Below are 57,671 nucleotides of genomic sequence, written 5' to 3'. Positions count from 1 at the left end.
GCTTCGTGCAATCGCTAAAGGGCTTCAAAGATCGGTGATCTTGGTTTCGCCCGGGTTCGAATAGATGTCCACCACGCGGCAGTCGCCACACATCTTCAGGCGCTCCAGCGCCTCGCCCTGGAACATGGCGTGGCCGCCGAGTTTGGCGAGCATGACCTCGATGCCCTTGAGCGTGCCGAAGGGCTTGCTGCAGCGGATGCACTGGTAGGGCAACGCTTCGTTGAGCACGCGCGGCTGGCGGCGCTCTTCGCTGAGCAGCAGGCGCGGCTGCAGGGTGATGGCGTTCTCGGGGCAGGTGGTGGCGCACAGGCCGCACTGCACGCAGTTCTTTTCGATGAAGCGCAGTTGCGGGCGTTCGGCGTTGTCTTGCAGCGCGCTGGCAGGGCAGGCACTGACGCAGCTCAGGCACAGGGTGCAGGTGTCGCGGTTGACGTTGAGGCTGCCGAAGGGCGAGGCCGCGGGCAGCGCGATGGCGACCTCTTTCGTGCGCGTGGCGCGGCTGGCGCTGTCTTGCAGCAGGTGGTCCAGCGCGAGGTCGAGCGTGGCGCGTTTTTCGGGCTGCACCGCGAAGCTGGCGGCCTTGGTGACGCCTTGCGCGGGTGCTTCTCCCAGCTCGGCGTCGAGCACCGGCAGGTCGCGTGCGTCGCGCACTTCGATGAGCTTGAAGTGACGGCCGCTGTAGCCCAGCGCCTGCACGATGGATTCGGCCACGGCCATCTGCTCGCGCAGGGCCGCGTGGTACTGCGGCGCTTCTTCGCCGGTCATCAGCACCCAGACCTGGCGCGCGCCGTAGGCAAAGGCGGTGAGCCAGAGGTCGATGCCGGTGGAAGCGGTGTGCCACAGCGGCAGCGGGATCACGCGGGCGGGCACACCGCGCACGGTCTTGTCCAGCTGGGCCAAACGCCCGAGGTCGTTCACCAGTGCCGCGCCGGCTTCCTGGCTGTGCAGCAGCAGGGCGGCGTCCTTGCCGCCGGCCCTGGCGTAGGTGGCCAGCAGGGTGCGCAGCTTGACGCCCTGCTCGCTGGCGCGCGGGTAGGCGTAGCTCAGCGCGCCGGTGGGGCAGACGGTGGTGCAGGTGCCGCAGCCCACGCAGAGGTTGGGGTTGACGACGATCTGGTTTCTTTTCAGGTCGCTTGAAATCGCCGAGGCCGAGCACACGTCCACACAGGCGTTGCAGCCCACGCTCTGGTTGCGGCCGTGGGCGCAGATTTTTTGTTTGTAGGTAAAGAACTTCGGCTTCTCGAACTCGCCGACCAGCTCACGAAGTTGCGTGACGGCACGCACCTGTGCCAGCGTGTCGGCCGACGGCGGCAGGTGCACATAACCCTGTGGCAGCGCGTGCTGGGTGAAGCCCGGCGCGGCTCGCAGGTCGAGCACGAGGTCGAACTTTTCTTCTCGTTCCTGCGCATCGCGCTGGAAGTTGATGGCACCCACGGCCTCGCAGGCCTTGACGCAGGCGCGGTGCGATTGGCAGAGCGACAGGTCCACCTGGTAATCGAGCCCGATGGCGCCTTCGGGGCAGGCGGCCACGCAGGCGTTGCAGCGGGTGCAAAGGTCGAGGTCGATGGGGTTGCTGGCGCTGACCACCACGTCGAACGCGCCGAGCCAGCCGCGCAGGCTCTGCAACTGCCCGGCGAGCACCGGGTACTGGCGCGCCTGCATGCCGCTGCCGCCGGTGGCGAGCAGGGTCACGTCGAGCGCGTCGTTCACCAGCGCGGCCATGGCTTCGGCGCGCTCCAGCGGACCGATGATGAGCAGGCGACCTTCGCTGGTGTAGGTGACGGTGGGCACCGGCTCGGCCTCGGGCAGGCGCGCGGCGGCGAGCAGGGCCGCGATCTTGGGCGTGGCCATCGCAGCCTCACGGCCCCAGCCGCCGGTCTCGCGGATGTTCACGAACCGGATCGGGCGCGCCTGCAGCGACACGGCGCCTTCGGTCTGCTCGGACAGCTCGGAGAACAACCGGCTTTCCTGCGTGCAGGCCACCACCAGTTCATCGGCGTTGCGGGTGGCTTTCTGGAAGGCGGGGGCGTCGCGGCGGCACAGCGTGGTGTGCAGCGTCAGATCTTCATCCAGCCCCTGGCCCAGGGCCTTGGGGTCCAGGGGCATGGTCTGGTTGCAGTTGCAGATCAGCGTGGTCATCGTGGGTCTCTTCGGGTTCTGCCGCGTCTAGTGCGCGAGTGTCTTCGGTGGCTGGCAACGGTTCGGCGCTGATGGCCGAAGCGGCGGCTTCGGGTCCTGCGGCTGGACCTGCCGCCAGCGGCTTCTTGTTTTTGTCTTCGGGGTCGTCCACCAGTTTCAGGAACTGGGCGCTGACCATCTTCGCCATGTCGGCGGCCGACAGTGGGCTGGGCTTGGAGTAGTCGTCGATGTAGATGTCGAGCCCGTCCATCACGTTGAAGTGCGGGTCGGCGAACAATTTCTTCACGGCGGCGTTGCGCACCTCGGGCGACACGCCCTTGGCCACGAAGCGGCTGAAGTCGGATGCGGGGGTGAGGGCCAGCGTGTCTTCGAGCGTGGGCGGGGGTGGCGCGGTTTCGACCACCGGTGCGTCGGACGCCACCGGCACAGCGGCGGGCTCCGCCACGGCCACGGCAGGCACAGGGGGCACGGGTTCGGCCACCACTTCGCCGCTGCGTACCAACGCCTTGCGGCGCGACCAGCGCGAGAAGAAGCTGTCGTCAGAGGCGCTCATGGCAGCTTGCGCATTCGGTCGGCTCGCTCGCGCGTGGCCTGCAGAAAGGCCTCCATCACCGGGCCGCTGTCGATCAGGCCCTGCCGCGCTTCGATCGGCAGCAGGTGGAATTCGGGGTGCCATTGCAGACCCAGCACAAAGCCCGGTCCGGTGGCGCGGATGGCCTCGATCACACCGTCCTGCGGGCACAGCGCCTCGACCACCAGGCCTTCGCCCAGGCGGTCCACGCACTGGTGGTGGATGCTGGTCACGCGGTGCAAGGCGGGACCGTACAGCCGGTCGAGCAGCAGGCCGGGTTCAAACTGCACCTCGTGCTGCAGGCGGTCGTAATGGGTCAGGTCCTGATGCTGCACCGGGCTCTGGCGCTGCGATGGGATGTCTTGCACCAGGGTGCCGCCGTGGTACACGTTGATGAGCTGGGCGCCGCGGCAAATGCCCAGCACGGGCTTGCGCGCCTCGATGAAGCCGCACAGCAGCGCCAGCTCGTAGCGGTCGCGGATCGGGTCACCGGCCCATGCGGGTTGCAGCAGCTGGTCACCATAGGTTTCGGGGCAGACGTCGATGCCGCCCTGAAGCACCAGGCCATCGAGCAAGTCGACCACTTCGCCGATGGGCACGCGCTTGGCCAGGTGCGGACTGTCTTCGTCCACGAAGGGCACCATGAGCGCGATCGCGCCGTGGGCCATGACCCAGTGCGCCATGGAGCTCTCCAAGAACTGCAGGCGCTTTTGCGGCAGACCCAGCCCGGGAGGCGGCTCGTGCAGCAGGCGCGCGCTGATGCCGATGCGAAGCGTCATGCCCCACCCCCTTCGCGCGGGCCTGAACCGCCGCCGCCGCGAACCGCCTTGTCGGTGCTCACGCGGGCGGGTTGGCCGAAGCGGTCGGTCAGCGTTTTGAAGCTGGCGGGGCGCTGGCGGCGCTTGGGCTCGGCCCGGTGGTGCTGGTCCACGAACGCCCTGAGCCAGTCCACCACCGCCTCGGGCGCGGGCACCTGGTCCACCTTTTCCTGGGCGTCGAGCCAGCGGCCCGCGTCGTGGTAGCTGAGGGTCACGATCTGCGGCACGGCCATGGGCTCGTCGCCCAGCAGATGCGCCTCATCAGCGCGCCAAAACACCCAGAAGCAGGGCGAGGGGCTGGAGAGGTTGAGGAACAGGCCTTCAACGTCGTCGCGGTACAGCGTCACCCGCAGGCCAGGGTACAGCCAGTACCCGGCGCCATCCACCGACACCGCACCAGGCAGCAGCGGCTGCACTTCCTGCGCTGCGGCGGCCACCGGCTGCGGCGCGCCGACAGCCTCTTCAAACGGTTCCCCGGTCGGCAGGACGTCGGCCAACACCCAGCGCCAGGACTGCCAGCGCGCCATCGGTCCGGTGACGGGCTCTCGCCGCATCACCACGTCCACCGACAGCACGGGACGGCCAGAGGTGGTGGGAAACATGTGTGCTTCGGCTTGCATAAGTGGGGGGACTGTACGCCAAGGCGACGGACGGTTTCATCTGGAGTGTGAGTGACCCGATTGACAGTACCGGTGTGCCCCGCCACGGTGTAACCTGTGTGATATTTCGCACATCTTTCCAGCCCCAACCGCCCAACCACGTCCATGTCTTCAGACCCGTCGCTGCTCGATCAATGTTTCGATCGGGTGCTCAGGGAGGCCCCTGGCCTGCTCGGGCGCAGCCTGACCGCGACGGTAGAAAGCCTGCAGGAGGCCGAAAACCAGAGCCGCGAGGTCGTCCAGCGCGATCTGATTTCCCGTGCCTGGTGGAGCCTGGAGCGCCAGCGCACCCTCCTCGTCTCGCAGTTCCCGCAGCGCTTGCAGCAGGCGTTTCAACACGCGGGCCACGAAGGGCCGACCTCCTCACTGGCCAAGATGTCCGACTCGTCGCTGCTGGCGCTGGTGGAAGACAGTTCGGTCAACGAGTCGCTGGCGTCGGCTCGCATGCTGCAGGAGCTGATGCCGGTGGTGGAACAGGCGCTGTCCATGGTCGATGCCCGCATGAGCTCGTTGATCGGGCTGGAGACGGTGCACGCCGAAAAGAACCCGCTGCGGCCCTCGGTGTTCGTGCGGGTGCTGCGCGACCAGATGAGCGAGCGCGAGCCCGACCCGCAGCTGCGCAGCCTGTGGATGCAGAAGATGGCCGCTCCGCTGGCCCGCGAACTCGGTCAGCTCTACGGGCAGATCGCTCTGCTGTTGCAGCAGGCCAGGGTGCAGGAGGCGGGCTACCGCATCCGGCTGGTGGCGGACACCCCTGCCGGCACCCACCAGTCCACCCGGGGCTGGCTGGAAGAGGGCCGGACCGGCGAAGCCAGCGCGGGCATGGGCCTGGCGCCCGCTGGCGAAGCGCCGCCGCAGCCGATGTCGTTGCGCATGAAGGACCTGGCGCGCCCCCAGACGCTCCTGCAGCACGAGGTGCTGCAGGCCTTCATGGATGGTGAACAGGGTGTGTTCGACCACCGGCTTGACAACACCTTCTTCGAGCAGGTCCGTCAGGAGCTGCACCACGTCGACCTCCTGGCGCGGCTGCCCTCGCCCGACGCCGCGGAACTGGAAGAAGAACGCCTGCGCTACCGCGACATGCCGGTGGTCGACAGGCCCACGCGACAGGTCGATGTCGCCTCGCCGCTGGACGCCGGCCAATGGGGCGACTACGCCGCACCGCACGAACGCTCCCGGGTTCTGCTGGAGCTCAAGCACCAGGCCGACAAGGTGTCGCAGGCGGTCGGCCTGGACGTGGTCCGCAAGCTGGTGGGCCAGGTGGCTGGCGATCCGCTGCTGTTGGCGCCGGTGCGCGAGGCGGTGGTGGCGCTGGAGCCCGCGCTGCTGCGCCTGGCCCTGGCGGAACCGCGCTACTTCGCCCGCAGCGACCACCCGGCGCGGCTGTGGATCGAAGGGGTCGCACAGCGCAGCTTTCGCTACAACGACGAGTTCTCACCGGGGTTCGCGGCATTTTTCGAGCCGGTGCGCCAGCAGGTGCGTTCGCTCAACGACAGCGGGTCACCCGACGCCGGGCCGTTCGAGCTGGCCCTGGCCGATCTGACGGCACGCTGGGCGAACGACGACCAGGCGGAAGAGCCCCGTCAACAGCAGCAGCTGGACGCCCTGAACCACGCCGAGCAGCGCCAAGCGCGGGCCGATCAGATCGCCTGGGAAATCAGCCACCGCCCGGATATTTACAACGCACCGGGCATCGTGCTCGACTTCCTGTACGGATCGTGGTCGCTGGTGATTGCCTCGGCGGAGCTGCGCCATCCCGATGGCGGACCGGACCCGCTGGGCTACCGCAAGGTCATTGCTCAACTGCTGTGGAGCACCCAAAGCCAGGTGACCCTGCGCAAGCCCAACCAGCTGTTCCAGATCGTGCCAGGCATGCTGATGTCTCTGCGCCAGGGGCTGGAGAGCCTCGGCAAGTCGCCGGAAGAAACTCAGACCTTCTTCGATGCCCTGCTCAAACTGCACGAGCCGGTGCTGCTGCTGCGCCGGGTGCGCGCCCGGGCGGAAGGCCTGGCTCCGGGCACCATCGACCCGGAGATCGCCGCGGGGCGGGAGGTGCTGGAGACCTTGCTGGCACCGGCATCGCCGGAGCAGCAGAAACCGAAATCGCCCGAGCAGCCCTGGATCGGCGCCCGCGAAATGGCCAGCGCCGGCTTCAGCCAACCCATGCCGCTGACCGGCACCGTATCGGCCGAGGCCCCGGACACCACCTCAGATGCCCTGGAAGACGGTGAGCCGGCTGCGGAGTCGGTCGATCCGACGTCGGTCATGCTGAATCGCCTGACGACGGGAAGCTGGGTCGACCTCTACTCAGGGGGCGAGTGGCTGCGTGCGCAGTTGGTCTGGAGCAGCCAGAAAGCCAGCCTGTTCATGTTCACCAGCCATGGCGGCCGCGCGCACACGATGACGCGACGCAGCTGCGAAAAGTTGATGGCCAAACGCTGGCTGCGCCTGGTCGAATCCCGTCCGGTGATGGACCGGGCCCTGCGCCAGCTCACGGCCGAAGCCGCCGAGGCGACAGCCGACGCTCAGTAGGTTTCGAGGTGCAGCCGGCCTTCGCGCTTGAGCGCCTGGCCGATGCTGTCCCAGTTCAGACCCGCCTGCGTGGCCACGTCGCGCAGGGCGAGCACCACACCCTCTTCCATGGCCTTGAGGCCGCAGACATAGAAGCAGGCGTTGGGGTCTTGCAGCAGCGGCACCAGGTCGGCGGCGCGTTCGCGCAGCGCGTCCTGCACGTAACGTTTGGGCTGGCCGGGCGTGCGGCTGAAGGTGAAGTTGCTGTCGATGAAGTCTTTGGGCAGGCTTTGCAGCGGGCCGAAGTACGGCAGCTCTTCCTGCGTGCGCGCGCCGAAGAACAGCATCAATTTCCCACCCTCGAACTTGCCGCTGGCCCGCAGGCGGCGGCGCCACTCGGTCATGGCGCGCATGGGGGCGCTGCCGGTGCCGGTGCAGATCATCACGATGCTGGACTTGGGGTGGTTGGGCATCAGGAAGCTGGTGCCGAACGGGCCGATGACCTGCACCGTGTCGCCCACCTTCAGGTCGCACATGAAGTTGCTGGCCACGCCGCGCACCGGCTGACCGGCGTGGTCTTCGAGCACGCGCTTGATGGTGAGCGAGAGGTTGTTGTAGCCCGGGCGCTCGCCGTTGCGCGGGCTGGCGATGCTGTACTGGCGGGCGTGGTGCGGCCGGCCTTGGTCGTCGGTGCCGGGCGGCACGATACCGATGCTCTGGCCTTCGAGCAAGGGGAAGGGCATGCTGCCGAAGTCGAGCACGATGTGGTGGGTGTCGTAGTCGTGGCCAGCCTGTTTGCCGACTTCGGTGACACGCACGTTGCCGGTGACGGTGGCGGTCACGGTCTTCTCGGCGGCCTTGGGACCGTAGAGGTTGGTGTAGGCGTGGGCGGCGCTCCAGGGCGGGGTGGTGGCGCCGTATTGAGATGAGTTGAAGGCGGTCTGGCCGGTGGGGTCCACCGGCGCAGGCGCTGCGGGTTCGGTCTCGGCTTGGACCACGTCACCGGCGGCATCGCCGGCCAGCGCCGCTCGCTCGGCGGCCGACAGCTCGACGGGCAGGTTGTCCCAGGTGAGCTGCTCGGCCAGCGAATAGGCCTTGATGCGCGGCATGGTGCGGTAGTTGTCGATCGAGCCGGTGGGGCACGGCGAGATGCAGTCGTTGCACCAGTTGCACTTTTCGGCATCGACCACGTAGTTGCGCGAGTCGTGCGTGATGGCCTGCACCGGGCAGATGGCTTCGCAGGTGTTGCAGCGGATGCAGATCTCAGGGTCGATCAGGTGCTGCTTGATCACAGCGGCTTGCGTCGTGGCGGTCATCTGGGGTCTCCGTGCTTCCTGTTTGCGTTCTTCTATTGTCTGACGTGTCTTGACTTCGTGGGGGCACCGCATGGGACGGGGCGGCCAACTCCGTTCGTGTGTCTTGTGACTTCGTGGTGGCACCGCATGGGCCGGGGTGACCAACTCCGTTCGTGTCCCCCGCCGGCCTGCGGCCGGCTCCTCCTTTACCTCACTGCGTCGGTCACCCCAACCCATGCTCATTGGCACGCAAGGGATAGAAGAAATGAATCAGCAAGTCGTTCTCCGGAGCGCGTGCCTTCACCCAGGGATGCGGTGGAACCGGCTTCGCCGGGCCACTCGCATCGTCCCCCCTCCAAGCGCCGAAGGCGCGCCAGAGAGGGGGGAAGCCGCGAAGCGGCGCAGGGGGGAGTTCGAATTCAAGCGAAGCGGACGTAGTCAAAGTCCACCGGCTGCCGGTTGATGCCCATCACCGGCGGCGCGATCCAGTGGGCGAACTTGCCCGGGTCGACCACGCGGCCCATCAGGCTGGCGACGAAGGCGCGGTCGCCCTCGCTGGGCAGCCAGTTGTCGCGGTTGGCATTCCACTCGGACTCGGAGATCACGCGGCCATCGGGCGCGACCTTCACGCCCTTGAGCAGACCGATGTTGCGGTGGAAGGCCTTGTGCGGCACGGTCAGGCGGAAGGGGATGCCGGCTTTTTCGATGACCTTGTTCCAGCGCTCCACACCACCGATGCTGTCCTTGATGTAGTCGTCGCGCAGCACTTCGTTGAGTGCATTGAGCATGGGCACTTCTTTTTCGACGAGCTGACCGTTCTGCACGTTGAGCACTTTGTAGAACTGGCCGCGCAGCTGGTGGTCGTCGGTGCGTTTGCCTTCTTCATAGCGGCCTTTGAGGCCGGTGCTGTAGAAGGTGGCGGCGTTGCTGGATTCGTCGGCGCCGAAGAGGTCGATGGTGACGCTGAAGTGGAAGTTCAGGTAGCGCTGGATGGTGGGCAGGTCGATCACGCCGGCGGCGCGCAGCTTGGCCGGGTCGTCGGTTTTCAGCTCGTTCATCACCTGGCAGGTGCGGTTGATCACGCGGCTGACGCCGCTCTCGCCCACGAACATGTGGTGGGCTTCTTCGGTCAGCATGAACTTGGTGGTGCGCGCGAGCGGGTCGAAGCTGGACTCGGCCAGGGCGCAGAGCTGGAACTTGCCGTCACGGTCGGTGAAGTAGGTGAACATGAAGAAGCTCAGCCAGTCGGGCGTCTCTTCGTTGAAGGCTTCCAGAATGCGCGGGTTGTCGGCGTTGCCGCTGTTGCGCTCCAGCAGGGCTTCGCCTTCTTCGCGGCCGTCCTTGCCGAAGTACTTGTGCAGCAGGTAGACCATGGCCCAGAGGTGGCGGCCTTCTTCGACGTTGACTTGAAACAGGTTGCGCAGGTCGTACTGGCTCGGGCAGGTCAGGCCGAGGTGGCGCTGCTGTTCGACCGAAGCGGGCTCGGTGTCGCCTTGCGTCACGATGATGCGGCGCAGGTTGGCGCGGTATTCGCCGGGGATGTCTTGCCAGGCGGCTTCGCCCTTGTGGTCACCGAAGTGAATCTTGCGGTCGGCCTCGGCGGGGTTCAGGAAGATGCCCCAGCGGTAGTCGGGCATCTTGACGTGGCCGAACTGGGCCCAGCCCTGCGGGTCCACGCTGATGGCGGTGCGCAGGTAGACGTCGAAGTTCTGCGAACCGTCCGGGCCCATGTCGTCCCACCACTTGAGGTAGTTGGGCTGCCACTGCTCCAGCGCGCGCTGCAGCGTGCGGTCTTCGCTCAGGTTGACGTTGTTGGGGATCTTGTCGCTGTAGTCGATCATGGACATGTTGGTCTCCTGGGGTGTGTGCTTCAGACGCGGTTGAAATCGAACTGGGCTTTTTCGCCCTTGCCATAGACCTTCAGCGCACCCTTTTCGCCCACGGCGTTGGGGCGCTGGAAGATCCAGTTCTGCCAGGCGGTGAGGCGGCCGAAAACGCGGGTGGCCATGTTTTCCTTCTGCGCGAAACGCAGGTTGGCTTCGAGGCCGGTCAGGGCGTCGGGCGACATGGCGGCGCGCTCTTCCAGCGCCAGGCGCACTTCGTCGGCCCAGTCGATGTCGTCGGGCGCGGCGGTCACGAGACCGAGCGCGAAGGCGGCGTCGGCGTCGAGGGCCTTGCCAATGGCGCCGCGCACTGCATCCATGGGGCCGGCTTCTTCGTAGAAGCGGCGCTGCAGGCGCGACTGGTCGTTCACCATCGGCAGGTAGCCGAAGTTGAATTCGGAGAGTTGCAGCTTGGGCGCTTTGTCGGCGTCATCGGGCAGGGCCAGCATGTAGGCGCGGTCGGCGCAGAAGGCGAGTTCGGCCAGGGTGCCGGCGAAGCAGGAGCCGGCTTCGATCAGCGCGAACAGGCTGCGCGAAGACACATCCAGGCGGGCGAAGGTGCGGCGCAGCGCGCCGATGGTTTCGCGCACGAACCAGTGGTCTTTGTTGGCCAGCATCAGGGCGTCGTTGGCCAGCACGGCCGCAGCGTCGCCTTCGGTCTTGAGCACCCAGGTGCCGATGTCGAGCTCGTTGGTGCGCAGGTTGAGGATGGCGTCGTCGAGTTCGCGGGCCATCTGCAGCGGGTACCAGGCGGCGCCGGCGGCTTCGATGCCGGCGATGTCGGTGGGCTGAGCACCGCTGGGTGATTTCAGTGTGATGGTCGCGTTGCGCCTGGCGCGGTCGATGGCAACGTTGACATAGGTGTAGACGATGCCGTCGGCGCTGTCGCAGCGTTCGACGCGGGGCAGGCTCACGCCCTTCCCATCGGCCGGGCGGTCGCTCTGGGCGGCCAGCTTTGTTGCACGTTCGCTCACGGCGGCCGCGAACTGCTGGGGCTTGGCCACGGCATCGACCAGGCGCCAGTCCACGGCCTTGGCGCCGCGCACGCCTTCGCTGGTGGTGCAGAAGATGTCGGCCAGGTCGTGGCGCACGTGGCGCTTGTCGGTCACGCGGGTCAGGCCGCCGGTGCCGGGCAAGACGCCGAGCAGCGGCACCTCGGGCAGGCTGACCGCGCTGGATCGGTCGTCCACCAGCAGGATCTCATCGCAGGCCAGGGCCAGCTCGTAGCCGCCACCGGCGCAGGCACCGTTCAGGGCGGCCAGGAATTTGAGGCCCGAGTGTTTGCTGGTGTCTTCAATGCCGTTGCGGGTTTCGTTGGTGAACTTGCAGAAATTCACCTTCCAGGCGTGGCTGGAAACACCGAGCATGAAGATGTTGGCGCCGGAGCAAAACACGCGGTCTTTGCCGCTGGTGACGACCACGGTGCGCACTTCGGGGTGTTCGAAGCGGATGCGGTTGAGCGCGTCGTGCAGCTCGATGTCCACGCCCAGGTCGTAGCTGTTGAGCTTGAGCTTGTAGCCCGGGCGGATGCCGCCGTCTTCGTCAATGTCGATCGCCAGCGTGGCCATCGCGCCATCAAAGGCGAGTTTCCAGTGGCGGTACTGGCTGGGGTCGGTGCGGTAGTCGACGGAATTGGGGTTGATGGCTGCGGACAAGGCGGTCTCCTGTTTGTGTGGCTGCACGAGGCAAGGGGGAAACAAGGGGTGCCGACCTGCATTCCATCACCGGTGGGCACCGAGTGATGTGAATAATATTGCAGCTTCTTCAAACCGTCAATGCATTTTTATGCATGTCACAAAATACCCAGCACCTCCCGCACCTGGGTGCGCAGGCCATCAAAGGCGTCGTCCACGCTCTGGCCACTGGTATTGAAATGCAGGTCCGCCTTCGAATAAAAGGCCGAGCGCCCGGCCAGGATGCGCTTCAGATCTTCCATGGCCTCGCGGCTCGCGGCCATGGGCCGCGTGTCACCCTGCGCCGCCACGCGACCCATGTGGTCGGCCGGGTCCGCCTGCAGCCAGACGGTGGTGCAGTGGGTGAGCAACAGGTTGAAGTTGGCGGCGTCCGACACCAGGCCGCCCGGTGTGGCGATCACCACCTCGGGGTAGATCTGGATCGCTTCTTCGAGCGCTCGGCGCTCGTAGCGGCGGTAGGCCGGCGTGCCGTACAGCGCGTGGATTTCGTTGATGCTGCAGCCGGCGAACTTTTCGATCTCTCGGCTCAGTTCGATGAAGGCATAACCGAGGTCGTCCGCCAGGCGCTGCCCGAGGGTGGACTTGCCCGCGCCACGCAGACCGATCAGGGCGATGCGGGCCTGTCGGCCGGCGTCGCTCACCGGCGCGGCGTGGCCGTCCAGCAGACCGCCGATGGCCACGCGCACCCGGCGCAGATCGCCCTCGTTGCGCTTCTCCAGCAGCTCGCGGATCAGCAGCCACTCGGGCGACGAGGTGGTCACGTCGCCCAGCAGTTCGGTGAGCGAACACTGCAGCGCCTGCGCCACCTGCAGCAACACCAGGATGGAGGCGTTGCCGGTGCCGTATTCGAGGTTGGCCAGGTGGCGCTCGGACACGTCGGCAGCCAGCGCCACGGCCTTGCGCGTCATGCCACGGCGCGAGCGCAGCGTGCGCACCCGCTCGCCCAGGCTCACCAGAAACGGGTGGCGTGGCGGCTCGTCGGCTTCGGTTGTAGCGGAGGCGGCTTCGGGCGCAAGATCAAGGGAGGCCGGGTCTTTCATGGGTGTCCGTGTTTTTAAGGAATATCCCTAGAGGACTTGCTTTCTCAAGAAACATGCACTTTAATGCATGAATTAAAAGACGCAAGATAGTGCATTTATAGCGTCAATCCCCCGGGCCGACCAGCCCCGCAGATCAACCCTCATCCCGACCTGACATGAACACCACACCCCTGCTCCCCAACTTCCTCGCCGGCCGCTGGCAAGACGGCGCGGGCCACAGCAGCACGCTGCACGACCCGGTGCTGGGCACACCCTTGGTGCGCGTGAGCAGCGCCGGGCTGGACCTGGCCGAGGGCTTTGTCTTCGCCCGCGAGCAGGGCGGCGCTGCCCTGCGGGCACTCACTTACCGGCAGCGCGCCGCGCTGCTGGGGGAGATCGTCAAGGTGTTGCAGGCGAACCGCGACGCCTATTACGACATCGCCACCGCCAACTGCGGCACCACCACCAAGGACTCGGCGGTCGACATCGACGGCGGCATCTTCACCCTGGGCTACTACGCCAAACAGGGCGAGGCCCTGGGCGACGCGAAGCTGCTGCTCGACGGCGAGCGCATCCGCATGGCCAAGGACCCGGTGTTTCAGACCCAGCACATCCTGAGCCCCACACGCGGCGTGGCGCTGTTCATCAACGCCTTCAACTTCCCCAGCTGGGGCTTGTGGGAAAAGGCCGCGCCGGCCCTGCTTTCGGGCGTGCCGGTGATCGTGAAGCCCGCCACCGCCACCGCCTGGCTGACCCAGCGCATGGTGAAAGACGTGGTGGACGCCGGCGTCCTGCCCACGGGTGCGCTCTCGGTGGTGTGCGGTTCGTCCGCCGGGCTGATGGACCAGTTGCAGCCGTTTGACGTGGTGAGCTTCACCGGCTCGGCCGCAACGGCCCGCATCATCCGCAGCCACCCGGCTGTTGCAGCGGCTTCGGTGCGCTGCAACATCGAGGCCGACAGCCTGAACAGTGCCCTGCTCGACCCATCCGCCACCGAAGGCAGCGAGGCCTTCAACCTGCTGGTGAACGAGGTGGTGCGCGAGATGACGGTCAAGAGCGGCCAGAAGTGCACCGCCATTCGCCGCATCTTCGTGCCGCTGGAGCTGTTCGACGAAACGGCCCAGGCGATCTCCGCCAAATTGGCCAAGGTCACGGTGGGCAACCCGCGCAGCGAGGGCGTGCGCATGGGTTCGCTGGTGAGCATGGAGCAAAAACACAGCGTGCTGCACGGCATCACCGAGCTGCTGCACGAGGCCGAGATGCTGTTTGATGGCAGCGAGGTGGCCCTGATCGACGCCGACCCGGCCACCTCCGCCTGCGTGGCCCCCACCCTGCTCGGCCACCGCGACCCCGGGCAAGCCACCACGCTGCATGAGGTCGAGGTGTTCGGCCCGGTCGCCACGCTCATGGCCTACGAAGACGAAGACGAGGCCTGGGAGCTGATCCGCCGGGGCGACGGCTCACTGGTCGCCTCGGTCTACAGCGAAGACCCGGCCTTCATCGCCCGCGCCGCCGCCGAGCTGGGCTCCTGCCACGGCCGTGTGCACGCCATTTCGCCCGACGTGGCGGCCGTGCAGAGCAGCCACGGCAACGTGATGCCCATGAGCCTGCACGGCGGCCCGGGCCGCGCCGGCGGCGGCGAAGAGCTGGGTGGTTTGCGCGCGCTGGGCTTCTACCACCGCCGCAGCGCGGTACAGGGCAGCACAGCGGCGCTCGACGTACTCGCCGCGACCGCAACCCCACTGAAGTACTGAAGTCCGACAGAGACAACAAGACAGGAGACCCACCATGAGCCACACCGAAACCGCCGCCCCGCCCGAGCGCTTCAACTTCGCGCGCCACCTGATCGCGGTCAACGCCGGCCGCGCCGCCAAGACCGCGCTGATCGACGACGCGGGCTCGCTCACCTATGGCCAGCTCGCCGACCAGGTGCAGCGCTTTTCGGCCGGCCTGCAGGCGCTGGGCCTGAAGCGCGAGGAGCGTGTGCTGCTGCTCATGCACGACTGCAGCGACTGGGTCGTCGCCTTCCTCGGCGCGCTGCACGCGGGCGTGGTGCCGGTGTGCGTGAACACCCTGCTGACCGCGAAGGACTACGCCTACATGCTGGCCGACAGCCGCGCCCAGGCCGCCTTCGTGTCGGCCGCGCTGCTGTCCACGCTCCAGACCGCGCTGGACGCGGGTGCCAACGAGGTGAAGCACCTGATCGTCTCGCGCGCCAAAGACCCGCTGCCCGCGGGCGCGCTCGACTTCGCGGCGGTCACCACGGCCCACGCCCCGGGCCACGGTGCGGACACGCATGGCGACGAACCCGCGTTCTGGCTGTATTCCTCGGGTTCCACCGGTGCACCGAAGGGCACGGTGCACACGCAGGCCAGCCTGTACTGGACGGCCGAGCTCTACGGCAAGGCGGTGCTGGGCCTGAAGGACAGCGACACCGTGTTCTCGGCCGCCAAACTCTTCTTCGCCTACGGTCTGGGCAACGGCCTGTCGTTTCCCTTAAGCGTGGGCGCCAGCGTGGTGCTGATGGCCGAACGCCCGACGCCGCAGGCCACGTTCAAACGCCTGGTCGACCACCAGCCCACCGTGTTCTATGGCGCGCCCACCGGCTACGGCGGCATGCTCGCCTCGCCCGACCTGCCAGCCAAAAAAGCGGTGTCGCTGCGCCTGTGTTCTTCCGCCGGCGAAGCGCTGCCGCGCGACATCGGCGAGCGCTGGACCGCGCACTTCGGCTGCGAAATCATCGACGGCATCGGGAGCACCGAGATGCTGCACATCTTTCTCTCCAACCGGCCGGGCGACGTGCGCTACGGCACCACCGGCAAGGCCGTGCCGGGCTACGAGGTGCAGCTGCGCGACGAAGACGGCAGCGTGATCACCGGCCACAACCTGATCGGCGACCTCTACATCCAGGGCCCGAGCGCGGCACTCATGTACTGGAACAACCGCGCCAAGTCGCGCGACACCTTCCAAGGGAACTGGGCCAAGAGCGGCGACAAGTACACCCGCGACCCCGACGGCTACTACACCTACGCCGGCCGCAACGACGACATGCTCAAGGTCAGCGGCATCTACGTCAGCCCCTTCGAAGTGGAGGCCACGCTGGTGCAACACCCTGCCGTGCTCGAAGCCGCCGTGATCGGCAAGAACGACGACGAGGGCCTGACCAAGACCAAGGCCTATGTGGTGCTGAAGGCCGGTGCCCAGGCGACGGAAGCCGAGCTGCAGGCCTTCGTGAAAGAGAAGCTCGCGCCCTACAAATACCCGCGCTACATCGAGTTCATGGCCGAGCTGCCCAAGACCGCCACCGGCAAAATCCAGCGCTTCAAGCTGCGCGAGCTGGAGAACCAGCGCCTGCTCGTGCGCCGTTGAACCCGACGTGAAACCTGCTGATCGGATCGCATGCGCCCACACGGGGAAAACCCCGATCAGACCCTCCTTGTTTTCATTACAAGTCATAACCATACTCATGCCTTCTGAACACAAGACAAGGGGCAGGCAACATGGTTCGTTGGGCAATGGTCGCGTGTGGCTGGTTGATCGCAGCCGGGGCACACGCCAACGATGTGGGCGTGACGCCCACTGAAATCCGCCTCGGCGCTTCGGTGGTTCTGTCGGGCCCGCTGGGTCCGCAGACCGTGCAATACGGCGAAGGCTGACGGCTGCTGTTCGACGCGGTCAATGCCAGCGGCGGCGTGCACGGCCGCAAGATCAGCTACATCACCCTTGACGATGGCTTTGACCCCAAACGCGCCGTGGAAAACACACAGAAGCTGCTGGCCGACAACAAGATTTTCATGGTTTACAACAGCACCGGGACCGCCCAGACCGCGGCCGTTCTCCCCTTGCTCAAGGCGTCGAAAACCATCCTGTTCGGCCCGGTGACCGGCGCTTCGGCGCTGCGCGACAACTTCAACCCCTATGTGTTCCATGTGCGCGCGAGTTACGCCAACGAGTCGGTGCGCATGCTGTCGCAACTCAAGCAGACGGGCGTCACACGGGTCGCCTTCTTCTACCAGGACGACGGCCTGGGCAAGGCCTTGTTGGCCGAAGTGAAGAAGGCCTCGGTGGCGGAAAACCTGCCGCTGGTGGTTGAGGTGAAGGTCGATCCGGCAGCGCCCGACTTCGCCGCAGCCGCGGCGACCACGGCCCAGGCCAACCCGCAAGCCGTCATCGTCGGCACCGCCGGACTCACGTTCACGAACTACGTCAAGGCCCTCCACGCGACCGCCGCGCGCCCGGTGCTGTATGGCTACTCGGTCGCCAACCCGGACGGCATCAACCGCGAACTGAAAGACAAGGCGCGGGGCATCATCCTCGCGCAGATCATGCCCTCGCTGCGCAACAACACGGTGCCCGTGGTCGCCGAATACCTGAAGCTGCATGCCGCCAAGTCACCCGATGTGCCACCCTCGGCCGCGCAGTTCGAGGGCTTCGTCCACGCCCGTTTGCTGGTGGAGGGCCTCAAGCGCACGGGCCGTGAACTGAGCACCGCCAGCTTCATCAAGACCATGGAGGGCACGGGCGAAATCGCCTTCGGGCGTTTCACCGCTCAGTACTCGCCCAAGTCACACAACGGGTCCAACTACGTGGAACTGGCCATCGTCGATGCCGAGGGCCGCCTGCGCTACTGACCCGGCAAGCCTGCGCCGCTGACCGGCGCGGGCGAAAGCAACAGCTTCAGTTCCCGGACCAGTTGGGCCTCGGTGTAGGGCTTGTCCAGGCGCCTCGACACCCCCAGGCGCCGGAACTCTTCCGCCATGGCGTCGTCCATGCGCCCGCTGGTCACCACCACCGCGATGTCGGGCAGCATGCGGCGCAATGCGCGCACGAAGGCCAGGCCGTCCATGCGGGGCATGTGCAGGTCGGTCACGATGGCCCGCAGATGGGACCCGTGCTGCGCCACCTGCAGCAGGCCATCGGCGCCATCGGTGGCGGTGACCACATGGAAGTTCAGACGCTGCAGAACCACCCGTCCCACCTCGCGCAGGGCGGCTTCGTCATCGACGAACAGCACCGATTCGCCCTGCCCGCGGAATTCGCTGGTCGCCACCGGAACAGCGGCCTCATCCGAACGACCTTCTTCGGCCGGCAGATAGACCGCGAACGTCGTGCCCTGGCCGGGCTGGGAATAAACCTGAACGAACCCCGAATGGCTCTTGACGATGCCCAGCACGGTGGACAGCCCGAGGCCAGTGCCCTTGTCCGGGCTCTTGGTGGTGAAGAAGGGGTCGAAGATCCGGTCGAGCAACTCGGGTGGAATGCCTGCGCCCGTGTCGCGCACGCGCAGGGCCACATAGCGGCCAGGCCGCGCATCGACGATGGCGCGGGCATAGGCCGCGTCGAGCTCCACGGGTGATGCCGTGAGGGTGATGCTGCCGCCCTCGGGCATGGCATCGCGGGCATTGACGCACAGGTTCAACAGCACCTGGTGCAGCTGCGTGGCGTCGCCCGACACCGTCGGCAGGTCGGGCGAGCACTCGACCACCAGGCGGATGTTCTTGGGGAAGCTGCCGTTCATCAGGCCCTCCAGCTCCCGGAGCATGCGTTCGGGCGGCAGCGAGGAACGATCCCCTTCCGCGCCTTTGGCGAAGGTGAGCAACTGGCGCACCATGTTGGCGCCGCGCTGGGCGCTGCCCTGGATCATTTCGAACAGCCGGGCCTCCTCGGGGTACTGCTCTTTCAGCATGCCCATGCCCATCAGCACGGGCGCGAGCGCGTTGTTCAGGTCGTGCGCCACACCGCCGGCCAGCGTGCCCAGGCTTTCGAGCCGCTGGGAACGCAGGTGCTGGCGCTCGATCAGCTTCATCTGGGTGATGTTCTCGTGCGAGACCACGACGCGCACTTCGCCCTCGCCAGGGAAGCGCTCCACGCGGCACAGGAACCAGTGCTGGCCGGCCTCCAGCCGCACGCTGTACTCGTGGAGAAATTCCTTCTGCTCGCCCCGTATGACCGCACGGATGCCGGTGGCCACGGGGCGGTTGTCACCGCTCAGCGTGCCGCAGGTGTGGTCGCACGATGCGAGGTAATCCGCCCCCTCAAGGACCAGCGCGGGGTCGCCGAACTCGGTCCATGCGCGGTTGGCTGCCAGGACCACGCCCTGCCCATCGAGGATCACCACGCGTGCGCTCAAGGCGTCGAGCGTGGCGCGGGCAAACCGCTCGCTCTCGATCACGGTCTGGGTCTGCTGGGCGACGCGCTGTTCCAGCTCGCGGTTCAACAGCGAGAGTTCGTGCTCGACGTTCTTGCGCTCGGTGATGTCGAGCCAGTAGCCAATGATCTCGATCGGCTGGCCCGCAGCGTCGCGCACCAGTCGGCGCTGGTCGTGCACCCAGCGGTAGCTGCCATCGCCACGGCGCAGGCGGTATTCGCTGAGGTGTGAGCCCTGCTCCACCACCCAGGGCAGTTCGGCGGCGACCCGCGCACGGTCATCGGGGTGCACCTGGCTCGCGCCCAGTTGGCCATCGCCGGTCAGGTCTTCGGGCCGCATGCCCATCAGTTGCGTGACGTTCGGGCTCACGTACACCGCGGCGTAGGGCGCCGTGGCGGCGCGGGTGTAGATCGCCACCGGGCTGGACGACACCAGGAAGTTCAGCCGCGATTCGCTGGCGCGCAGCACCGCCTCGGCCGCCTTCATGTGGCTGATGTCGGTCTGGATCACGATGTACTGGTACGGAACGCCCTCGGCGTTCAGGAACGGCGTGATCGTGGTTTTCACCCAGTAGGGGCTGCCGCCCTTGCGCCGGCAGCAGATTTCGCCGTGCCACACCCGCCCCGAGGCGACTTCGCGCCAGATGTCGCGCGCAAAACCGCCTGGCTGCTCGTGCGTGCGCAGGAGGCGGCAGTGCTGCCCCAGCAGCTCCTCGCGGCTGTAGCCGCTGATCTGGCAGAACAGGTCGTTGGCGTAGAGCAGCTGCCCCGTGCGGTCCGCGACGCTGACGATGGCGTGGTGGTCCAGCGCCAGGTGTTCGCGCTCGCGTTCGTAGAGCGTGGTCTGTAGGCGTTCGCGCAGGGCGCTGTTCTGCCGCGCACGCCGCGCGCGCGCACTCACCGCCGCCACCAGGTGGTCGGACCGCACCGGTTTGACGAGGAAGTCGTCGCCCCCCAGATTGAGCGCCAGCAGTTGCTGGGTCGGGTCGGTCTCGGCCGAAAGAAACAGCACCGGCAGGTGCAGATAGGCGTCGCGTTCGCGCAGCGCTGCGGCCAGCTCGGGGCCGCTGGCCTCGGGCATGTACACGTCGAGCAACAACACGTCGGGCTGGAACCGGTCGAGCTCGTGCAGGGTCTGCAAGGGCTGCGACAGGGAATGCACCTCCATGCCGGCCGCGCGCAACACGCTGGCCTGGGCTTGCAGCAGCAGGGGATCGTCGTCCACCAGCAGCACCCGGTAAGGCTGCGCTGGCTGGCGCCCGGTGAGCGCGTCCAGCAGATTCACCAGCCGGCCCGCTTCCAGGGGCTGGGTCAGCGTGCGGGTGATGCCGGCGCGCGAGGCTGCCAGGCGCACCGGCAGGTCGTCGTCCGCCAGCGCGAGCACCACGGGAATGCGGCCGTGCTGGCCCAGGCCCAACGCCTTGACCAGCGAGGCGCCGACCGGATCGTTCTCCGGGAACACCATGTCCAGCACCACCGCCGCCGGTGGCACCGCAAGAGCGGTGTTCAAGGCCTCGCGCAGACCGGCCATGTCGGGCAACACACGCACCCGGTAACCGGCGCCCGACAGGCCCTGGCGCAACCGGTCCGCCTGAGCCGCGTCGGTTTCAACCAGATAGATCCAGGGCATGGCATCGGGGCGCAGGGGCTCCTCCGCCGGCATGGCGCCGGGCGCCACCTGACCCAACAGCGTCTGACCCAGACCCACCAGACGCAGCAGCCCCTCGCACACCTGTTGCCACTCGCCCTCGCTGGGCGCGTCACCCGCGCCCGGGCCACGGATCAGCTCGTTCAGCGGTTGCTCCGCCTGACGCGCGGCGTCGGACAAGGTCGGCATGCCAAAAACGCCCGCTGTCCCGCTCAGGCTGTGCACCACGCGGTGCAGCGCCTCGGCATCGGCCGGGTCCCAGTGCTGGGGTGAAAGCCGTTCGAACAGGGTTTCGATGCTGCCCAGCCGGGTGGGCAACTGCTCGGTGAACTGCCGACGCAATTCGGCCAAAGCCACAGAAGCCGCGCCTGGCCGGTCCTGGATGCCTGAATCAGTCATGTCGGTCCTCCCACAGGCGGCGCACCTGGGCCGCCAGCGTCATCGGGTCAAAAGGTTTGGGAATCACGGCCAGCGCGCCCAGCGCTTTGTAGTGCTGCACTTCCTGCGGTTGCACCTTGGCCGTCATGAAGATCACCGGCACGCTGGCCAGCGGGGGCAGCGCGCGCAGGGCCTTGAAGGTGCCCGGGCCGTCCATGCCGGGCATCATCACGTCGAGCAACACGAGGTCGGGGGCGAAGGCCGGCGCCTCGCGCACGGCCTGCTCGCCGGACGAACACACCCGCACCTGGAAGCCGCCCACCATCTCCAGCGCGATGCGCGCCACGGCCTGGATGTCGGGTTCGTCTTCGACATACAGAATGCGTTGCAGTGTGTTCATGGCGTGGTTCCTTCCGGCGCGCCGCAAGGTTCGGGCGGCGTGATGGCATCGAGCAGTTGGCGCGGCGAGACGCTGGATTTGCGCAGCACCGCGTCCACCCACTGCCCGTCGCCGGGCACCTCGTCGCCTCCGGTCAACACCACCACGCGCGCGCCGGGCTGCTGTTCGCGGATGGCGGGCAACAGGCTCCAGCCCGATTCGTTCGGCAGGGTGAGGTCGAGGATCACCGCGTCGAAGCGCTCCAGCGCCACCCGGGCGCGGGCCTCGCGCAGGGTGGTGGCGTGTTCAAAGTCGAAGCGGTCGCCCGCCATGGCGCGCACCACCTGGTGCGTGTCGGCGTCGTCTTCCACGTGCAGCACCCGGGGGTTCGATGGTTTGGTCACCGCCACCCGCTCTTCGAGCAGGCTCAACAGGCGGGACTGGTCCAGGGGTTTGGCGAGCCACTCGACACCGGGAAATTCAGCGCCGTTGGCCCGCTGACCCTCTTGCATCCGGGCCGAGATCACGATGATGGGCAACCGCGCGGTGGCCGGTCGCGCGCGCAGCTCGCGGATGATCTGCTGGCCATCGGTATCGGGCAGCCGCAGGTCCAGCGTCACGGCCGCATAGCGGTTCTGGAGCGCCAGCGCCATCGCCTGGGCGCCGCTGGCGGCCGAATCCACCGCGTACCCGGCGCGCTGGAGCATCTGGCTCAGCAGGCGGCCCACATCGGGGTCGTCCTCCACCACCAGGATGCGCGGTGCGCCGGGCTGGGCTACCGGCGAGGTCCCCGGCTCGCTCAGGGGCAACAGCGTGTGCCACAGCGGGAGATCGAAGAAGAAACAGGCGCCCTGGCCCTCCTGTGATTCAAAGCCCATGCTGCCGCCCATGCGTTCAATCAGTTCGCGGGAAATCGCCAGACCCAGCCCGGTGCCGCCTTTTTGCCGCGTGTCCGACGCGTCGGCCTGCGAAAACTTCTGGAAGATGCTGGCCTGGAAGCTGGCAGGAATGCCGGCGCCGTGGTCCCGCACCTCCACCCGCACCGCCTCGCCGCGCCGCCGCACGGCCACCTCCACCTGCGCCCCCTCGGGCGAGAATTTCGCGGCATTGGACAGCAGGTTGGCCAACACCTGCTGCAGGCGCTGGGCGTCCACCCAGACCCGCAAGCCATCGATCCGCTGGCTCAGCACGTAGCGCACCTTGTACGGTTCTGCATAGGCCTGGTTCTCCACCAGCGCCTGCTCCAGCAAGGGCATCAGCTCCAGCGCGCGTATGTCGAAGTGCAGCTTGCCGACCATGAGTTTTTCCATGTCCAGCAGGTCGTTGATCAGGTAGGACAGCCGCTGGCTGTTCTTCTTGGCAATGCCCACCATGTCCTCGACCTGCGGCGACAACGGACCCACAGCCCCGCCGGCGATCAGACCCAGCGCCCCGCTGATGGCCGTCAAAGGCGTGCGCAACTCGTGGCTCACGGTGCTGATGAACTCGGACTTCACCCGGCTGGCGCGCTCGGCTTCGTCCTTCGCCAATTGCATGTCCATCGTTCGCTGCTCCAGGAACAGGCGCTCGCGCCGCAGGGCGATGTCGCGTGCCTGGATCTCAGCGAGCATGTGGTTGAAGTGGTCCACCAGCGTGCCGATCTCGTCGTTGTGGGCCTTGGTCGCGCGGATCGCATAGTCCTGCTCGCGGGACACCCGGTGGGTCACCTGCGCCAGCGCCAGGATCGGGTCGGTGACGATGCGGCGCAGGCGCATCCCGAAATACACCGCCAGTGCCGCGAGCAAGGCACCCAGCAGCACCATCGCCGCCTGCCCCGCCAGGATGTCGAGCCAGATGTGCAGCAGGTGCGCGGACAGTTCGATGCGCCCCACGGTCTGCCCACCATCGGCCATCTCGTGGTGGACCTCCAGCGTGGTGGGCAACACGGTCAGCACCAGGCGTTCGAGCAGCCCCCCATCGTGGTCTTGCCGGGGGAACTGGACCTGCGCGAACAGCCCGCCCTGCGTGTCAAGCAGGCGCACAGTGTCGATTTCTTCCTTCGCCGCCAGCGCCGACAAGGTCACCCCCGCGCTCTCGGGGTCGTCGAAAGCGAGCGCGGCCCGGCTGTTTTCGCCCACCACCACCGCCAGCGCGAGCAGTTGCACCCGGGTGTCGTGGTAGCGCGAAAAGGCGCTGCCGATGCTGAACACCAGGGCCGTCGCCAGCACGGCGAGCAGGGTGTTGAAGGCCAGCAACAAGCCCAGCTTGCGCACGATGGAGAGGTCGCGCCACTTCATTGCAGCACCTTGCCCGCGAGCTTGAGCATCTGGCTGTTGAGCAGCAGGCCGGCGCGCTGGGCCGCCGCCAGGTTGACGTCGAAGCGCACCCGGCTGGCCTCGATACGCAAGCCGATCATGCCCCCGGCCTGCACGAACCCGGGCAGGTCGCCCACCGTGAGCACCGGCGCGTTGCCCAGGCCACGCAGCAGCGTCTCCAGGCGGTGCGCGTCGCCCTCGGCGAGGAACAGCACGTCGCACTGTCGACCGTGGGTCGACACCGCGCCAGGAACAATCTCCAGCACCCGACCGCCCACCGCCCGGCCCTGCAGCAGCGCAAGCTGCCCCTGCAAGGCCTGCGACCCGGTGCTGCACAACCTCAGCGGTGCGTTGGCGGCGTCCCCGCCCCCAGGCCACTGGGTGAACTTGATGAAGTTGGCGACAAAGCCGGCCTTGACCGCGTGCTCGCTGACCGACTGCGCCAAGGCCCCCGCGGTCAGCCCGCTCAGAAGCAGCAGGGCGCACAGCACCCGTCGGGCGCCGGGCGTGCGGGGGGCAGTCACAACAGGCCTCCATGGGACACGTTCCATCAGAAACGGACCTCCATCTTGAGGCGGATGCTGCGGCCGTCTTGCGGCAGCTCCGTGATCCAGTTGCCTTCGGGAAGCGGCTGCCGGTGGGCCTGGTCAAACAGGTTGTAGACGCCCAGCGAGACCGACACCCCGGGCGCCCAAGGGCTGGCGGTGAGGTACAGGTTGGACAGACCATGCCCGGGCAGACGCGCACCGTTGACACCGCGCCGGTCGCTTTCCAGCTGCCACTCGTAGCCCAGGCGCAGCCCCGCGGCGGGCAACGGGGTTGAAAAATGCAGTTTGCCCAGCCAGTGCGGTGAATTGGCCAGGCCCTCGCCCTGGACAAACCGCGCCTGCTGGTGCGTGAGGCTGGCACGCAGCCGCCCACCCCAGTCCCAGGTCTTGTCGGCCGAGAGTTCGAGCCCGGTGGCCTTCGCGCGCGGCCCGGAAACGAACATCCACGTCTCTTTGTCCACGACGATCAGATCCTTCAGCGACCACTGGTACAGCGCCCCTCGAACGCTCAGATCGGACGCCACACGGTGGTCCACCACCAGCTCCAGCGTGTCAATGACCTCGCTGTCGACGGCGGGCAACTGCGTCTGGGATCCGTCCTCGAAATACAGCCAATCGCGTTCCGACGCATTCGGTGCCCGGTGGGCACGACCGGCCATCAGCTTGAACGTGGAAGCCGGCGCGGCTTGCCAGATCAGCGCCGCCCGCGGACTCGACTCGGTGCCGTTGACGCTGTTGCGGTCGACGCGCAGCCCCAGGGTGGCCACCAGCGTCTCCGACATGCGCCATTCGTCCTGGACGTACACACCCGCGCGCCAGCCCGAATTGGGAAAGTCCGGAGCGATATCCTGGCGCGGGTTGTCCTGCAGCTCCACCCCCACCATCAGCTTGTGCGCCGGCAGCGCCGTGGACAAGAGGCGCAACTCACCGCCGCGAAAGGAACTCGCGCCAGCGAACGCATAGATCGAATCGTCATAGACGGCGTCAGCGTCAAAACGGTACTCCCCCAGGAACGCCCTCGCCAGCAACTGCAGTGAGGCATCCGCCAGCGGGCCCTGGTACTGCAGCTGCGTGAGCAGATAGCGGTCCCGGATGAACTGGTCCGGCGCCAGCGGTTGAGCGCCAGCCGTCGCCGTGGGGTCGCCTTTCCTTCGATCGCTGTGGATCAGCTCGAACGACCAGGGACCCTTCGTCATGCGCGCGAAGAACTCCTTGTCGCGCTCACCGTCCATGTCGGTGGCCATGCCCGCGATGCCTTCGCCATAGTCGTAGAAGCGGTTTTCGCCACGGGCACGCAGGTGGGAAGCGGACACCAGCACATCCAGCCCGTTGTCGAGCTGGCGGCCCACGCTGACCCGGCCCTGCCGCATGCGTTGCGGGCTTTGCAGCGCCGCCGTCAGCTCCGTGCCGCCGATGCCCGCACCGTCGCGGGTGACCACATTGACCACGCCAAAAAGGGCGTTCTGGCCGTACACCGCGCCGCCCGGACCCGGGATGTATTCGATGCGCTCGATCAGATCCAGATCCAGCGGAAACTCATGCCCCAGGGTGGCGCCGTCGTAGGTGGCCTCGTTGACGCGGTTGCCGTTGATGGTGACGAGCACCCGCACATTGAGGTCACCCGGCTGGCTCAGCCCCCGGGTGCCCAGGTAGGTGTACTGGCGGTCGTAGGTGCTGTGCACGCCGGGCAGGCTGGACAGGGCCTCGGCCAGGGTGCGCCAGCCAAAGGTCCGGATGTCCTCGCGGGTGATGACGCTGACCGCGGCCGCCACCTCGCTCTGCTTTTGCTGGTACTTGGAGGCACCCACCACGGTGATCTCCATCAGCTGCTCCAGGCTCAGCATGGCCATGTCGGTGGCCGCCCGGGCCGGAAAGACCGCCGCCAGGGCCAGGCCCAAGGCCAGCAAACGGGAGGGCTTGACGCCGCGCGCCCGTCCGCCGGGCCACCGGGTATTCAACAGGCCGCCGGTGGGTGGTGTGGAAGTGGCGTGCATGGCGGGGAGCGGGCAACCGCAGTGTCGGGGGAGGTTGATGCAATCGATTTCCCCAGGTTATCGGTCGCCGGGCGACATTCTGAAGCGGGTGGCCACGGATCAGCGCGCACAGCAGCGCCTCCGCATCGCCGACGGGTGTCCGTCTGGCGGCTGAAGAAGGCTAGGGGTTTGAGTGAGGTCGAGGGCCCTAGAAGCGGGCCGCGCCACAGTGGCAACGGCCACCGTAGATCTTTGGTATCACGGATCCCCGTGACACCCGTTGGTCAATCCGCTGAGCCGCTCAGGTTTCCTTGGATATCTTGATGCTCGGGAACTTGCTGGAGAAGTCCTTGGCCTGCTTCGCGATCTTGATCGCCACCTGCCGCGCCACGGTCTTGTAGAGCGTGGCGATCTCGCCCTCGGGGTCGGACACCACGGTGGGGCGGCCACTGTCGGCCTGCACGCGGATGCTCATGTTCAGCGGCAGCGCGCCCAGGTAGTCCATGCCGTATTCGGCCGCCATTTTCTTGCCGCCATCGACGCCAAAAATGTGCTCGGTGTGGCCGCAGTTGGGGCAGCAGTACACCGCCATGTTCTCGACGATGCCAAGGATGGGCACGCCCACCTTTTCAAACATCTTGATGCCCTTGCGCGCGTCGAGCAGGGCGATGTCCTGCGGCGTGGTCACGATCACCGCGCCCGTGAGCGGCACGCGCTGGGAGAGCGTGAGCTGGATGTCCCCGGTGCCGGGCGGCATGTCGACGATCAGGTAATCCAGGTCTTTCCAGTTGGTCTGGCGCAGCAGTTGCTCCAGCGCCTGCGTGGCCATGGGGCCGCGCCAGATCATGGCCTCGTCCTTGTCGACCAGGAAACCGATGGAGATCACCTGCACGCCATAGTTCTCCAGCGGCTCCATGGTTTTGCCGTCGGCGCTCTCGGGCCGGCCCTCGATGCCCATCATCATGGGCTGGCTGGGGCCGTAGATGTCGGCGTCCAGAATGCCGACCTGGGCGCCCTCGGCGGCCAGCGCCAGCGCCAGGTTGACCGCCGTGGTGCTCTTGCCCACGCCGCCCTTGCCCGAGGCCACGGCAATGATGTTCTTCACGCTGGGCAGCAGCTGCACGCCGCGCTGCACCGCGTGCGGAATGATCTTGCTGGTCATGTTGATCGACACGTTCTCCACACCGGCCACGCCCTTGGCGGCGGCGATCAGTTCGCGGCGCAGCGCCGGGATCTGGCTCTTGGCCGGATAACCCAGCTCCACGTCGAACGACACGTCGCCGTACTGTTCGTTCAGATTCTTCAGCGCTTTGGTGGACACAAAGTCCTTGCCCGTGTTCGGATCGGTCACGGTCTGCAGGGCATTGAGCAGCGCTTGTTGGTCGACAGCCATCGAGAGGTCTCCAGAGGGGGAAAAACGTGGGGGATGTGCAGAAGTCGCCCGAAGTCTAACGCTCCGCTGCCACCCCCATCGGCGCCTGGACAAGCACACAGCGGGCGTGAGGGCTTGGCGCGGCACGCCCGCGCAACCGGGGCCGCCTAAAATCACCGGTTCCCCTGAAAGAAAGCCCCTTGCCATGAGCCCGCGTCGCCTGTTCGTCACCACCGCCCTGCCCTACGCCAACGGTCATTTCCACATCGGCCACATCATGGAATACATCCAGGCCGACATCTGGGTGCGGTTCCAGCGCATGCAGGGGCACGAGGTGCACTTCGTCTGCGCCGACGACGCGCACGGCGCGCCGATCATGATTGCGGCCGAAAAGGCCGGCAAAACGCCGCAGCAGTTTGTGGCCGACATCGCCTCGGGCCGCAAACCCTACCTGGACGGTTTTCACATCGGTTTCGACAACTGGCACAGCACCGACGGCCCCGAGAACCACGAACTGGCGCAAGACGTGTACCGCGCGCTCAAGGCCAACGGCCTGATCGAGACCCGCACCATCGAACAGTTCTTCGACCCCGAAAAGAACATGTTCCTGCCCGACCGCTTCATCAAGGGCGAGTGCCCCAAGTGCGGCACCAAAGACCAGTACGGCGACAACTGCGAAAACTGCGGTGCGGTCTACGCGCCGACCGATCTGAAAAACCCCTACTCGGCGCTCTCCGGTGCGGTGCCGGTGCTCAAACAATCGGACCACTTCTTCTTCAAGTTGTCCGACCCGCGCTGCATGGCCTTTCTGGACCAGTGGACGCAGAGCGGCGCGGTGCAGCCCGAGGTGCTGAACAAGATCAGCGAGTGGATTGAGCCCGGCGAAGACGGCAAACCCAAGATGGGCGACTGGGACATCAGCCGCGACGCACCCTACTTCGGCATTCAAATCCCGGACGCACCGGGCAAGTACTTCTACGTCTGGCTGGACGCGCCCATCGGCTACCTGGCTTCTCTGAAGAACTATTTCGGCAAAACAGGCCGCGACTTCGATGCCTTCATGGCCGACCCGAGCACCGAGCAGTTCCACTTCATCGGCAAAGACATCATCACCTTCCACACCCTGTTCTGGCCCGCGATGCTGAAGTTCAGCGGCCGCAAGGTGCCCAACGCGGTGTTCGTGCACGGCTTCCTGACCATCAACAACGGCGAGAAGATGAGCAAGAGCCGGGGCACCGGCCTGAACCCGCTCAAATACCTGGAGCTCGGCATGAACCCCGAGTGGCTGCGTTATTACCTGGCCGCCAAGCTCAGCGGCAAAAACGAAGACATCGATTTCAACCCCGAAGACTTCATGCTGCGGGTCAACAGCGATCTGGTGGGCAAGTTCATCAACATCGCCTCGCGCGCGGCCGGTTTCATCGCAAAGCGCTTCGACGGGAAGCTGGGCGAAGTCTCGGCCGATGGCGACGCCCTGCTGGACCACCTGGAAGTGGCCGCCCCGAGCATCACCGAGCTCTACGCCGAACGTGAATACGGCAAGGCGTTGCGCGAAATCATGCTGCTGGCCGACCGTGTGAACGCCTACGTGGACCAGAACAAACCCTGGGAACTGGCCAAGAAGGAAGGCATGGAAGGCCGGCTGCACGACGTGTGCACCACCTGCATCGAAGCCTTCCGCCTGCTCACGCTCTACCTCAAGCCCGTGCTGCCCGCGCTGGCCAAAGACGTGGAAGCCTTCCTGAACACCGAGCCGCTGCAGTTCGCCGACGCCACCCGCTTGCTCGGCGCAGGCCACACCATTGGCGCCTACCAGCACCTGATGCAGCGCGTGGACGTGAAGCAGCTCGACGCGCTCTTCGAACCCCCGCCGGCCCCCGCCGTGGAGCTGGTGGTACCCGGCGGCGAACCCATCGCCGACACGATCTCCATCGACGACTTCGCCAAGATCGATCTGCGCATCGCGTTGATCGTCAACTGCGAAGCCGTGGAGGGCTCCACCAAGCTGCTGCGCCTCACGCTGGACGTGGGCGAAGGCCGCACGCGCAACGTCTTCAGCGGCATCGCGAGCATGTACAAGCCCGAAGACCTGGTCGGCAAGCTCACCGTGATGGTGGCCAACCTGGCACCGCGCAAGATGAAGTTCGGCGTCAGCGAAGGCATGGTGCTCGCGGCCAGCCACGCCGACGAAAAGGCCCAGCCTGGCATCCACATCCTCAACCCCTGGCCGGGCGCCACGCCGGGCATGCGCATCCACTGATCCCCCCGCAGACCCGAGCATGTTCGAACCCATCCGAGGCTTCACCAGCCTGCAGCGCACGCCGCAGGCCGACCTGAAGCTCGGCACCGTGCTGGCCTTCGTGGCGGGTGCCGCCAACGCGGGCGGTTTTCTGGCGGTGGGGCAGTACACCTCCCACATGACGGGCATGGTTTCGTCGTTTGGCGACCACCTGGTGCTCGGACAGTTCGTGCTCGCAGGAGCGGGCCTGGTGGCGGTGATGTCCTTCCTGTTCGGCGCCATGAGCACCGCCTGGATCGTCAACTGGGGCATGCGGCTGCGGCTGCGCAGCGCCTACGGTCTGCCCCTGCTACTCGAGGCGGCACTGCTGCTGGTGTTTGGCCTGTTCGGCGCTGCCATGAACCTGTGGCACACCGTGTTCTTGCCGGTCACGGTGGTGCTGCTCTGCTACATCATGGGCCTGCAGAACGCGGTGATCACCAAGATCTCGCAGGCGCGCATCCGCACCACCCACGTGACCGGCCTTGTCACCGACCTGGGCATCGAGCTGGGCAAGCTGCTCTACGTGAACCGCCACCCGGAGATGCAGCCGGTGCGCGCAGATCGTGACCGGCTGCGGGTGCACGCACAGCTGGTGCTCAGTTTTCTGGTGGGCGGGATCGTGGGTGCGCTCGGCTTCAAAAACCTGGGCTACATCAGCACCGTGCCGCTGGCGCTGATGCTCTTGCTGCTGGTGATGCGGCCGCTGCTGGACGACTGGCAGCGCCTGCGCGCCGCTTGAGCCAAGCTCAGCGCCCTCGGTCGAGATCGGGGTCTCGCACGCTCATGGTGGACAGCACCCGCAGGTCGGGGTTGGAAATCACCGTGAACACCTTGCTGTCGCTCTCGTTCGGCCCATCGCGGTAACGCCAGTCGTGGTGGGTCTCTTTCTTGAGATCGTAGGTGGTGATCTTCATCGGTTTGCCCAGCAGCTTGCGCACGGCTTCCATGGGCATGCCCGGTTCGATCAGCGCAAAGTTGCGCTCGGTCAGCACCTGGCGCAGCGCGGCCATCTTGCCGTCCGGACCGATGGTGATCTGGTAGTTCTGGTAACCCACGGGCTGGCGGTTGTATTCATACACCTGCGCACCATCGGGCCCTTCCCACACCGCCTCGGGCTGTCCGAAACGCTCGCGCACATCTTCTTCGGTCGAGACGCCCTCTTCCAGCTCGCCGATCGCCTGCTGATCGCAGGCGGTCAACAGCAGCGCGGCAGAAAGTGCCAGCGCCCAGCGTGCCGGATGGCGCGTGAAATGCATCAACGGGTGTGTCATGAGAGCACCAGATCAGGGCAAAAACTCAGTGTAAACCCCCATCTCCACGCGATCAGCCTGTAAGCTGAGCCATCCGTTGCCAACGGTAACATTTCAAGATGCTGAAACACCTGCCCCCACTGGCGCCCTTCCGGCCTCGACTGATACAGGACATCAAGGGCTACAACGGCGAAAAACTGGCCAAGGACATGGGCGCGGGTGCCACGGTCGGCATCGTGGCGCTGCCGCTGGCCATGGCCTTTGCCATCGCCAGCGGGCTCAAGCCCGAGGCGGGCCTCTGGACCGCCATCATCGCGGGCTTCCTGATTTCGGCTTTGGGCGGCACTTCGGTGCAGATCGGCGGCCCGGCAGGCGCGTTCATCGTCATCGTCTACGGCATCGTCGAGCGCTACGGCGTCGCCAACCTGCTGATCGCCACGGCGAGCGCTGGCGTGTTGTTGTTTCTCATGGGCCTGTTCCGATTGGGCTCGCTGGTGCGCTATGTGCCAGTGAGCGTGGTGATCGGCTTCACCAACGGCATCGCGGTGCTGATTGGTTTGTCGCAGGTACGCGACTGGCTGGGGCTGGACATTGCCAAGATGCCCGGTGACTTCTTCAGTCAGATCGGCACGCTCAACCAGCACCTGCACAGCTTCAACCCCTACGCCTTCGGCCTGGGCACGCTGTGCGTGATTGGCCTCTTCATCTGGCCTCGTCTGTGGGCTGTGGATTCGCAGTTTCGCCGCCAGCTCGACCAGATCGACACTGTGAGTGCGCTCAAAGCCACATCGCGACTGCCGGCGCCGGTCGTGGCACTGATCACGCTCTCGCTCGCCGCTTGGGCCCTGAGCCTGCCAGTGGAAACCATTGGCAGCCGATTTGGCGGCATTCCCCAGGGCGTGCCGGCGTTCGAGTTGCCCGCGTTTTCCTGGGAGACCGTGCGCCTGCTGGTCACGCCCACGCTCACCATCGCGCTGCTCGGTGCCATCGAGTCGCTGTTGTGCGCGCGCGTGGCCGACCAGCTCAGCAACACCCCCAAGCACGACCCCAATCAGGAGCTCATGGCGCAAGGCATCGCCAACCTGGTGGTGCCCTTCTTCGGCGGCATGCCGGCCACCGGCACCATCGCGCGCACGGTGACCAACATCCGCTCGGGCGCGGTCTCGCCAGTGGCCGGCATCGTGCACGCGGCGACGCTCGCCGCCGTGGTGTTGATCGCCGCGCCGCTGGCCCAGCACATTCCGTTGGCGGTGCTGGCCGGTGTGCTGCTGTTCGTGGCCTGGAACATGGGCGAATGGCGCGAGTTCGGCCGCCTCAAGCACTTCAGCAACCACTACCGGCTGATGATGGTGTCCACCTTCCTGGTCACCATCATTTTCGACCTCACGGTGGCGGTGGAGCTGGGCCTGGTCATGGCCTGTTTTTTGTTCGTTCGGCGGCAGAGCGACATCTTCCGGGCCGATGTGCTGGCCCGCCATCCCAACCAGCTGACCTACCGGCTCTATGGTTCGCTCTTCTTTGGCGCTGTCGCCAAAATAGACCCCATCGTCGTCGCCATCGAAAGTGGCCCGTCGGGTGTGAACCTCATGCTCGACGCCAGCCAGCTGATCTCGCTGGACACCACCGGGCTGGATGCCCTGGAACAGCTGCACAAGACGGTGGAGAGGCGCGGTGGCCACATGGGCATGGTCGGTTTGAACCCGCAGCCCAAGTCACTGATCGAGCGTTCCGGCTTTCACCGCCGGCTCCACACCTGCCAATGAGGCCGCCAGGACCGGCGCCCGGGCGCCTGGCCCGGTAAAATCGCCATCTTTCGCCCACAGCGCTTTGCGCACTGCCCGCCATGTCCTTCTTTGCCCGCCCGCACTACACCTCTGACGCGACGCAGTTCATCGACCAGCTGAAGGCCGATCACCCCGAACTGGAGCAGGCGCAGCGAGACGGCCGTTCGCTGCTGTGGGACAAGCAGATCGACCGCGACTTCCAGATCAAGGCCGTGCAAGCCCAAGTGCCCCAGCAGCCCTACGTCTACCAGACCGGCTCGGACCACGCCTGATCCGCCTGCGGCAAACCGCTTGATGAGCAACGAGGCCAGCACGCTCGATGCGGCCCCTGAGGGGCTGGACGCGTTGCTGCCGGCGGTTGTCGACCAGGTGGCGCTCGCCCGCCTGTACGGAGAGCCGCTGTTCTCCATGCCGAGGGACCTGTACATCCCGCCCGATGCGCTGCAGGTGTTCCTCGAAGCCTTCGAAGGTCCGCTGGACCTGCTGCTCTACCTGATCCGCAAGCAGAACTTCAACATCCTCGACATCCCGATGGCGGCGGTCACCCGCCAGTACCTGAGCTACGTGGACGAGATCCGCGCCAGCAACCTTGAGCTGGCAGCCGAGTACCTGCTGATGGCTGCGATGCTGATCGAGATCAAGTCGCGGATGCTGCTGCCGCCCAAGAAGACGGCCGAGGGCGAAGAAGCCGAAGACCCGCGAGCCGAACTCGTGCGCCGCCTGCTCGAGTACGAGCAGATGAAGCTGGCCGCACAGCGCTTGTCGGAAATGCCGCAATACGGCCGGGATTTCCTGCGCGCGCAGGTGTACGTCGAGCAGGCGCTGGCCCCGCGTTTTCCCGACGTGAGCGCCATCGACCTGCAAAGCGCCTGGCGCGACATCATGAAGCGCGCCAAGCTCGTTCAGCACCACAAGATCAGCCGCGAAGAGCTCTCGGTGCGCGAACACATGAGCATCGTGTTGCGCCATTTGCAGGGTCGAAAGTTCGTCGAGTTCGGCGAACTGTTCGACCCCTCGCGCGGCCAGCAGGTGCTGGTCGTGACCTTCATCGCCATGCTGGAACTGGCCAAGGAAACGCTGATCGAGCTGACCCAGGCCGAGGCTTTTGCGCCGATCTACGTCAGGCTCGCCTACACCCCGAATTGATGAGAGCCCCCACACTCCGCCGCTGCGCGGGTCGCTGCTCCAAGGGGGCGCGTTTCGCCTTGGGGCGGCCCGACGGCGAAACATCCCCCAATTGCGCCTTCAATGAAAGAAGTCTCCCATGAGCGCCCACCATTCCTTTGACGTCCTCATCATCGGCAGCGGCCTGGCCGGCCTCACGGCAGCCCTCAAGCTCGCGCCCACCCACCGCGTCGCGGTGGTCACCAAACGCGGCATCTCCGACGGATCGAGCAACTGGGCTCAAGGCGGCATCGCTGCGGTGCTGGCCGAAGGCGACAGCTACGCCTCCCATGTGGACGACACTCTGGTGGCCGGCGCCGGTCTGTGCGACCTAGAGGCCACGCAGTTCACGGTGGAAAACGCCCCGGGCGCCATTGCGTGGCTGCAGGAACTGGGTGTGCCCTTCTCCACCGAAAACGGCGAGCTGCACCTGACCCGTGAAGGTGGCCACACCCACCGCCGCATCGTGCACGCCACCGACGCCACGGGCGCGGCCGTGCACACCACGCTCAGCAAGCTGGCGCGTGCCACCCCCGGCATCACGTTCTTCGAGAACCACATGCTGGTCGATCTGATCACCGACGCCAAACTGCCAGGCCACAAGGCCGGCAACGGATCGGTGCGATGCCACGGGGCCTATGTGCTGGACGTGGACCGGGACGATGTCGAAACCTTCAGCGCACCCCACACCATCCTGGCCACCGGTGGGGCGGGCAAGGTGTATCTCTACACGACCAACCCGGACACCGCCACCGGCGACGGCATCGCGGCCGGCTGGCGCGCGGGCTGCCGCGTCGGCAACATGGAGTTCATCCAGTTCCACCCGACCTGCCTGTACCACCCCAACGTCAAGAACTTCCTGATCACCGAAGCCGTGCGTGGTGAAGGCGGACAACTGAAGCTGCCGCCCCACCTCGGCGGTCATCGCTTCATGCACGACCACGATCCGCGCGCCGAGCTTGCACCGCGCGACATTGTGGCCCGCGCCATCGACTACGAGATGAAGCGCCACGGCCTGGACTGCGTGCACCTGGACATCTCGCACCAGAGCCCCGAGTTCCTGAAGGAACACTTCCCCAACATCCTGGCACGCTGTGCCGAGTTGGGCATCGACATCACCAAGGAGCCGATTCCCGTGGTGCCCGCAGCGCACTACACCTGCGGCGGCGTGGTGACCGATCTCGAAGGACATACCGACCTCGAGGGCCTGTACGCCGTCGGGGAAACCACCTGCACCGGCCTGCACGGCGCCAACCGCCTGGCCAGCAATTCGCTGGTGGAGTGCATGGTGTTCGCCCAGGCTGCCGTGAAAGCCATCCAGACGGCGGCCGTGGCCGCCAGCCCCGACATTCCCCTGTGGGACGACAGTCGCGTCACCGACGCCGACGAACAGGTCGTGATCTCGCACAACTGGGACGAGCTGCGCCGCTTCATGTGGGACTACGTGGGCATCGTGCGCACCAACAAGCGCCTGGAGCGCGCCGCGCACCGCATCACGCTGTTGCAGCGCGAAATTCACGAGTTTTACGCCCAGTTCCACGTCACCCGTGACCTGCTGGAGCTGCGCAACCTGGTCCAGGTGGCCGATCTGATCGTGATGTCGGCCATGCTGCGGCACGAAAGCCGCGGCCTGCACTTCAGCCGCGACTACCCCGATCTGCTGCCCGAAGCCAAACCGACCATTCTCGTGCCGCCCGCGAGGTGACGCAGCCACCGAGGGGGCTGCTCCGGCCACCAGTCGGCAGTGGCGTGCTACTCACGCTAAAGTAGCGGGATGATCACCCAAGCCGAATCCGGCAGCTCCAAACGCCCCGTGAAGTCCTCTCAGCCTGCCGCGAGTGCGGCGGCCGCGAGCTTCGCTGCGCTCGTGGGCAAGCTGGACTACCTCGGCCCGAGTGACATCGACAGCATCCGCAAGGCCTACCGCTTCGCCGACGAGGCCCACCTGGGCCAGTTGCGCAAGAACGGCGATCCCTACATCACCCACCCGATCGCGGTGGCTGCCCAATGCGCCGAATGGAAGCTGGACGCACAGGCCCTGATGGCCGCGCTCATGCACGACGCCATGGAAGACTGTGGCGTCAGCAAGGCCGAACTGGTCGAGCGCTTTGGTGCACCGGTGGCCGACCTGGTGGACGGCCTGACCAAGCTGGAAAAACTGGCCTTCGACACACGTGAACAGAACCAAGCCGAGTCGTTCCGGAAGATGCTCCTGGCCATGGCCAAGGACGTGCGGGTCATCCTCATCAAGCTGGCCGACCGCACGCACAACATGCGCACCATGGGCGACATGCCGCGCGACAAATGGCAACGCATCAGCAGCGAAACCCTCGAGATCTACGCCCCCATTGCCCATCGGCTGGGACTCAATTTCACCTACCGCGAATTGCAGGACCTGGCCTTCCGTTTTCTGCACCCGTGGCGTTATGAGGTCCTGTCCAAGGCCCTGAACAAGTCGCGCAACCGCCGCAAGGACCTGATCAATCGGGTGCAGCGCGAGGTTGAGTCGGTGTTTTCCCGTCATGCCATGCCGGTGCGCATCGTGGGTCGCGAAAAGACGCTGTATTCGGTCTACCGCAAGATGGACACCAAGCACCTGTCGTTTTCGCAGGTGACCGACATCTACGGCTTCCGCATCGTGGTGCCCGACCTGAACGACTGCTACACCGGCATGGGCCTGCTGCACCAACTCTACAAACCACTGCCCGGCAAGTTCCGCGATTACGTGGCGATCCCGAAGGTCAACGGCTACCAGTCGCTGCACACCACGCTGATCGGCCCATTCGGGACCAACATCGAGTTCCAGCTGCGCACCCACGCCATGGACGTGGTGGCGGAGTCGGGCGTTGCGGCGCATTGGCTCTACAAGGCCAGCGAACCCAACAGCGACATGTCGCAGCGCCTCGGCACCCAGTGGCTGCAGTCGCTGCTGGACATCCAGCAGGAAACCCACGACGCGAACGAGTTCTGGGACCACATCAAGATCGACCTGTTCCCCGACGCGGTCTATGTGTTCACACCCAAGAGCAAGATCATGGCGCTGCCGCGAGGCGCCACCGTGATGGACTTTGCGTATGCGATCCACAGCGGCGTGGGCAACCGCGCCGTTGGCGCCCGCATCAACGGCGAGCAGCGGCCTTTGCGAACAGAGCTGGCCAACGGCGACATCATCGAGATCGTCACCAGCGACACCGCCGAGCCCAACCCGGCCTGGCTGTCCTTCGTCAAGACGGGCCGGGCGCGCTCCAAAATCCGCCACCACCTGAAAACACTGGCGCAGGAAAAAGCCAACGAACTCGGGGAACGCATGCTGACACAGGCCCTGCGCTCCGAAGGCCTGGCCACCCTGCCCGCAGAAAGCGGCGAATACAAAGCCACCTGGGACAAGTTGCTGCGCTTCACTGGCAACAAGACCCGCAACGAGCTGCTCTCCGACATCGGCATGGGCAAGCGCATCGCCAGCATGGTCGGAAAGAAACTGTCGGTGCTGCTGGCAGAAACTGGCCTCAAACCTGACGCGGTGTTGATCAGCACCGAACGCTACGCCTCGGGCGAGAACGAATCGGTGTCACAAGGCGTGGTCAGCTTGGATGGCAGCGAAGGCCTGTCGGTGCAATACGCACCCTGCTGCCAACCCATTCCGGGGGACCGCATCGTGGGCTATCTGGGCCGCGGAGAAGGCCTGATCGTGCACGCAGAAGAGTGTCCGACCGGTCGCCGATTGCTGGCCCGCGACAGCGAACGCTTTTTGCAGGTGGAGTGGTCGGACGACCCGGTTCGCGCGTTCGACACCACCGTGATCGTGACCGTGACCAACGGCAAAGGCGTGCTCGCGAGAGTGGCCTCGGCCATCGCCTCGGCCGAGGCCGACATCACGCACGTGGACATGGGCGAAGAACCCGCTCAGACCGCGACCGACATCCGTTTCTCGGTGGCGGTGCGGGACCGCGTGCACCTGGCCGAGGTGTTGCGCAGCCTCAAACGCACCGGCTCTGTCCTGAAGGCGCAACGCCTCAAGCCCTGAGAAGGATCAGACAACGGGCGCTGAATAGGTGACGGACAGCACTTCCAGCTCTTGGACCCCACCGGGGACCACCAGCCGCACCACATCGCCCACGCGCGCTTTCAGCAGCGCGCGCGCGACCGGAGACACCCAGCTGATCTCGTTGTGTGTGCTCCTGGCTTCGTCCACACCCAAAATCGTGACCGTGGTTTCGGCTCCACTGTCGTCGGCGTAAACCACCGTTGCGCCAAAAAACACCTGGTCGCCCCCGTGGTGAAGCGACGAATCCACCACCTCGGCGATTTCCAGTCGCTGCGTCAAAAAGCGTATGCGCCGGTCGATCTCGCGCAAGCGCTTTTTGCCGTACAGATAATCCCCATTCTCCGAGCGGTCGCCGTTGCTGGCGGCCCAGTGCACGATCTCCACGATCTTGGGTCGCTCGTCGTCAATCAGTCCAAACAACTCCGCACGCAGCTGGTCGTAGCCGGCACGGGTGATGTAGTTGACGCCGGTGGGCAACGCGGGCGAGGGCGGTAGCTCGTCGTCTGCGTCGTTGTCGGTCTCGCGGGTGAAGGCCTTGCTCATGAAAAAGTAAGGGCTGAGGAGAAAGCCGATCGGACAAGAAAAAAGCCTGCAGCTTGTGGCTGCAGGCTTTTCATTTGGTGCGGCTGGCAGGAATTGAACCCACGACCCCTTGGTTCGTAGCCAAGTACTCTATCCAGCTGAGCTACAGCCGCTAAGCTTCGTATTCTAGCACGGTTTTTTGGTAGGCCGTGTTGGACTTGAACCAACGACCAAAGGATTATGAGTCCTCTGCTCTAACCAACTGAGCTAACGGCCCCGCAAGGCACGCATTGTAGGGCTCCGTTCATCCCAGCTCACTTGTTGTGGCTCAGCGCATTGCTCACCAGCTTGGCGGTCACATCAACGATCTGGATCATGCGGTCGTAGGGCATGCGTTGCGGGCCAATCACACCCAGAGTGCCCACGACCTGACCGTCCACTTCATAAGGAGCAGTCACCACAGACAGTTCCTGGAATGGCACCACCTGGCTCTCGCCGCCGATGTAGATGCGCACGCCGTCGGCCTGTGTGGACACGTCCAACAGGCGAATGAGCTGGGTCTTCTGTTCAAACAGGTCGAAGAGCTGGCGCAAATGACCCATGTCGCTGGAAAACTCACTGACCGACAGCAAATTGCGTTCGCCAGAAACCACAATGTCTTCTTGCGCCGACCCGGCACCGGTACCGATGTCGACCGCCGCCTGCATCAACTGGGCGATTTCACCGCGCAGCGCATCCACCTCGGTCTTGAGGCGAGCACGCACCTCTTCCATGGTCAAACCTGCATAGTGCGCATTGAGAAAATTGGCGGCCTCCAGCAACTGCGACTGACCAAAATTGACTTGCGTGTGGATGATGCGGTTCTGCACATCCCCATCCGGCGAAACCAGAATCACCAGCACACGACGCTCAGACAGGCTCAGAAACTCGATGTGGCGAAAAACCGAAGCACGCCGCGGCGCCATCACCACGCCCACAAACTGCGACAGACTCGACAACATCTGTGCCGCGTGGCTGATGACCCGCTGAGGCTGGGCGCCAGCCTCAATGCCGCTGGCCCCCATCTCGTCCACACTGACCAGCCCCTCCCGCCGCACCGTGAGCATGGTGTCGACAAACAGGCGGTAACCGCGTGCGGTCGGGATGCGACCGGCTGACGTGTGGGGGCTGGCAATCAGGCCCAACTCTTCCAAGTCGCTCATCACATTGCGGATGGTCGCGGGCGACAACTCCATGCCTGCCGCCTTGGCCAGGGTGCGCGAGCCCACGGGCTGGCCGTCGGCGATGTATCGCTCGACGAGGGCTTTGAGCAGCAACTTGGCGCGGTCATCCAACATGCCTTGATTCTACGGACGCCAGAGAGGCTGCGGCGCCCGTCATGTGCAAGGGTTTTCGGGGGCGGGCCGTGCCCATGCCCTATGTTGTAATTTACCCATGAGCCAGCCCACTTCCCATCGCTTCAGGTCCATGCCCGACGGGAAAGCCTTGCGCTTCGCGCACGTGGCGATCATTGGCAAATACCAGGCCCCAGGCTCGCGCGACGTGGTGGAGGAAGTGGCCCACTTTCTGCACGACGAAGGCTGCGAGGTCTCGCTGGAGCGGGAAACGGCGCTCAACACCGGCCTGCTGCAATACCCCGCGCTGGACGTACCTGCCATGGGCCAGTCCATTGATCTCGCGCTCGTGCTCGGTGGCGACGGCACCATGCTGGGCATCGGGCGGCAACTCGCTCGCTACGGCGTGCCCCTGGTGGGCATCAACCAGGGGCGCCTGGGCTTCATCACCGACATTCCTTTTGACACCTATCGCGACAACCTGGGGTCGATTCTCCGAGGCGAATACGAAGAAGACACGCGTGCGCTGATGGCGGCCAGCGTGTGGCGCGACGGTCGCTGCGTGTTCGAAGCCACTGCCCTCAACGATGTGGTGGTCAACCGCGGCGGCGTGGCCAGCATGATCGAGTTGCGGGTCGAGGTCGACGGCCATTTTGTGGCCAACCAGCGCGCCGATGGCCTGATCATCGCCACCTCCACCGGGTCCACCGCCTACGCGCTCTCTGCTGGCGGGCCCCTGCTACACCCCGCCATCGACGGTTGGGTGATGGCGCCCATTGCCCCCCACACCCTGTCGAACCGGCCCATTGTGTTGCCAGCGCATTGTGAGGTGGCGGTGGAAATCGTCTCGGGCAAGGACGCCAGCGCCAACTTCGACATGCAGTCGCTCACCAGCCTGATGCACGGTGACCGCATCGTGGTGCGGCGCTCGGAGCACACCCTGCGTTTGCTCCACCCCATGGGTTGGAGCTATTTCGACACGCTGCGCAAGAAACTGCACTGGAACGAAGGCGCGTGAAATAGCGGTCAAAATACGACCGCTGTTCCCTTCGCTTTCACTTCCTCTCCCATGAGCCTCAGACGCATCGTTTTGCGCGACTTCGTCATCGTGCAGTCGCTGGACCTGGAACTTGATCAAGGCTTCTGCGTGCTCACCGGCGAAACCGGCGCAGGCAAATCCATTCTGATCGACGCACTGCAACTCGCCCTGGGCGCGCGCGCCGAAAGCGGCGTGGTGCGGGAGGGTGCCGCCCGCTGCGAGATCGCGGCAGAATTCGACACGCCGGTGTCGGTCAAACCCTGGCTGGAAGAACAGGGTTTCTCCAGCGACGAGAGCCTGCTGCTGCGTCGCACCGTGGACACTGAAGGCCGCAGCCGGGGGTGGATCAACGGCAGCGCCGCCACCATGGCGCAGCTCAAGACACTGGCCGACCATCTGGTCGACATTCATGGCCAGCACGCTTGGCAAAGCCTCACCCGCGCTGATGCGGTGCGCGGTCTGCTGGATGCGTACGCAGGCATCGACACCTCGTCCGCCTCGGCGTTGTGGACCCGCTGGCGCCAGCACCGCAAGACCTTGGAAGCCGCCACCGAGCGGCAGAACAGTCTGCAGCTTGAAAGCGAGCGCCTGGCCTGGCAAATCGGCGAGCTGGACAAACTCCAGCCCCTGGCCGGAGAATGGGTAGACATCAACACACAACACAGCCGCCTGGCCAACGCCCAAGGGCTGCAAGACGCCGCTCAGTTGGCTGTGGCGGCGCTGGACGACGAAGAGGGCAGCGCCGCCAGCCTGATCCACCGCGCCCTGGGCGCGCTGCAGGCCCAGGCCCACATTGAGCCGGCCTTCAGCGGGCCAGTCGAAGCGCTGGAGGCGGCCCTCGCCCAGGTGCAGGACACCGTTCACAGCCTGCACCAGTACGCGCGCCACGCCGACCAGGACCCGGCCAGCCTCGAAGCACTCGACCAGCGCCTGTCGCTGTGGATGTCGCTGGCCCGGCGCTATCGGCGCCCGCCCGAAGAGCTGGCCGAGCTGCACGCCACATGGAAAACCGAACTCGCGCAGATCGACCAGGCGTTGGATCTCGACGGCCTGAAGGCCGCTGAACGGCAAGCTTGGAGAGCCTTTGAAACCGAACTCAACGCTTTAAGTAAAAAGCGCCAACAGGCTGCACCCAAGCTGTCAAAGGCGGTGAGCGAAGCCATGCAGACGCTGGGCATGCAGGGTGGTCGGTTCGAGGTGGCTCTGCAGCGCCTGGAAGAGCCACAGGCGAACGGATGGGAGCAGGTGGAGTTTCTCGTCGCGGGTCACGCCGGTGTGAGCCCTCGCCCAGTAGGGAAAGTGGCCTCGGGTGGCGAGCTCTCGCGCATCGCGCTGGCGATCTCGGTGGTCACCAGCCGACTGGGGCAGGCGCCCACCCTGATTTTTGACGAAGTGGACTCGGGCATTGGTGGGGCTGTGGCACACACCGTAGGGCAACTGCTGCGCCAGCTCGGCCGAGATCGCCAGGTGCTCGCCGTGACCCACTTGCCGCAGGTCGCGGCCTGTGGCGACCATCACCTGTTGGTGAGCAAGCGCCAGAGCGGTCGGTCCACCCACAGCACGGTCAGCGTGATCGATCAGGAACACCGCGTGCGCGAGGTCGCGCGCATGCTCGGCGGCAACGACCGCTCTGAAGTTTCGCTCGCGCATGCGCGTGAGCTGCTTGCCGCATGAATACCCTAACGCCGTCCAGCAAGCCTACCGGTGAGATTGAACTGGTGCTCATCACCGGGATGTCGGGCTCGGGGAAATCGGTGGCACTCACCGCGCTCGAAGACCTGGGCTTCTATTGCGTGGACAACCTGCCGCCCGAGCTGCTCGCATCCTTCATTGCGCTGGAGCAGAGCCACCGCGCCAGCAAGGTGGCCATCGCCATGGACGTGCGCAGTGCCGCGTCGTTGCCCGGGCTACCCGCCCGCCTGGCCGACCTCCTCAAACAGCCCGGGCAGCAGATCCACCTGAACACGGTGTTTCTAGACGCCACCACCGACACCCTGGTACGCCGCTTCTCCGAAACGCGCAGACGCCATCCGCTCTCGCTCAAACAGTCGGACGACGAACACCGGGCACTGACCGACGCCATCGAATACGAACGCGAGCTGCTGTCCGAGCTACGCGAGCAGGCCTTGGTGCTCGACACCAGCCTGATCAGACCGGCACGCTTGCGCAGCCACATCAAGGAACTGCTCGGCGCGCAACAGGCACCACTCACCCTGGTGTTCGAGTCGTTTGCGTTCAAACGTGGCATCCCCATGGATGCTGATTTTGTGTTCGATGTCCGCATGCTGCCCAACCCGCACTACGAAGCCGAGCTGCGCCCGCTCACCGGTCGCGACGCACCGGTGGCCGCCTACCTCGCGGAGTACCCGGAGGTGGCACAGATGGAGCGGCAAATCGGCGACTTCCTTCGCCATTGGCTGCCCCAGATGCGGGAAGACCACCGGAGCTATGTGACGGTGGCCATCGGTTGCACGGGCGGGCAACACCGGTCGGTGTATCTGGTGGAGCGGCTGGCCCAGGCGTTTTCGGCGGCGTGGGCCACGCGCTTGCGCCATCGCGAAGTGGATGGATGGCCCGCAACCCAAGCGCGGGCAGCGACGCCCGGCCCCTGACCCTCAGTCGGGCAACTGCTGCAGCAAGGTGCGCAGCGGTGTCGGTAGACCCACTTGATCCAGCCGGTCCAGCAGGACCCACTGGCCCTCTGTATGGGTCACCATCGCCCGATCCGATGGAACGTCCACCAGCAAAGGGTGCAGGCGCAATTCGCGGTGGGTGAGGCTGTGCATGATGGGTGGCAGATCATGCACGTTCAGGCCAGCGAGCTGCGGCGACTCGACGGCGAGCGCCTCGCTTTCAAACACAGGCGCGCAATACAAGCCGGCCCAGATGCCCCGCGCAGGCCGGCGCTCCAGCCAGACCTTCTGCCCCTCCGGCGAAACGTTGCGCCAGATCTGCAGCCACCAGCTTTCGTGCCGCCGCAGCAGCTTGCGCGTCTTGACCGGGTAGCGCTCCACCGTGCCGGCCAAATGGGCGAGGCACATGGACCGCACGGGGCAGCGCTCGCAGCCGGGTCGGGTGCGCGAACAAATGCTGGCCCCCAGATCCATCAGCCCTTGCGTGTAGGCGACCATGTCGGTCGGGGTGGGATCCGCGGGGAGCAAATCCTGCGCCCGGCTCCACAAAGCGCGCTGGGGGGCTGCCTGCGACAGGTCCCCGTCAAACGCCAGCAGGCGGCTCAGCACGCGGCGCACATTGCCGTCGACGATGGAAATCCGCTCACCGTGGCAAAACGCCGCGATCGCCGCAGCGGTGGACGCACCAATGCCGGGCAAGGTCTCCAGCGTCTGTGCATTGGCCGGAAATGCCCCGCCGTGCTCCAACACGACCGTCTGCGCACAGCGGTGCAGGTTGCGCGCGCGACTGTAGTAGCCCAACCCGCTCCAGAGCGTCATCACATCGTCGGTGGGCGCATCGGCAAGCGAGTGAACATCAGGGAACCGCTGCAGAAACCGCTCGTAGTAACCCAGGACGGTGCTGACCTGTGTCTGCTGCAACATGATTTCAGACAGCCAGACGCGGTAAGGATCGCGCGTGCCTTGCCAGGGCAGGTCATGTCGGCCACTGTGTCGTTGCCAACCGATCAGCGCCGGAGCAAAGCCGGCAGCGCCCTCGGCGGCGAGGGTCATGCCGTGACGGCTTCGTCGGGGGCCTCTTCGGGTGCAGCCAGCAGTTGGTCGGTGAGTTCGGCCAGCTTGGCATCCACCAGATTGAGCTCCGCCTGCTGAGACTGCAGCTCACGAATGCGGTCATCCAGGCCACTCGCGGCTTGCTGGATGCGCGAAACCGCCTCGATGCGGCGGCTGAAGTTGCGGCGGCGCTCGCGCAACTGGGCGTCCAGTTGGGCCGCAGCCGACTTGTTCCAGAGCTCCACGGAGTTGACCGCCGTGTCATACACCACCCGCAGGCGACTCATCAACGCTCTCGCCAGGCGCTCAGCGAACTCCGGTTGCGCCAGGCGCAGCGCGTTGCCCAAACTCAGGTACTGCAAGTGACTCTTCTCGATCAACTCCAGGTCCTTGAGGTATTGAGTCAACTGTGGCGGCGTGGGCGGCTGCAGCGAAAATCCGTACTCGGCGTTCAGGTTCTTGAAGCTCCCCTCCAGCATGGACTGAATCTCGGCTGCCAACTGATCAGCGCGCAACAGATCGGTGCGCAGGTGCTCAAAGGTGTTGCCATAGGCCCGCCGCACACCCAGTTTGATGCCCGGTTGCTTGAGTGCACGCGCCAACTCGCTCACATGGGTCTTCAGCTGCGTGGTTCCGAGCAGGGCAAACAGGTCTTTGAGCAGCCGCAGATGGACCGATCGCACCGCCTGGATCTTGGCGCCGCTGGCGTCGAATTCGGCCTGCTCTTGCTCGATGCGCAGTCGCATCTGCTTGATCACACCGGTATTCTTGCCGCGAAGCCCTTCCAACTCTTGAACCTGCTCCACCAGATCGCGCGCCCGTGTGTGCACCAGGCGACCGGTTTCCTGGCGCAAGGCCTGCACCCCTGAAGCCACCGCCGCTCCGAGAATCTGGCGCCGCTGCCCCAGAATATCGCTGCCCAGTGCAGCCTCCAACTCCATGAGGTTGCTGGCCTGCAAAAGCTTGTCGTCACGACTGACTTTCGCCAGCAAGCCCTTTTGCGCCGACACCGCAATCACCTGCCGAGGCGACAGCCCCAGCACATCGGCCGAGTCCGTCCGCTGCGAAGCGATTTGCAGCTGCACCTGCTCAGGCGAACTCAGCGCGTCCCACATGGTGTCGATCTTGTTGAGCACCACCAGGCGGGTGGCCTGACCGTCAGCCAACCCCGTGATGTGCTGGCGCCAGATCGCCAGATCGGACTTGGTCACGCCCGCATCGGCCGCCAGAATGAACACCACGGCGTGCGCCTGCGGCAACAGGCTCACGGTGAGTTCGGGTTCGGCCCCGATGGCATTCAGTCCTGGCGTGTCCAGAATCACCAGACCCTGCTTGAGCAGGGGGTGCGCCATGTTGATCAGCGCGTGGCGCCACTTGGGGACCTCGACCATGCCGTCGGCACCCACCGGCGGGTTGTCGTCGGGCAGGTCGTCGTTCCAGAAACCGAGCGCTGCCGCTTCGGACCGGCTGATCCGACGCACCTCGGCCACCTTCTGGATGGCCCGCGCGAGCTGCTGGGGATCGTTGACATCCAGATCCACCCGTTCCCATTTGGAGGTTGAATTGCGCCAGTCCAGCAGCGACTTGGATTGCAGCCGGGTCTCGATGGGCAGCAACCGCAAACAAGGTGGAATTTCGGCGTCGTACCCCAGTTCGGTGGGGCACATGGTGGTGCGACCGGCGCTCGCGGGCATGATGCGCCGCCCGTACCCGGCAAAAAACACCGCATTGATGAGCTCGGACTTTCCGCGTGAGAACTCGGCCACGAAGGCCACCATGATCTTGTCGTTCTTGACCTGAACGTGCAGCTGGTCCAGTCGTTCTCGAACCCCAGCCTCCAGCAGGTCGTGATCGCTGAGCCATTCGGACATCAGCTTGAGCCGCAGCGCAAACTGCTTGCGCCAGGCGCCGTGCTCGTCAAATTCTTGATTGAAGCTCATGTGCCGGTGGGGGTGTTTGGAGGCAATATAGCATCGTGCCTTCAGGCCTTCTGACAGCCCGGGCAGAAAAAGCTGGATCGCTGCCCTTGCTTGAGCTGCCGGATCGGGGTACCGCAAATGCGGCAGGGCAGCCCTTCTCGGGCGTACACCATGGCATCGAGTTGAAAATAGCCACTCTGCCCGTCGGCGCTGGAAAAGTCTCGCAGCGTACTCCCGCCCAGCGCCAGAGCCCGCTGCAACACAGCGATCACTGCGCCGTGCAGCCGCGCCGCTCGGGGACCACTGAGCCGATCAGCCCGCAACGTCGGGCGGATGCCGGCGAAGAACAGCGCCTCTGAAGCGTAAATGTTGCCCACACCCACCACGATATCCCCCGCGAGCAGCACCTGTTTGACGCTGGCACGACGCTGCCGCAGCGCCAGGTGGAAGGATCGCGGATCAAACCCAGAGTCCAGCGGCTCCACCCCGAGCCGGTCCAGCAGCTTCCTGGCACGAGGGTCTTCAACCGAATCCGCATAGACCACCGCACCGAACCGCCGTGGATCGTGCAGACGCAGCAGCCCGCGACTGGTCTGAAGTTCAAAGTGATCGTGCACCCCACGCGCGGGAAGGCTGGAAGCAAACTGCAAGCTGCCTGACATGCCCAGGTGCAACAACAGCAGGCCTTGATCCAGCTCGATCAGAAGGTACTTGCCCCGCCGCCCGACGGTTTTGACCTCGCGTCCCCGCAGGCTCGATGGCTCGCAACCCAACGGCCAACGCAACGGCTTCCCCATCGTCAAACCGAGCACTTTCGCTCCAGCGATGCGATCAGCAAAGCTGCGGCGCGTGACTTCAACTTCGGGCAATTCGGGCATGAGGCAACTATTTTTTGAGAACGTTGGAACGCAAGCAGCAGCCGGTGACTCCCTCCCTGCGAGCCACCATCATTCCATTATCATGATCCGATGAACACCCTCTACAAACCCTGCCAACGTGGCCACAAGCGCCGAGCCATCTGGCTGGCCCTGAGTGGCCTGCTGTGCCTCAGCGTGCTGGGTTCACCTCTGCAGGTGCTGGCCCAGGAGCCTGTGAGTGAGTCCGAAGCCACAGTGAACAACTCAAGCCTTAGTGCACCGTTGTTCTACCAGTTGTTGCTGGGCGAGCTCAATGTGGCGGAGGGAGAACCGGGCACGGCCTATTCGCTGATCCTGGACGCAGCGCGAAAGCAAAACGACCCGCTGCTGTATCGACGCGCCGTGGACATCGCGCTGGAGGCTCGCTCCGGCGATGCCGCTCTGGCAGCCGCAAGGGCTTGGTCTCAGGCAATTCCCGCATCGACCGACGCAGATCGCTTCGAACTTCAGATCCTGCTGGCGCTCAATCTGGTGCCCGAAACCGGACCGGTGCTGCGCAAACTGATCGAGAAAGCACCTTCCGCCAGTCGCAACGATGCCATTAACAGCATCCCTCCCATTTTTTCCCGAGTGCCTGACAAAGCGCTGGCACTGCAAGTGGTTCGTGAAGCCTTGGCGCCTTCATTGAAGTCACCTGCGCACTCCGCTGCTGCCTGGACGACGATCGGTTTCATGGAGCTCGCGGACAATCAGTTGCCCCAGGCACTGACGTCTGCACGCAGCGGACACAACGCCGAGCCTTCGTCTGCCTTTCCAGCGCTGCTTGCGCTGGAGTTGATGGAGCGCGGACAAAGCGCTGCCGAAGCCGTGGTGCGCGGACAGCTCAAGGCAAGCCCGCCCTCAGCGGGCAGTCCCGCCATCGTGGCCCTGGCCTACGCCCGCATCCTGTTTGACCTTCAGCGCAACGCCGAAGCCTTGGTCTTGCTGGACAACCTGACCCGCATCCAGCCAGAGGTCATGGAGTCCTGGTTGCTGCTGGCCACTTTGCAAGTGCAAAGCAACCGTCTACCGGCCGCCACACAATCACTGCAAACGTATATGGGGCTGGCCCGACAGGCCGGCGACGAACGCGCAGCACGGGGATTGACCCAGGCTTACCTGCTGATGGCTCAGATCGCCGAGAAGAAGAAGGACTTCGCCGCCGCCAATGCCTGGCTGGACCGCATCGAAAACGCCGACGACATCATGGCCGCCCAGATGCGCCGAGCCTCGCTACTGGCACACCAAGGGCAGATGGCCAAAGCACGGGCCCTGCTGCGCAACCATCCGGAACGTCGCCCTGAGGATGCCAGGCTCAAGTTCGTGGCCGAAGCCCAGTTGTTGCGCGACTTCAAAGAATGGCAAAAAGCCTACGAGGTCTACGGCGAGGCCGTGACCCGTTTTCCTCAAGACAGCGATCTGATCTACGACCAGGCCATGATGGCAGAGAAAATCGGCCAGCTCGACGCCATGGAGGGCCTGTTTCGCCAGGTGATCGCGATCAAACCCGAACATCACCACGCTTACAACGCGCTTGGGTACTCGCTCGCCGACAGAAGCCTGCGTCTGCCAGAGGCCAAGCAGTTGATCGAAAAGGCCGTGGCCCTGGCACCCGATGACGCCTACATTCAGGACAGTCTGGGGTGGGTGGAGTTCCGCATGGGCAACGCCGGGCGTGCAACGGAAATCCTGCGAGCCGCCTATGTGAAGCGGCCGGACGCAGAGATCGCGGCCCACCTTGGCGAGGTGCTGTGGGCACAGGGACAACGTGATGAGGCACTCAAGATCTGGCGCGAAGGACTGCTGCTCGCCAGCGACAACGAAACGCTGCAAGGCACCCTGCAGCGTTTGGGTGTCAAACCATGATTCCGGCGGTCGACAGGCGCGCCGTGTGGCGCGGATGCACTGTGGGTGCGATGGGTGTCGTCTTGCTGCTGGCCGGATGTGCCACCCCCGCACCGAGTGTTCCGGTCGATGAATCACCGTTCTGGAGTGGCCGTCTTGCCCTGACGGTCGACAGCGATCCACCCCAATCGTTTTCGGCGGGTTTTGATCTCCGGGGAACCCCACAAGCCGGGGAACTGCAACTGAACTCCCCCTTGGGCAACGCTCTGGCCACGGTCCGCTGGGCACCCGACAGCGCAGAGCTGCTCCAGGGTGACAAAGTCACCCGACGCCCGACGCTGGATGCCTTGACCACGGAGCTTGGAGGCCAGGCGTTGCCAGTGACCGCGTTGTTCTCTTGGCTTCGCGGGCGCGACGCAGGGGCCAGCGGCTGGCAGGCAGACCTTTCCCGCCAGGCCACCGGGCACATTGTCGCCAGACGCTCGCAGCCGCTCCCGACGGCCGAATTGCGCATCGTTTTTCACCCATGATCTCGCCCAGAGAACCCTTGAAGCAATTGTTGAACGTTGCGGCACCCGCGAAGCTCAACCTGTTCCTCCACATCAATGGCCAACGCCCCGATGGCTACCACCTGCTGCAGTCGGTCTTCATGCTGATTGACTGGTGTGACACCTTGCACTTCGATTTGCGCATCGATGGGGGCTTGAGTCGCGAAGACATTCAGCCCGCCAAGCTTCCCCCGGAAGACCTCTGCTTGAAAGCCGCGCGCGCTTTGCAGCAAGCCACCAGCTGTGACATGGGCGCACACATCCGGCTCGAAAAACGCATCCCCGCCGAGGCCGGCATGGGCGGTGGCTCGTCCGATGCAGCCACTTGTTTGATCGCGCTCAACCGCCTGTGGGGCCTGGGTTTGAAGCGCAGCGAGCTGGCCGCCATCGGTCTTGGACTGGGTGCCGATGTGCCGTTTTTCATCGGTGGCAGAAACGCATGGGTCGAGGGCGTAGGGGAGCAATTGACACCCATCTCACTGCCGCCCGCGCGCTTCGCCGTGATCAAGCCGGCGGCCGGCGCCTCCACCCAGGCCATTTTCAGCGCTCCAAATCTTCAACGGGCTACAAAAACTGCTACAATTCAAGGCTTTGCTGCAAACAACACACACGGATTGTTGACTTGCGATCTCCAGGCCCTCCTGGCGTTCGGACACAACGATCTGCAACCCGTCGCTCAGGCCCTGTGCCCCGATGTGGTGAGGTGCTTGGATTGGCTTTCGACTCGCGGCCTGCGAGGCAGAATGACCGGATCGGGCACGGCGGTGTTTGCGCAAATGCTGCAGGCCGTGGACCTGTCCGGTGCGCCGGATGACTGGGTGGTTCGCGAATGCAGCAACATGGATGCACATCCATTGCTTGACTGGTGCACCGATTAGAATCGGAGCGCGCACCAGCCCAGACAGTGAATGCGCAACCTGCGACATTTTTTGGGTCGCCTGTCCAGCGAAAGCAGCACAGGTGTCCTGAGTAGGGGAGTCGCCAAGTTGGTAAAGGCACTGGATTTTGATTCCAGCATGCGAGGGTTCGAGTCCTTCCTCCCCTGCCACCATTTTTCATGAAACACATGCAGCGGCGATGCCGCTGCACGGCCATCGCCCTGGCCGTCGATACAGCTGGGAATACCATGCAAGTTCAGCCCCCGGATTTCATGATTTTCACCGGCAATGCGAACCCCGTGCTGGCCGCCGAAATTGCCCAGCACCTGGGCACGCAACTGGGCTCCGCCAACGTGGGTCGCTTCTCTGATGGTGAAGTCACAGTGGAAATCACGCAAAACGTGAGAACCCGTGAAGTTTTCGTGATCCAGTCCACCTGTGCGCCGACCAATGAGAACCTGATGGAACTCATCATCATGGTCGATGCGCTCAAGCGCGCTTCGGCCTCGCGCATTTCGGCCGTGATTCCCTACTTCGGCTACGCCCGCCAGGACCGCCGCCCACGCTCCAGTCGTGTTCCGATCACCGCCAAGGTGGTCGCCAACATGCTACAGGCGGTTGGCGTTGATCGCGTCCTGACCATGGACTTGCACGCCGATCAGATTCAGGGCTTCTTCGACATTCCGGTCGACAACATCTACGCATCACCCGTGCTGCTGGGTGACCTGCGCGCCAAGAATTACACCGACCTGCTGGTTGTGTCGCCCGACGTGGGCGGTGTGGTGCGTGCGCGTGCACTGGCCAAGCAGCTCAATTGCGACATGGCCATCATCGACAAGCGCCGCCCCAAGGCCAACGTCTCCGAAGTGATGCACGTCATCGGTGACATCGAAGGCCGCAACTGCGTGATCATGGACGACATGATCGACACCGCCGGCACGCTCGTGAAAGCTGCCGAAGTGCTGAAAGAGCGCGGCGCCAAGAGCGTTTACGCCTACTGCACGCACCCGATTTTTTCCGGCCCTGCCATCGAACGCATTGCCAAGGGCAACGCGCTCGACGAAGTGGTCGTGACCAACACCATTCCCCTGTCGCAAGCCGCCCAGGCATGCGCCAAAATACGCCAGCTCTCCGTGGCGCCGCTGATGGCCGAAACCATCGCGCGCATTGCCTCGGGCGAGTCGGTCATGAGTTTGTTTGCCGATCAGGACAACCTTTTCTGAGGTCCTGACAGCAGCAAAAAAGCAGGCTGCCATGTGGCAGTCTTTTTCAACCCGAGGCGTTCTGGTCGCGGAACCCCTCAACAGGAGTCAGTCATGCAATTTGTCGCTTTTGAGCGCGCCAAGCAGGGTACGGGTGCGAGCCGCCGTCTGCGCATCACCGGTCGCGCGCCCGGTATCGTTTTTGGTGGTGAGTCCAAGGCCGAGATGATCGAACTCGATCACAACGCCCTGTGGCACGCCCTGAAGAAAGAGTCTTTCCACGCATCCATCCTCGACATGGAACTCGCCGGCAAGGTCCAGAAGGTTTTGCTGCGCGACGTGCAGTACCACCCCTACAAGCCGCAAGTCCTCCACATCGACTTCCAGCGCGTGGACGATAAAACCCGTCTGCACAAGAAGGTGCCGCTGCACTTCGTGGGCGCCGAAGAGTCCCCCGCCGTGAAAATCGACAAGTGCGTGGTCAGCCATGTCATGACCGAAATCGAAATCGAGTGCCTGGCCACCCAGTTGCCCGAGCACATCACGGTGGACCTGAGCAAAGCCACGACGGGCGCTGCCATCCACACCGGTGACATCGAACTGCCCAAGGGCATCAAGCTGGTTCTGCACGGCCGCAGCAACCTGACCCTGGCCACGATGGTGGCGCCGATTGCCGAAGTGGTCGCAGCCCCTGTGGTCGCCGCCGTCGACGACAAGAAGAAGGGCAAGGGCAAGAAGTAAGCACAACGCGCTTCTCTCTGCTCAAAACGGCTCGCTTCGGCGGGCCGTTTTCATTTCAGCCCTTGAGATAATCCCCCCATGATCAAGCTCATCGCGGGCCTCGGCAATCCCGGCCCTGAATACGAACACACGCGCCACAACGCCGGCTTTTGGTGGGTGGACGAAGCCGCCCGCTTGCTCAAAGTGCCGTTGCAAATGGAGCGCGGCCATTTTGGTCTGATTGCGCGGGCCAACGTGGGTGGACAAAGCATCTGGTTGGTTGAACCCCAGACCTTCATGAACCTCTCAGGCAAATCCGTGGCGTCGGTGGCACGCTTTTTCAAGATCGCGCCAGAGGAGGTGCTGGTGGTGCACGATGAGCTGGATCTGCCGCCGGGCGAAGCCAAACTCAAAAAGGGCGGTGGCCACGCCGGACACAACGGTCTGCGCGACATCCACACCCAATTGGGCAGCGCCGAGTACTGGCGCCTGCGCATAGGCATCGGGCACCCCGGCAACAAGAACGAGGTGGCCAACTGGGTGCTGAAAAAACCATCACCCGACGACCGCATTGCCATTGCGCAAACGCTGGACCGGACGCTCAAGGCCCTGCCGAACCTGATCGCTGGCGACATGGACAAGGCCACGGCCCTGATCCACACCAGCAAACCTCCACGCCCGAAGCCGCCGAGGCCGCCCACAACCGACGGCGCAGGCCCTCAGCCTGCTGTGGGAGCTGCTGAGGGAGTGCCCAAAGGTGGCCCCTCATCCGCCGCAGACAAGGACTGACCCGATTTGGTCAGGCGCTGGTATTTCTGCCAAAGCGTTTCACGGGTTTCCACGTGCGCCGGGTTCACGGGAATGCAATCCACAGGGCAGACCTGCATGCACTGGGGCTCATCGAAGTGCCCGACACACTCGGTGCATTTGTCGGGGTCGATCTCGTAGATCTCCACGCCCATGTAGATCGCCTGGTTCGGGCACTCAGGTTCGCAGACATCGCAATTGATGCACTCGTCGGTGATCATCAGAGCCATGGAGTCACCCTCATGCTTGCAAGGGCTGTGGCTTGAGGCGCTGTGCCACAGACGGGCTGACCATTTGCGACACGTCGCCACCGAGCATCGCAATCTCGCGCACCAGCGTGCTCGAAATACATTGCAGCTCGGCCTGTGGCAGCAGGAACACGGTCTCCACCGCGGGGTGCAGTTTCCGGTTCATCGCCGCCATCTGCACCTCGTAGTCGAAGTCGGTCATGTTGCGGATACCGCGGACCACCGCGTGAGCGCCCTGTTGGCGGCAAAAATCCATGATCAAACCGTCGAAAGGCAGCGCCCGCAACCGGCCTGGCATCGCGGTACCGGCTTCGGTCACCAGGTCCATGCGCTCCTTCAGGCTGAACCGGGTCTTCTTGTGGTGGGCCATGGCCACTGCGACGATCACTTCGTCAAACAGTTGTGCGGCGCGGCGCGCCACATCGTCGTGACCCAAAGTCCAGGGATCAAAAGTGCCGCTGTACACCGCCACACGCGGTGAGCGCACGGAGCGGGAAGCGTCGGCGTTCATGGCGGAATTATGCGCGAGCGCTCTCACTGCGCGGGCAACAACCGCAGCAGGTGAAAGGCCACCGAACCTGCCTTGCCATCCCGATGCAGCTGCAGGCCCAACTGGGCCAGTTCGTCGCCGCCCCATGCCCGCGGGGCTTCGAGGTAGATGAAGCCCTCATCGCGCACGCACTGGCGCGCCGCGCGCAGGGCCGCGAGGTAGAGCTCGTCGTTGCCGTCGCCGAACGGCGGATCGAGAAACACCAAGTCCAGCCCTTGCCCACGGCGCTGCAGCAGGGCGGCGACGCCGTCGCCCCGCTCCACACGCACCGTGTCGGCCTTGAGCCGCTCCCGCACCGCAGTGAGGCCACGCGCCAGCACCGGGTCTTGTTCCACCAGCACCACCTCGGTCGCCCCGCGCGAAGCGGCCTCCAGACCCAGCGCGCCGGTGCCAGCGAAAGCATCGATGCACCGAAAACCGCGCAAGTCCTGACCGAGCCAGTTGAACAGCGTTTCACGCACCCGCGCCGGCGTGGGCCGCAAGCCGGGTCGGTCGACCACCGGCAGCTTGCTGCGCTTCCAGAGGCCGCCAATGATGCGGACTTCGTGAGGGGCGTTGACGGTGGGGCGTGGAACGGGTTTCTTCATGCCCTGAGCTTACCAAGCTGGTGTGGTGTGGTCACTCGCAGCGCGGGTTGTGTGGCTCATCATCCGGCGCAACATGCTCCAGCCAAGGATGCGGCGGAACCGGCTCTGCCGGGCCGCATCGCATCGCCCCTTTGAGGGGGTCGCGCGCAGCGCGGCGGGGGTGACCTATCGTGCTCCGCCCACGACCACCGTCACCATGCGGTCCGGCTGCAGCACGCGGGCAAAGGCGCGGCGGATGTCGGCCACGCTGACCGACTGCACGCTCGCGGTCCAGGTGTCCAGGTAGTCCAACGGCAAGCCATTCCAGGCGATGTTGGCCACGTTGTCCAGCAGCTTGCGGTTGCTGTCGATGCGCAGGGCGAAGCCGTTGATCAGGTAGTCCTTCGCCGCCTGCAGTTCGTCGCCTGTCGGCCCTTCGTCAACAAAGCGTTTCACCACCTCGCGGGCCACGCCCAAGGCCTGCTCGGCCTGGTCGGGGCGGGTGGTCAGACCGACTTGAAACGTGCCTGCATAAAGGCCCGGTGCAAAGTAGCTGTAGGCGCTGTAGCTCAAGCCACGCTTCTCGCGCACCTCGGTCGTGAGGCGCGACACGAAACCGCCGCCACCGAGGATGTAGTTGCCCACGAACAGTGGGAAAAAGTCAGGGTCGTTGCGGCGGTGACCGGGTTGTCCCAGCAACACCTGGGCTTGCGCAGCATCGAAGGGCAACCGCCGCTCCACCGCTTGCTCCAGTGGCAAGACCGGGGCCACGCCGGCCAGCGGTTCGCAGCCGTGCGGCGCGAGTGCCGCCATGAATCGGTCCACGATGCGTTCAGCTGTGGCGCGGTTGATGGCACCCACCAGGCTGACCTGGGCCCGGCAGGCGGCGGCATGGCGCCGGTAGAACGAGCGCATGTCGTCCACGGTGATGGCGCTCACCGTGGCGGCGGTGGCTTCGTGCCCATAAGGATGATCCCGGTACACCGCCTGCGAAAAAGCGCGACCGGCATGTGTGCCCGGTCGCGTTTCGGCTTCCTTCATCGATGCCACCCAGCGCTGACGGTCGCGCTGCCAGATCGCATCAGGCCAGGCGGGCGCGGCCAGTTGCCGGGCCGCCAGCGCCACCGCGCGCTCCAGCAGATCGGGCTCGGTCAGGGTGCGCAGGGAGACGCTGAATCTGTCCCCCCCAGCCTGCGTGCCCATCTGGGCGCCCAGGTCCACCCAGGCTTCGCTCAGTTGGTTCTCGTCGAGCGCCGACTGGCCCTGGTGAGCAGCCACACCGGCGGACATCAGCGACGCCGTGGCGCTGGCCAAACCGGCTTGGGCCGCCGGGTCTCGCAAGGACCCTCCGTCCATATCGATCTGCACGTCGAGCATGGGGATCGCCGGGCTGGCCACGAGGTAGACCCGCGCGCCGCTGGGGTGCGTCCAATGCTGGATGGGAATGGCGGCCTGCGCTGGCAGCGCCACGGCGAGCCCCATGGCGACCGAAAGAAACCAGCGGACGCTGGCCGCAAGAGAGGTGTGCAACATGGTCACTTTCAATGCCGTCCGAGCACCGGGCGCGGACCGACGGGTGCAGCGGGCGTGCGGCGCGTGGGATCGGGCACGAGCACCGCCGTGTTCAAGCGGTCGTCCGAAAAATGGCGCTGGGCCACCGAACGCACCTGCTCGGCCGTCACCGCGCGCAGTTGCGCCATCAGACGCTCACCGCTCTGGATGTCCATGCCGTTGACCCAGTAAGTGCCGAGTTCCTGCGCCTGGTTGTAGACCGAGTCGAGCTTGTAGATCTCGCCAGCCGCCCATTGGGTCTTGACGCGCCGCAGCTCGGTGTCGCTGATGCCGTCGCGCGCCACGCGGGCCACCTCTGCCTGCAAAGCCTGGATCGCCGTGTCGGCGCTCACGCCCGCCGCGGGCACGGCGGTGAGCGAGAACTGCGCCGGGCCGCGCCCCAGCAAACCATAGGACGCGCTGGCGCTGTCGGCCACACGAGGCCCCTTTTCACCCTGCACCAGGGCACGGTCCATCCGGGCGCCGCTGTAGCCGTCGAGCACCGCAGACAGCACCGCCAGCGCCAAGGCGTCCTGGCTCGCGGGATCTTGCGCCTGCGGGTCCCGCAGACCGGGCACGGGATAGGCCAGCGCGACCAAGGCCTGTTCGGTCGCCGCTCGGTAGGCCATGCGTCGCGGCCCCACCTGTTCGGGCTCCAGGCGCGGCTTGCGCACGGGCACCGGGCGGGCGGCGATGCCACCGTAGATCTTTTCGGCCAGCGCATGCACCTGTGCCACGTCCACGTCTCCGGCGATCACCACCGCTGCATTTCCGGGCACGTACCAGCGCTGGTGGAAGTCGCGCACGTCCTGCGGCGTCATCGCATCAAGGTCGCTCATCCAGCCGATCACCGGGCGCCGGTACGGGCTGGCCTGGTAGGTCATGGCGGTGAAGGCCTCGAACATGCGGCCGCGCGGGGACTCCTCGGTGCGCTGGCGCCGCTCTTCCTTGATCACTTCGATCTCGCGTTTGAACTCGTCGTCTTCCCACCGGTTGTGGGCAAAACGGTCGGCCTCCAGACGCATCACCGCCTCCAGGTGCTGGGCCGGTACCTGCTGGTGGTAGGCGGTGTTGTCGCGGCTGGTGAAAGCGTTTTCGCGCCCGCCCAGCGCGGCCACGCGGCGCGAAAACTCACCGGGCTTCAGGCTGGGCGTGCCCTTAAACATCATGTGTTCCAGCGCATGGGCCACGCCCGAGGTGCCGTCGACCTCGTCCATGGAACCCACACGCACCCACAGCATGTGCACCACCGTCGGCGCGCGCCGGTCGGGCTTGACGATCAGGGTCATGCCGTTGGCCAGCGTGAAAGATTGCGCCTGCTCGGTGGCAGCAACCGCCGCAGGGCCCCACCCCGACGTGGAGGCCACGCCAACGACGCAGACGGCGCGGAACCAAGTCAGAAAAGTGGACAAAGGTCGTTTCATAGAATGTGGTGGACTCCAAAGATTGAAACATGTTCTCGTTCTTCCGAAAAAAATCTCCTGCACCGCCCGCCCCTGCCCCCATGG

The 57,671-nt window shown here is 65.4% G+C and carries 46 protein-coding genes and 3 tRNA genes; 22 read left to right on the top strand and 27 right to left on the bottom strand.

Translation table 11 applies throughout. The features are described from left to right. Positions 1-24: 24 nt before the first annotated feature. Genes B0E41_RS16480 through B0E41_RS16465 form a run of 4 tightly spaced genes read right to left on the bottom strand, consistent with a single transcriptional unit; the run spans position 25 to position 4,130 of the window. A complete protein-coding gene (locus B0E41_RS16480) occupies positions 25-2,106 on the bottom strand; it encodes a 4Fe-4S binding protein (protein ID WP_077332302.1) in 2,082 nt (693 codons plus the stop codon). Further along, on the bottom strand, positions 2,066-2,692 hold the full coding sequence (locus B0E41_RS16475; RefSeq protein WP_077332261.1) for a DUF3306 domain-containing protein: 627 nt from the start codon (positions 2,690-2,692) through the stop codon (positions 2,066-2,068). Before B0E41_RS16475 ends, B0E41_RS16480 begins: the two co-directional genes overlap by 41 nt. Then, entirely contained in the window at positions 2,689-3,489 is an 801-nt protein-coding gene (locus tag B0E41_RS16470) for a gamma-glutamyl-gamma-aminobutyrate hydrolase family protein (RefSeq protein WP_077332259.1), read from the bottom strand. The genes B0E41_RS16475 and B0E41_RS16470 overlap by 4 nt, the downstream gene beginning before the upstream one ends. Next, positions 3,486-4,130 carry a DUF3305 domain-containing protein gene (locus B0E41_RS16465; protein WP_077332304.1) on the bottom strand — a complete coding sequence of 215 codons (645 nt, stop codon included), beginning with the start codon at positions 4,128-4,130 and terminating at the stop codon, positions 3,486-3,488. Before B0E41_RS16465 ends, B0E41_RS16470 begins: the two co-directional genes overlap by 4 nt. A gap of 162 nt (positions 4,131-4,292) precedes the next feature. On the opposite strand from B0E41_RS16465, the gene B0E41_RS16460 reads away from it, so the two are divergent. After that, positions 4,293-6,719 carry a DUF1631 family protein gene (locus tag B0E41_RS16460; RefSeq protein WP_077332257.1) on the top strand — a complete coding sequence of 809 codons (2,427 nt, stop codon included), beginning with the start codon at positions 4,293-4,295 and terminating at the stop codon, positions 6,717-6,719. Here the strand turns inward: B0E41_RS16460 and boxA are convergent. The 4 genes from boxA to B0E41_RS16440 form a co-directional block, all read right to left on the bottom strand. Further along, complete coding sequence (boxA, locus tag B0E41_RS16455; RefSeq protein ID WP_077332255.1) at positions 6,713-8,014, bottom strand: benzoyl-CoA 2,3-epoxidase subunit BoxA; 1,302 nt, start codon at positions 8,012-8,014, stop codon at positions 6,713-6,715. The two genes, B0E41_RS16460 and boxA, sit on opposite strands and share 7 nt — an antisense overlap. Positions 8,015-8,412: 398 nt before the next feature. Next, positions 8,413-9,840 (bottom strand): benzoyl-CoA 2,3-epoxidase subunit BoxB, encoded by a 1,428-nt coding sequence (gene boxB, locus B0E41_RS16450; protein ID WP_077332253.1) that lies wholly within the window; start codon positions 9,838-9,840, stop codon positions 8,413-8,415. A gap of 23 nt (positions 9,841-9,863) precedes the next feature. Beyond that, entirely contained in the window at positions 9,864-11,531 is a 1,668-nt protein-coding gene (gene boxC / locus B0E41_RS16445; RefSeq protein WP_077332300.1) for a 2,3-epoxybenzoyl-CoA dihydrolase, read from the bottom strand. Between the two features lie 137 nt (positions 11,532-11,668). Next, entirely contained in the window at positions 11,669-12,610 is a 942-nt protein-coding gene (locus B0E41_RS16440) for a helix-turn-helix transcriptional regulator (protein ID WP_077332251.1), read from the bottom strand. 155 nt (positions 12,611-12,765) lie between these two features. Between B0E41_RS16440 and B0E41_RS16435 the strand changes: the two genes are divergently transcribed. From B0E41_RS16435 to B0E41_RS16425, 4 genes are all read left to right on the top strand, one after another. Beyond that, the gene (locus tag B0E41_RS16435; RefSeq protein WP_077332249.1) at positions 12,766-14,343 is read left to right on the top strand and encodes a 3,4-dehydroadipyl-CoA semialdehyde dehydrogenase; all 1,578 of its coding nucleotides are present in this window, start codon (positions 12,766-12,768) and stop codon (positions 14,341-14,343) included. A gap of 34 nt (positions 14,344-14,377) precedes the next feature. Then, positions 14,378-15,958: a benzoate-CoA ligase family protein gene (locus B0E41_RS16430; protein WP_077332247.1), complete on the top strand. Its 1,581-nt coding sequence runs from the start codon at positions 14,378-14,380 to the stop codon at positions 15,956-15,958. A gap of 131 nt (positions 15,959-16,089) precedes the next feature. Then, complete coding sequence (locus B0E41_RS27595; protein WP_253194932.1) at positions 16,090-16,245, top strand: hypothetical protein; 156 nt, start codon at positions 16,090-16,092, stop codon at positions 16,243-16,245. Between the two features lie 3 nt (positions 16,246-16,248). Further along, complete coding sequence (locus tag B0E41_RS16425; protein ID WP_363351706.1) at positions 16,249-17,220, top strand: ABC transporter substrate-binding protein; 972 nt, start codon at positions 16,249-16,251, stop codon at positions 17,218-17,220. On the opposite strand, the gene B0E41_RS16420 is transcribed toward B0E41_RS16425, so the two are convergent. The 6 genes from B0E41_RS16420 to apbC form a co-directional block, all read right to left on the bottom strand. Continuing rightward, entirely contained in the window at positions 17,214-20,783 is a 3,570-nt protein-coding gene (locus B0E41_RS16420; RefSeq protein WP_077332245.1) for a response regulator, read from the bottom strand. The genes B0E41_RS16425 and B0E41_RS16420 overlap by 7 nt on opposite strands. Next, positions 20,776-21,162, bottom strand: a complete 387-nt coding sequence (locus B0E41_RS16415; RefSeq protein ID WP_077332243.1) for a response regulator — start codon at positions 21,160-21,162, stop codon at positions 20,776-20,778. The genes B0E41_RS16420 and B0E41_RS16415 overlap by 8 nt, the downstream gene beginning before the upstream one ends. Beyond that, complete coding sequence (locus B0E41_RS16410) at positions 21,159-23,417, bottom strand: response regulator (protein ID WP_077332241.1); 2,259 nt, start codon at positions 23,415-23,417, stop codon at positions 21,159-21,161. Before B0E41_RS16410 ends, B0E41_RS16415 begins: the two co-directional genes overlap by 4 nt. Then, a complete protein-coding gene (locus tag B0E41_RS16405) occupies positions 23,414-23,959 on the bottom strand; it encodes a YfiR family protein (protein ID WP_171984790.1) in 546 nt (181 codons plus the stop codon). The genes B0E41_RS16410 and B0E41_RS16405 overlap by 4 nt, the downstream gene beginning before the upstream one ends. A gap of 26 nt (positions 23,960-23,985) precedes the next feature. Continuing rightward, entirely contained in the window at positions 23,986-25,977 is a 1,992-nt protein-coding gene (locus tag B0E41_RS16400; protein ID WP_077332237.1) for a TonB-dependent receptor, read from the bottom strand. A 280-nt stretch (positions 25,978-26,257) separates the two neighbouring features. Beyond that, positions 26,258-27,349: an iron-sulfur cluster carrier protein ApbC gene (apbC, locus tag B0E41_RS16395; protein ID WP_077332235.1), complete on the bottom strand. Its 1,092-nt coding sequence runs from the start codon at positions 27,347-27,349 to the stop codon at positions 26,258-26,260. A gap of 184 nt (positions 27,350-27,533) precedes the next feature. Between apbC and metG the strand changes: the two genes are divergently transcribed. After that, entirely contained in the window at positions 27,534-29,588 is a 2,055-nt protein-coding gene (gene metG / locus B0E41_RS16390; RefSeq protein WP_077332233.1) for a methionine--tRNA ligase, read from the top strand. Positions 29,589-29,607: 19 nt separating this feature from the next. After that, positions 29,608-30,348, top strand: coding sequence for a YoaK family protein (locus B0E41_RS16385; RefSeq protein WP_077332231.1), 741 nt, complete (start codon positions 29,608-29,610; stop codon positions 30,346-30,348). A 7-nt stretch (positions 30,349-30,355) separates the two neighbouring features. On the opposite strand, the gene B0E41_RS16380 is transcribed toward B0E41_RS16385, so the two are convergent. Continuing rightward, complete coding sequence (locus B0E41_RS16380) at positions 30,356-30,880, bottom strand: outer membrane protein assembly factor BamE (protein WP_253194928.1); 525 nt, start codon at positions 30,878-30,880, stop codon at positions 30,356-30,358. A gap of 98 nt (positions 30,881-30,978) precedes the next feature. Here B0E41_RS16380 and B0E41_RS16375 point away from each other — a divergent pair, with 98 nt between their 5' ends. The 5 genes from B0E41_RS16375 to B0E41_RS16355 all read left to right on the top strand — a co-directional run bounded on the left by B0E41_RS16375 (position 30,979) and on the right by B0E41_RS16355 (position 37,831). Beyond that, a complete protein-coding gene (locus tag B0E41_RS16375) occupies positions 30,979-32,622 on the top strand; it encodes a SulP family inorganic anion transporter (RefSeq protein ID WP_077332227.1) in 1,644 nt (547 codons plus the stop codon). A gap of 80 nt (positions 32,623-32,702) precedes the next feature. After that, positions 32,703-32,915 (top strand): DUF3460 family protein, encoded by a 213-nt coding sequence (locus B0E41_RS16370; protein WP_077332226.1) that lies wholly within the window; start codon positions 32,703-32,705, stop codon positions 32,913-32,915. A 22-nt stretch (positions 32,916-32,937) separates the two neighbouring features. Next, positions 32,938-33,789: a ScpA family protein gene (locus B0E41_RS16365; protein WP_077332225.1), complete on the top strand. Its 852-nt coding sequence runs from the start codon at positions 32,938-32,940 to the stop codon at positions 33,787-33,789. A gap of 118 nt (positions 33,790-33,907) precedes the next feature. Then, positions 33,908-35,512: an L-aspartate oxidase gene (nadB, locus tag B0E41_RS16360; protein ID WP_077332224.1), complete on the top strand. Its 1,605-nt coding sequence runs from the start codon at positions 33,908-33,910 to the stop codon at positions 35,510-35,512. Positions 35,513-35,581: 69 nt separating this feature from the next. Next, the gene (locus tag B0E41_RS16355) at positions 35,582-37,831 is read left to right on the top strand and encodes a bifunctional (p)ppGpp synthetase/guanosine-3',5'-bis(diphosphate) 3'-pyrophosphohydrolase (RefSeq protein WP_077332223.1); all 2,250 of its coding nucleotides are present in this window, start codon (positions 35,582-35,584) and stop codon (positions 37,829-37,831) included. Positions 37,832-37,837: 6 nt separating this feature from the next. Here the strand turns inward: B0E41_RS16355 and greB are convergent, their stop codons facing one another. The 4 genes from greB to hrcA form a co-directional block, all read right to left on the bottom strand. Then, positions 37,838-38,395 (bottom strand): transcription elongation factor GreB, encoded by a 558-nt coding sequence (gene greB / locus B0E41_RS16350; protein ID WP_077332222.1) that lies wholly within the window; start codon positions 38,393-38,395, stop codon positions 37,838-37,840. A gap of 75 nt (positions 38,396-38,470) precedes the next feature. Beyond that, positions 38,471-38,547: transfer RNA gene (locus B0E41_RS16345), tRNA-Arg, on the bottom strand. 27 nt (positions 38,548-38,574) lie between these two features. After that, positions 38,575-38,651: transfer RNA gene (locus tag B0E41_RS16340), tRNA-Ile, on the bottom strand. Between the two features lie 37 nt (positions 38,652-38,688). Then, positions 38,689-39,711, bottom strand: a complete 1,023-nt coding sequence (gene hrcA, locus B0E41_RS16335) for a heat-inducible transcriptional repressor HrcA (protein WP_077332221.1) — start codon at positions 39,709-39,711, stop codon at positions 38,689-38,691. A 130-nt stretch (positions 39,712-39,841) separates the two neighbouring features. Here hrcA and B0E41_RS16330 point away from each other — a divergent pair, with 130 nt between their 5' ends. Genes B0E41_RS16330 through rapZ form a run of 3 tightly spaced genes read left to right on the top strand, consistent with a single transcriptional unit; the run spans position 39,842 to position 43,359 of the window. Beyond that, positions 39,842-40,726, top strand: a complete 885-nt coding sequence (locus tag B0E41_RS16330; RefSeq protein ID WP_077332220.1) for an NAD kinase — start codon at positions 39,842-39,844, stop codon at positions 40,724-40,726. 51 nt (positions 40,727-40,777) lie between these two features. After that, the gene (gene recN, locus B0E41_RS16325) at positions 40,778-42,421 is read left to right on the top strand and encodes a DNA repair protein RecN (protein WP_077332219.1); all 1,644 of its coding nucleotides are present in this window, start codon (positions 40,778-40,780) and stop codon (positions 42,419-42,421) included. After that, complete coding sequence (gene rapZ / locus B0E41_RS16320; RefSeq protein ID WP_077332218.1) at positions 42,418-43,359, top strand: RNase adapter RapZ; 942 nt, start codon at positions 42,418-42,420, stop codon at positions 43,357-43,359. Before recN ends, rapZ begins: the two co-directional genes overlap by 4 nt. Positions 43,360-43,362: 3 nt before the next feature. Here rapZ and mutY read toward each other — a convergent pair whose 3' ends face one another. From mutY to mutM, 3 genes are read right to left on the bottom strand one after another with little or no spacing between them, the layout of a single operon-like run. Then, positions 43,363-44,433: an A/G-specific adenine glycosylase gene (gene mutY, locus B0E41_RS16315; RefSeq protein ID WP_077332217.1), complete on the bottom strand. Its 1,071-nt coding sequence runs from the start codon at positions 44,431-44,433 to the stop codon at positions 43,363-43,365. Next, the gene (locus B0E41_RS16310; RefSeq protein WP_077332216.1) at positions 44,430-46,373 is read right to left on the bottom strand and encodes a dynamin family protein; all 1,944 of its coding nucleotides are present in this window, start codon (positions 46,371-46,373) and stop codon (positions 44,430-44,432) included. The genes mutY and B0E41_RS16310 overlap by 4 nt, the downstream gene beginning before the upstream one ends. A 41-nt stretch (positions 46,374-46,414) precedes the next feature. Then, complete coding sequence (gene mutM / locus B0E41_RS16305) at positions 46,415-47,230, bottom strand: bifunctional DNA-formamidopyrimidine glycosylase/DNA-(apurinic or apyrimidinic site) lyase (protein WP_077332215.1); 816 nt, start codon at positions 47,228-47,230, stop codon at positions 46,415-46,417. A gap of 90 nt (positions 47,231-47,320) precedes the next feature. On the opposite strand from mutM, the gene B0E41_RS16300 reads away from it, so the two are divergent. The 7 genes from B0E41_RS16300 (at position 47,321) to pth (ending at position 53,230) form a co-directional block, all read left to right on the top strand. Next, positions 47,321-49,114: a tetratricopeptide repeat protein gene (locus B0E41_RS16300; protein ID WP_077332214.1), complete on the top strand. Its 1,794-nt coding sequence runs from the start codon at positions 47,321-47,323 to the stop codon at positions 49,112-49,114. Between the two features lie 50 nt (positions 49,115-49,164). After that, positions 49,165-49,623, top strand: a complete 459-nt coding sequence (locus tag B0E41_RS16295) for a lipoprotein insertase outer membrane protein LolB (protein WP_171984789.1) — start codon at positions 49,165-49,167, stop codon at positions 49,621-49,623. Between the two features lie 17 nt (positions 49,624-49,640). Further along, positions 49,641-50,519, top strand: coding sequence for a 4-(cytidine 5'-diphospho)-2-C-methyl-D-erythritol kinase (gene ispE, locus B0E41_RS16290; protein WP_077332298.1), 879 nt, complete (start codon positions 49,641-49,643; stop codon positions 50,517-50,519). 93 nt (positions 50,520-50,612) lie between these two features. Continuing rightward, positions 50,613-50,689: transfer RNA gene (locus B0E41_RS16285), tRNA-Gln, on the top strand. A gap of 78 nt (positions 50,690-50,767) precedes the next feature. Then, a complete protein-coding gene (locus tag B0E41_RS16280; protein WP_077332296.1) occupies positions 50,768-51,742 on the top strand; it encodes a ribose-phosphate pyrophosphokinase in 975 nt (324 codons plus the stop codon). Positions 51,743-51,835: 93 nt separating this feature from the next. Next, on the top strand, positions 51,836-52,462 hold the full coding sequence (locus B0E41_RS16275; protein WP_077332212.1) for a 50S ribosomal protein L25/general stress protein Ctc: 627 nt from the start codon (positions 51,836-51,838) through the stop codon (positions 52,460-52,462). Positions 52,463-52,540: 78 nt separating this feature from the next. Continuing rightward, positions 52,541-53,230 carry an aminoacyl-tRNA hydrolase gene (gene pth, locus B0E41_RS16270; protein WP_077332211.1) on the top strand — a complete coding sequence of 230 codons (690 nt, stop codon included), beginning with the start codon at positions 52,541-52,543 and terminating at the stop codon, positions 53,228-53,230. On the opposite strand, the gene B0E41_RS16265 is transcribed toward pth, so the two are convergent. The 5 genes from B0E41_RS16265 to B0E41_RS16245 all read right to left on the bottom strand — a co-directional run bounded on the left by B0E41_RS16265 (position 53,161) and on the right by B0E41_RS16245 (position 57,452). Beyond that, complete coding sequence (locus B0E41_RS16265) at positions 53,161-53,478, bottom strand: YfhL family 4Fe-4S dicluster ferredoxin (protein WP_077332210.1); 318 nt, start codon at positions 53,476-53,478, stop codon at positions 53,161-53,163. The two genes, pth and B0E41_RS16265, sit on opposite strands and share 70 nt — an antisense overlap. Before the next feature lie 10 nt (positions 53,479-53,488). Continuing rightward, a complete protein-coding gene (gene coaD / locus B0E41_RS16260; RefSeq protein WP_077332209.1) occupies positions 53,489-54,007 on the bottom strand; it encodes a pantetheine-phosphate adenylyltransferase in 519 nt (172 codons plus the stop codon). Positions 54,008-54,030: 23 nt separating this feature from the next. Continuing rightward, on the bottom strand, positions 54,031-54,633 hold the full coding sequence (rsmD, locus tag B0E41_RS16255; RefSeq protein ID WP_077332208.1) for a 16S rRNA (guanine(966)-N(2))-methyltransferase RsmD: 603 nt from the start codon (positions 54,631-54,633) through the stop codon (positions 54,031-54,033). A 165-nt stretch (positions 54,634-54,798) separates the two neighbouring features. Beyond that, on the bottom strand, positions 54,799-56,094 hold the full coding sequence (locus B0E41_RS16250) for a pitrilysin family protein (RefSeq protein WP_253194935.1): 1,296 nt from the start codon (positions 56,092-56,094) through the stop codon (positions 54,799-54,801). A gap of 59 nt (positions 56,095-56,153) precedes the next feature. Next, positions 56,154-57,452, bottom strand: a complete 1,299-nt coding sequence (locus B0E41_RS16245) for a pitrilysin family protein (protein WP_253194933.1) — start codon at positions 57,450-57,452, stop codon at positions 56,154-56,156. Positions 57,453-57,671: the final 219 nt, after the last annotated feature.

Origin of the sequence: Hydrogenophaga sp. A37 (genome assembly GCF_002001205.1) — a bacterium.
GTDB lineage: Bacteria > Pseudomonadota > Gammaproteobacteria > Burkholderiales > Burkholderiaceae_C > Hydrogenophaga.
This window is presented reverse-complemented; position numbering and strand designations above follow the sequence as displayed.

Excerpts from the sequence above, each read along its gene's own strand:
- hrcA (WP_077332221.1), bottom strand. The coding sequence starts at position 39,711 with ATGTTGGATGACCGCGCCAAGTTGCTGCTCAAAGCCCTCGTCGAGCGA.
- B0E41_RS16355 (WP_077332223.1), top strand. The coding sequence starts at position 35,582 with ATGATCACCCAAGCCGAATCCGGCAGCTCCAAACGCCCCGTGAAGTCC.
- mutM (WP_077332215.1), bottom strand. The coding sequence starts at position 47,230 with ATGCCCGAATTGCCCGAAGTTGAAGTCACGCGCCGCAGCTTTGCTGAT.
- B0E41_RS16470 (WP_077332259.1), bottom strand. The coding sequence starts at position 3,489 with ATGACGCTTCGCATCGGCATCAGCGCGCGCCTGCTGCACGAGCCGCCT.
- B0E41_RS16435 (WP_077332249.1), top strand. The coding sequence starts at position 12,766 with ATGAACACCACACCCCTGCTCCCCAACTTCCTCGCCGGCCGCTGGCAA.
- mutY (WP_077332217.1), bottom strand. The coding sequence starts at position 44,433 with ATGACCCTCGCCGCCGAGGGCGCTGCCGGCTTTGCTCCGGCGCTGATC.
- apbC (WP_077332235.1), bottom strand. The coding sequence starts at position 27,349 with ATGGCTGTCGACCAACAAGCGCTGCTCAATGCCCTGCAGACCGTGACC.
- greB (WP_077332222.1), bottom strand. The coding sequence starts at position 38,395 with ATGAGCAAGGCCTTCACCCGCGAGACCGACAACGACGCAGACGACGAG.
- B0E41_RS16300 (WP_077332214.1), top strand. The coding sequence starts at position 47,321 with ATGAACACCCTCTACAAACCCTGCCAACGTGGCCACAAGCGCCGAGCC.
- B0E41_RS16460 (WP_077332257.1), top strand. The coding sequence starts at position 4,293 with ATGTCTTCAGACCCGTCGCTGCTCGATCAATGTTTCGATCGGGTGCTC.
- B0E41_RS16330 (WP_077332220.1), top strand. The coding sequence starts at position 39,842 with ATGCCCGACGGGAAAGCCTTGCGCTTCGCGCACGTGGCGATCATTGGC.
- B0E41_RS16420 (WP_077332245.1), bottom strand. The coding sequence starts at position 20,783 with ATGACTGATTCAGGCATCCAGGACCGGCCAGGCGCGGCTTCTGTGGCT.
- B0E41_RS16280 (WP_077332296.1), top strand. The coding sequence starts at position 50,768 with ATGCAAGTTCAGCCCCCGGATTTCATGATTTTCACCGGCAATGCGAAC.
- boxA (WP_077332255.1), bottom strand. The coding sequence starts at position 8,014 with ATGACCGCCACGACGCAAGCCGCTGTGATCAAGCAGCACCTGATCGAC.
- B0E41_RS16400 (WP_077332237.1), bottom strand. The coding sequence starts at position 25,977 with ATGCACGCCACTTCCACACCACCCACCGGCGGCCTGTTGAATACCCGG.
- B0E41_RS16250 (WP_253194935.1), bottom strand. The coding sequence starts at position 56,094 with ATGGGGCTCGCCGTGGCGCTGCCAGCGCAGGCCGCCATTCCCATCCAG.
- B0E41_RS16415 (WP_077332243.1), bottom strand. The coding sequence starts at position 21,162 with ATGAACACACTGCAACGCATTCTGTATGTCGAAGACGAACCCGACATC.
- B0E41_RS16275 (WP_077332212.1), top strand. The coding sequence starts at position 51,836 with ATGCAATTTGTCGCTTTTGAGCGCGCCAAGCAGGGTACGGGTGCGAGC.
- coaD (WP_077332209.1), bottom strand. The coding sequence starts at position 54,007 with ATGAACGCCGACGCTTCCCGCTCCGTGCGCTCACCGCGTGTGGCGGTG.
- B0E41_RS16430 (WP_077332247.1), top strand. The coding sequence starts at position 14,378 with ATGAGCCACACCGAAACCGCCGCCCCGCCCGAGCGCTTCAACTTCGCG.
- recN (WP_077332219.1), top strand. The coding sequence starts at position 40,778 with ATGAGCCTCAGACGCATCGTTTTGCGCGACTTCGTCATCGTGCAGTCG.
- B0E41_RS16310 (WP_077332216.1), bottom strand. The coding sequence starts at position 46,373 with ATGAGCTTCAATCAAGAATTTGACGAGCACGGCGCCTGGCGCAAGCAG.
- B0E41_RS16265 (WP_077332210.1), bottom strand. The coding sequence starts at position 53,478 with ATGGCTCTGATGATCACCGACGAGTGCATCAATTGCGATGTCTGCGAA.
- B0E41_RS16465 (WP_077332304.1), bottom strand. The coding sequence starts at position 4,130 with ATGTTTCCCACCACCTCTGGCCGTCCCGTGCTGTCGGTGGACGTGGTG.
- B0E41_RS16440 (WP_077332251.1), bottom strand. The coding sequence starts at position 12,610 with ATGAAAGACCCGGCCTCCCTTGATCTTGCGCCCGAAGCCGCCTCCGCT.
- B0E41_RS16245 (WP_253194933.1), bottom strand. The coding sequence starts at position 57,452 with ATGACCCTGATCGTCAAGCCCGACCGGCGCGCGCCGACGGTGGTGCAC.
- nadB (WP_077332224.1), top strand. The coding sequence starts at position 33,908 with ATGAGCGCCCACCATTCCTTTGACGTCCTCATCATCGGCAGCGGCCTG.
- metG (WP_077332233.1), top strand. The coding sequence starts at position 27,534 with ATGAGCCCGCGTCGCCTGTTCGTCACCACCGCCCTGCCCTACGCCAAC.
- B0E41_RS16365 (WP_077332225.1), top strand. The coding sequence starts at position 32,938 with ATGAGCAACGAGGCCAGCACGCTCGATGCGGCCCCTGAGGGGCTGGAC.
- B0E41_RS16375 (WP_077332227.1), top strand. The coding sequence starts at position 30,979 with ATGCTGAAACACCTGCCCCCACTGGCGCCCTTCCGGCCTCGACTGATA.
- rsmD (WP_077332208.1), bottom strand. The coding sequence starts at position 54,633 with ATGAAGAAACCCGTTCCACGCCCCACCGTCAACGCCCCTCACGAAGTC.
- B0E41_RS16475 (WP_077332261.1), bottom strand. The coding sequence starts at position 2,692 with ATGAGCGCCTCTGACGACAGCTTCTTCTCGCGCTGGTCGCGCCGCAAG.
- boxB (WP_077332253.1), bottom strand. The coding sequence starts at position 9,840 with ATGTCCATGATCGACTACAGCGACAAGATCCCCAACAACGTCAACCTG.
- B0E41_RS16295 (WP_171984789.1), top strand. The coding sequence starts at position 49,165 with ATGGGTGTCGTCTTGCTGCTGGCCGGATGTGCCACCCCCGCACCGAGT.
- rapZ (WP_077332218.1), top strand. The coding sequence starts at position 42,418 with ATGAATACCCTAACGCCGTCCAGCAAGCCTACCGGTGAGATTGAACTG.
- B0E41_RS16380 (WP_253194928.1), bottom strand. The coding sequence starts at position 30,880 with ATGACACACCCGTTGATGCATTTCACGCGCCATCCGGCACGCTGGGCG.
- B0E41_RS16385 (WP_077332231.1), top strand. The coding sequence starts at position 29,608 with ATGTTCGAACCCATCCGAGGCTTCACCAGCCTGCAGCGCACGCCGCAG.
- B0E41_RS16410 (WP_077332241.1), bottom strand. The coding sequence starts at position 23,417 with ATGAAGTGGCGCGACCTCTCCATCGTGCGCAAGCTGGGCTTGTTGCTG.
- B0E41_RS27595 (WP_253194932.1), top strand. The coding sequence starts at position 16,090 with ATGGTTCGTTGGGCAATGGTCGCGTGTGGCTGGTTGATCGCAGCCGGG.
- pth (WP_077332211.1), top strand. The coding sequence starts at position 52,541 with ATGATCAAGCTCATCGCGGGCCTCGGCAATCCCGGCCCTGAATACGAA.
- B0E41_RS16480 (WP_077332302.1), bottom strand. The coding sequence starts at position 2,106 with ATGCCCCTGGACCCCAAGGCCCTGGGCCAGGGGCTGGATGAAGATCTG.
- B0E41_RS16370 (WP_077332226.1), top strand. The coding sequence starts at position 32,703 with ATGTCCTTCTTTGCCCGCCCGCACTACACCTCTGACGCGACGCAGTTC.